Source organism: Providencia sp. UF-183 (assembly GCF_058246155.1).
Genome location: NZ_JBSICD010000027.1, coordinates 1 through 56,566, shown reverse-complemented (window position 1 = coordinate 56,566; position 56,566 = coordinate 1). Strand labels below are relative to the sequence as shown.

Annotated in this window: 62 protein-coding genes, 1 tRNA gene and 1 riboswitch (1 of these 64 cut by a window edge); of the genes, 21 read left to right on the top strand and 42 right to left on the bottom strand. The window is 39.7% G+C overall.

Features of this window, described 5'->3' with window-relative positions; genetic code table 11:
• Nucleotides 1–42 carry the start of a luciferase-like monooxygenase gene (locus tag AC4IFT_RS19855; RefSeq protein WP_490752438.1) on the bottom strand. 963 nt of this gene lie to the left of the window's left edge, so only the first 42 of its 1,005 coding nucleotides appear in the window; it begins with the start codon at nt 40–42; the stop codon falls past the left edge of the window.
• A gap of 275 nt (nt 43–317) precedes the next feature.
• On the opposite strand from AC4IFT_RS19855, the gene AC4IFT_RS19850 reads away from it, so the two are divergent.
• Both AC4IFT_RS19850 and AC4IFT_RS19845 read left to right on the top strand, forming a co-directional pair.
• Nucleotides 318–635 (top strand): hypothetical protein, encoded by a 318-nt coding sequence (locus AC4IFT_RS19850; RefSeq protein WP_490736480.1) that lies wholly within the window; start codon nt 318–320, stop codon nt 633–635.
• Nucleotides 636–928: 293 nt separating this feature from the next.
• The gene (locus AC4IFT_RS19845) at nt 929–1,117 is read left to right on the top strand and encodes a YegP family protein (protein ID WP_275076944.1); all 189 of its coding nucleotides are present in this window, start codon (nt 929–931) and stop codon (nt 1,115–1,117) included.
• A gap of 56 nt (nt 1,118–1,173) precedes the next feature.
• Here AC4IFT_RS19845 and AC4IFT_RS19840 read toward each other — a convergent pair whose 3' ends face one another.
• Together AC4IFT_RS19840 and AC4IFT_RS19835 are read right to left on the bottom strand one after the other, a co-directional pair.
• Complete coding sequence (locus tag AC4IFT_RS19840; RefSeq protein ID WP_273840015.1) at nt 1,174–1,491, bottom strand: AzlD domain-containing protein; 318 nt, start codon at nt 1,489–1,491, stop codon at nt 1,174–1,176.
• Between the two features lie 2 nt (nt 1,492–1,493).
• Nucleotides 1,494–2,162, bottom strand: a complete 669-nt coding sequence (locus AC4IFT_RS19835) for an AzlC family ABC transporter permease (RefSeq protein WP_490736477.1) — start codon at nt 2,160–2,162, stop codon at nt 1,494–1,496.
• Between the two features lie 81 nt (nt 2,163–2,243).
• Here AC4IFT_RS19835 and AC4IFT_RS19830 point away from each other — a divergent pair, with 81 nt between their 5' ends.
• Both AC4IFT_RS19830 and AC4IFT_RS19825 read left to right on the top strand, forming a co-directional pair.
• On the top strand, nt 2,244–2,804 hold the full coding sequence (locus tag AC4IFT_RS19830; RefSeq protein ID WP_490752436.1) for a helix-turn-helix domain-containing protein: 561 nt from the start codon (nt 2,244–2,246) through the stop codon (nt 2,802–2,804).
• A 67-nt stretch (nt 2,805–2,871) separates the two neighbouring features.
• A complete protein-coding gene (locus tag AC4IFT_RS19825; RefSeq protein WP_490736473.1) occupies nt 2,872–3,048 on the top strand; it encodes a DUF2526 family protein in 177 nt (58 codons plus the stop codon).
• 61 nt (nt 3,049–3,109) lie between these two features.
• Here the strand turns inward: AC4IFT_RS19825 and AC4IFT_RS19820 are convergent, their stop codons facing one another.
• The 8 genes from AC4IFT_RS19820 to dalD all read right to left on the bottom strand — a co-directional run bounded on the left by AC4IFT_RS19820 (nt 3,110) and on the right by dalD (nt 13,028).
• Complete coding sequence (locus AC4IFT_RS19820) at nt 3,110–3,580, bottom strand: hypothetical protein (RefSeq protein WP_490752434.1); 471 nt, start codon at nt 3,578–3,580, stop codon at nt 3,110–3,112.
• Between the two features lie 45 nt (nt 3,581–3,625).
• Nucleotides 3,626–4,351, bottom strand: coding sequence for a hypothetical protein (locus AC4IFT_RS19815; protein ID WP_490752432.1), 726 nt, complete (start codon nt 4,349–4,351; stop codon nt 3,626–3,628).
• A gap of 111 nt (nt 4,352–4,462) precedes the next feature.
• The gene (locus tag AC4IFT_RS19810) at nt 4,463–5,647 is read right to left on the bottom strand and encodes an amidohydrolase (RefSeq protein ID WP_490736469.1); all 1,185 of its coding nucleotides are present in this window, start codon (nt 5,645–5,647) and stop codon (nt 4,463–4,465) included.
• Nucleotides 5,648–5,697: 50 nt separating this feature from the next.
• Nucleotides 5,698–6,933, bottom strand: coding sequence for a Zn-dependent hydrolase (locus AC4IFT_RS19805; RefSeq protein WP_490752430.1), 1,236 nt, complete (start codon nt 6,931–6,933; stop codon nt 5,698–5,700).
• Nucleotides 6,934–6,939: 6 nt separating this feature from the next.
• Entirely contained in the window at nt 6,940–8,163 is a 1,224-nt protein-coding gene (locus AC4IFT_RS19800) for a hypothetical protein (protein WP_490736465.1), read from the bottom strand.
• A 617-nt stretch (nt 8,164–8,780) separates the two neighbouring features.
• Nucleotides 8,781–10,070, bottom strand: a complete 1,290-nt coding sequence (locus AC4IFT_RS19795; protein ID WP_490736463.1) for an MFS transporter — start codon at nt 10,068–10,070, stop codon at nt 8,781–8,783.
• Nucleotides 10,071–10,161: 91 nt separating this feature from the next.
• Nucleotides 10,162–11,628 (bottom strand): xylulokinase, encoded by a 1,467-nt coding sequence (gene xylB / locus AC4IFT_RS19790; RefSeq protein ID WP_490752427.1) that lies wholly within the window; start codon nt 11,626–11,628, stop codon nt 10,162–10,164.
• Between the two features lie 11 nt (nt 11,629–11,639).
• Nucleotides 11,640–13,028 (bottom strand): D-arabinitol 4-dehydrogenase, encoded by a 1,389-nt coding sequence (gene dalD, locus AC4IFT_RS19785; RefSeq protein ID WP_490752423.1) that lies wholly within the window; start codon nt 13,026–13,028, stop codon nt 11,640–11,642.
• 176 nt (nt 13,029–13,204) lie between these two features.
• On the opposite strand from dalD, the gene AC4IFT_RS19780 reads away from it, so the two are divergent.
• Entirely contained in the window at nt 13,205–14,155 is a 951-nt protein-coding gene (locus tag AC4IFT_RS19780) for a sugar-binding transcriptional regulator (RefSeq protein ID WP_490752420.1), read from the top strand.
• Between the two features lie 37 nt (nt 14,156–14,192).
• Here AC4IFT_RS19780 and AC4IFT_RS19775 read toward each other — a convergent pair whose 3' ends face one another.
• The 8 genes from AC4IFT_RS19775 to AC4IFT_RS19740 all read right to left on the bottom strand — a co-directional run bounded on the left by AC4IFT_RS19775 (nt 14,193) and on the right by AC4IFT_RS19740 (nt 21,975).
• Nucleotides 14,193–14,660 carry a type II toxin-antitoxin system VapC family toxin gene (locus tag AC4IFT_RS19775; RefSeq protein ID WP_490752418.1) on the bottom strand — a complete coding sequence of 156 codons (468 nt, stop codon included), beginning with the start codon at nt 14,658–14,660 and terminating at the stop codon, nt 14,193–14,195.
• A complete protein-coding gene (locus AC4IFT_RS19770) occupies nt 14,660–15,793 on the bottom strand; it encodes an AAA family ATPase (protein WP_490752416.1) in 1,134 nt (377 codons plus the stop codon). The genes AC4IFT_RS19775 and AC4IFT_RS19770 overlap by 1 nt, the downstream gene beginning before the upstream one ends.
• A 99-nt stretch (nt 15,794–15,892) precedes the next feature.
• Nucleotides 15,893–16,273 carry a fluoride efflux transporter CrcB gene (gene crcB, locus AC4IFT_RS19765; RefSeq protein ID WP_490736451.1) on the bottom strand — a complete coding sequence of 127 codons (381 nt, stop codon included), beginning with the start codon at nt 16,271–16,273 and terminating at the stop codon, nt 15,893–15,895.
• A gap of 177 nt (nt 16,274–16,450) precedes the next feature.
• Nucleotides 16,451–16,522, bottom strand: a riboswitch (Fluoride riboswitch).
• A 153-nt stretch (nt 16,523–16,675) separates the two neighbouring features.
• On the bottom strand, nt 16,676–17,638 hold the full coding sequence (locus tag AC4IFT_RS19760) for a sugar-binding transcriptional regulator (protein ID WP_490736449.1): 963 nt from the start codon (nt 17,636–17,638) through the stop codon (nt 16,676–16,678).
• A 157-nt stretch (nt 17,639–17,795) separates the two neighbouring features.
• A complete protein-coding gene (gene dhaL, locus AC4IFT_RS19755) occupies nt 17,796–18,449 on the bottom strand; it encodes a dihydroxyacetone kinase subunit DhaL (RefSeq protein WP_490752414.1) in 654 nt (217 codons plus the stop codon).
• Nucleotides 18,450–18,460: 11 nt separating this feature from the next.
• A complete protein-coding gene (locus AC4IFT_RS19750) occupies nt 18,461–19,462 on the bottom strand; it encodes a dihydroxyacetone kinase subunit DhaK (RefSeq protein WP_374448321.1) in 1,002 nt (333 codons plus the stop codon).
• An 11-nt stretch (nt 19,463–19,473) separates the two neighbouring features.
• Nucleotides 19,474–20,739, bottom strand: a complete 1,266-nt coding sequence (locus AC4IFT_RS19745; RefSeq protein ID WP_273804640.1) for an MFS transporter — start codon at nt 20,737–20,739, stop codon at nt 19,474–19,476.
• A 123-nt stretch (nt 20,740–20,862) separates the two neighbouring features.
• A complete protein-coding gene (locus AC4IFT_RS19740; RefSeq protein WP_490736442.1) occupies nt 20,863–21,975 on the bottom strand; it encodes an MDR/zinc-dependent alcohol dehydrogenase-like family protein in 1,113 nt (370 codons plus the stop codon).
• Between the two features lie 322 nt (nt 21,976–22,297).
• Here AC4IFT_RS19740 and rpiB point away from each other — a divergent pair, with 322 nt between their 5' ends.
• Together rpiB and tkt are read left to right on the top strand one after the other, a co-directional pair.
• Nucleotides 22,298–22,750 carry a ribose 5-phosphate isomerase B gene (rpiB, locus tag AC4IFT_RS19735; RefSeq protein WP_206083968.1) on the top strand — a complete coding sequence of 151 codons (453 nt, stop codon included), beginning with the start codon at nt 22,298–22,300 and terminating at the stop codon, nt 22,748–22,750.
• A 32-nt stretch (nt 22,751–22,782) separates the two neighbouring features.
• Nucleotides 22,783–24,792: a transketolase gene (gene tkt / locus AC4IFT_RS19730; RefSeq protein WP_490736440.1), complete on the top strand. Its 2,010-nt coding sequence runs from the start codon at nt 22,783–22,785 to the stop codon at nt 24,790–24,792.
• Nucleotides 24,793–24,928: 136 nt separating this feature from the next.
• Here the strand turns inward: tkt and AC4IFT_RS19725 are convergent, their stop codons facing one another.
• Nucleotides 24,929–25,690, bottom strand: a complete 762-nt coding sequence (locus AC4IFT_RS19725) for an SDR family oxidoreductase (RefSeq protein ID WP_490752411.1) — start codon at nt 25,688–25,690, stop codon at nt 24,929–24,931.
• A gap of 484 nt (nt 25,691–26,174) precedes the next feature.
• Between AC4IFT_RS19725 and fetA the strand changes: the two genes are divergently transcribed.
• Nucleotides 26,175–26,825: an iron efflux ABC transporter ATP-binding subunit FetA gene (fetA, locus tag AC4IFT_RS19720; protein WP_490752408.1), complete on the top strand. Its 651-nt coding sequence runs from the start codon at nt 26,175–26,177 to the stop codon at nt 26,823–26,825.
• 12 nt (nt 26,826–26,837) lie between these two features.
• The gene (gene fetB, locus AC4IFT_RS19715; RefSeq protein WP_490736434.1) at nt 26,838–27,614 is read left to right on the top strand and encodes an iron efflux ABC transporter permease subunit FetB; all 777 of its coding nucleotides are present in this window, start codon (nt 26,838–26,840) and stop codon (nt 27,612–27,614) included.
• A gap of 59 nt (nt 27,615–27,673) precedes the next feature.
• Here fetB and AC4IFT_RS19710 read toward each other — a convergent pair whose 3' ends face one another.
• Nucleotides 27,674–28,702 (bottom strand): LacI family DNA-binding transcriptional regulator, encoded by a 1,029-nt coding sequence (locus tag AC4IFT_RS19710; RefSeq protein ID WP_490736432.1) that lies wholly within the window; start codon nt 28,700–28,702, stop codon nt 27,674–27,676.
• Between the two features lie 231 nt (nt 28,703–28,933).
• On the opposite strand from AC4IFT_RS19710, the gene AC4IFT_RS19705 reads away from it, so the two are divergent.
• A complete protein-coding gene (locus AC4IFT_RS19705; protein WP_490736430.1) occupies nt 28,934–29,662 on the top strand; it encodes an SDR family oxidoreductase in 729 nt (242 codons plus the stop codon).
• Between the two features lie 40 nt (nt 29,663–29,702).
• Complete coding sequence (locus tag AC4IFT_RS19700) at nt 29,703–31,322, top strand: FGGY-family carbohydrate kinase (RefSeq protein WP_490752406.1); 1,620 nt, start codon at nt 29,703–29,705, stop codon at nt 31,320–31,322.
• 54 nt (nt 31,323–31,376) lie between these two features.
• Here AC4IFT_RS19700 and AC4IFT_RS19695 read toward each other — a convergent pair whose 3' ends face one another.
• The gene (locus tag AC4IFT_RS19695; RefSeq protein WP_490752403.1) at nt 31,377–31,700 is read right to left on the bottom strand and encodes a hypothetical protein; all 324 of its coding nucleotides are present in this window, start codon (nt 31,698–31,700) and stop codon (nt 31,377–31,379) included.
• Between the two features lie 1,110 nt (nt 31,701–32,810).
• Here AC4IFT_RS19695 and AC4IFT_RS19690 point away from each other — a divergent pair.
• Nucleotides 32,811–33,104: a hypothetical protein gene (locus AC4IFT_RS19690; protein WP_490752401.1), complete on the top strand. Its 294-nt coding sequence runs from the start codon at nt 32,811–32,813 to the stop codon at nt 33,102–33,104.
• A gap of 50 nt (nt 33,105–33,154) precedes the next feature.
• Here AC4IFT_RS19690 and AC4IFT_RS19685 read toward each other — a convergent pair whose 3' ends face one another.
• Together AC4IFT_RS19685 and AC4IFT_RS19680 are read right to left on the bottom strand one after the other, a co-directional pair.
• The gene (locus tag AC4IFT_RS19685) at nt 33,155–34,048 is read right to left on the bottom strand and encodes an endonuclease/exonuclease/phosphatase family protein (RefSeq protein ID WP_490752397.1); all 894 of its coding nucleotides are present in this window, start codon (nt 34,046–34,048) and stop codon (nt 33,155–33,157) included.
• 249 nt (nt 34,049–34,297) lie between these two features.
• Nucleotides 34,298–35,332 (bottom strand): LacI family DNA-binding transcriptional regulator, encoded by a 1,035-nt coding sequence (locus AC4IFT_RS19680; RefSeq protein WP_490736420.1) that lies wholly within the window; start codon nt 35,330–35,332, stop codon nt 34,298–34,300.
• A 230-nt stretch (nt 35,333–35,562) separates the two neighbouring features.
• On the opposite strand from AC4IFT_RS19680, the gene AC4IFT_RS19675 reads away from it, so the two are divergent.
• The 3 genes from AC4IFT_RS19675 to ulaA are packed head-to-tail and all read left to right on the top strand — an operon-like array spanning nt 35,563 to nt 37,586.
• A complete protein-coding gene (locus AC4IFT_RS19675) occupies nt 35,563–36,009 on the top strand; it encodes a PTS sugar transporter subunit IIA (RefSeq protein WP_490736418.1) in 447 nt (148 codons plus the stop codon).
• Nucleotides 36,010–36,030: 21 nt separating this feature from the next.
• Nucleotides 36,031–36,318 (top strand): PTS sugar transporter subunit IIB, encoded by a 288-nt coding sequence (locus AC4IFT_RS19670; RefSeq protein WP_219248895.1) that lies wholly within the window; start codon nt 36,031–36,033, stop codon nt 36,316–36,318.
• 11 nt (nt 36,319–36,329) lie between these two features.
• A complete protein-coding gene (ulaA, locus tag AC4IFT_RS19665) occupies nt 36,330–37,586 on the top strand; it encodes a PTS ascorbate transporter subunit IIC (RefSeq protein ID WP_272516241.1) in 1,257 nt (418 codons plus the stop codon).
• A 48-nt stretch (nt 37,587–37,634) separates the two neighbouring features.
• On the opposite strand, the gene AC4IFT_RS19660 is transcribed toward ulaA, so the two are convergent.
• The 6 genes from AC4IFT_RS19660 to cuyB all read right to left on the bottom strand — a co-directional run bounded on the left by AC4IFT_RS19660 (nt 37,635) and on the right by cuyB (nt 42,367).
• Nucleotides 37,635–38,441, bottom strand: a complete 807-nt coding sequence (locus AC4IFT_RS19660) for a bestrophin-like domain (RefSeq protein WP_490736492.1) — start codon at nt 38,439–38,441, stop codon at nt 37,635–37,637.
• A 394-nt stretch (nt 38,442–38,835) separates the two neighbouring features.
• Nucleotides 38,836–39,189, bottom strand: coding sequence for an SH3 domain-containing protein (locus tag AC4IFT_RS19655; protein WP_490736417.1), 354 nt, complete (start codon nt 39,187–39,189; stop codon nt 38,836–38,838).
• 79 nt (nt 39,190–39,268) lie between these two features.
• Nucleotides 39,269–39,718 (bottom strand): GNAT family N-acetyltransferase, encoded by a 450-nt coding sequence (locus AC4IFT_RS19650; RefSeq protein WP_490736415.1) that lies wholly within the window; start codon nt 39,716–39,718, stop codon nt 39,269–39,271.
• Between the two features lie 19 nt (nt 39,719–39,737).
• Nucleotides 39,738–40,223 (bottom strand): 2-thiouracil desulfurase family protein, encoded by a 486-nt coding sequence (locus tag AC4IFT_RS19645; RefSeq protein WP_490752394.1) that lies wholly within the window; start codon nt 40,221–40,223, stop codon nt 39,738–39,740.
• A 177-nt stretch (nt 40,224–40,400) separates the two neighbouring features.
• Entirely contained in the window at nt 40,401–41,345 is a 945-nt protein-coding gene (locus AC4IFT_RS19640) for an SPFH domain-containing protein (protein ID WP_490736411.1), read from the bottom strand.
• Nucleotides 41,346–41,623: 278 nt separating this feature from the next.
• Complete coding sequence (gene cuyB, locus AC4IFT_RS19635; protein WP_490752388.1) at nt 41,624–42,367, bottom strand: cysteate racemase; 744 nt, start codon at nt 42,365–42,367, stop codon at nt 41,624–41,626.
• A 121-nt stretch (nt 42,368–42,488) separates the two neighbouring features.
• Between cuyB and AC4IFT_RS19630 the strand changes: the two genes are divergently transcribed.
• Nucleotides 42,489–43,376 carry a LysR substrate-binding domain-containing protein gene (locus tag AC4IFT_RS19630; protein WP_490736407.1) on the top strand — a complete coding sequence of 296 codons (888 nt, stop codon included), beginning with the start codon at nt 42,489–42,491 and terminating at the stop codon, nt 43,374–43,376.
• Between the two features lie 84 nt (nt 43,377–43,460).
• On the opposite strand, the gene AC4IFT_RS19625 is transcribed toward AC4IFT_RS19630, so the two are convergent.
• Nucleotides 43,461–44,744, bottom strand: a complete 1,284-nt coding sequence (locus AC4IFT_RS19625; RefSeq protein ID WP_490752385.1) for a dicarboxylate/amino acid:cation symporter — start codon at nt 44,742–44,744, stop codon at nt 43,461–43,463.
• A gap of 319 nt (nt 44,745–45,063) precedes the next feature.
• Nucleotides 45,064–46,533, bottom strand: coding sequence for a MocR-like pyridoxine biosynthesis transcription factor PdxR (gene pdxR / locus AC4IFT_RS19620; RefSeq protein WP_490752383.1), 1,470 nt, complete (start codon nt 46,531–46,533; stop codon nt 45,064–45,066).
• Between the two features lie 156 nt (nt 46,534–46,689).
• Here pdxR and AC4IFT_RS19615 point away from each other — a divergent pair, with 156 nt between their 5' ends.
• Complete coding sequence (locus AC4IFT_RS19615) at nt 46,690–47,121, top strand: carboxymuconolactone decarboxylase family protein (RefSeq protein ID WP_490736401.1); 432 nt, start codon at nt 46,690–46,692, stop codon at nt 47,119–47,121.
• A gap of 83 nt (nt 47,122–47,204) precedes the next feature.
• On the opposite strand, the gene map is transcribed toward AC4IFT_RS19615, so the two are convergent.
• Both map and AC4IFT_RS19605 read right to left on the bottom strand, forming a co-directional pair.
• Entirely contained in the window at nt 47,205–47,975 is a 771-nt protein-coding gene (gene map, locus AC4IFT_RS19610) for a type I methionyl aminopeptidase (RefSeq protein ID WP_490736399.1), read from the bottom strand.
• Nucleotides 47,968–48,174 carry a ParD-like family protein gene (locus AC4IFT_RS19605; RefSeq protein ID WP_490752444.1) on the bottom strand — a complete coding sequence of 69 codons (207 nt, stop codon included), beginning with the start codon at nt 48,172–48,174 and terminating at the stop codon, nt 47,968–47,970. Before AC4IFT_RS19605 ends, map begins: the two co-directional genes overlap by 8 nt.
• A 319-nt stretch (nt 48,175–48,493) precedes the next feature.
• On the opposite strand from AC4IFT_RS19605, the gene AC4IFT_RS19600 reads away from it, so the two are divergent.
• Nucleotides 48,494–48,919, top strand: a complete 426-nt coding sequence (locus tag AC4IFT_RS19600; protein WP_490736397.1) for a universal stress protein — start codon at nt 48,494–48,496, stop codon at nt 48,917–48,919.
• Between the two features lie 130 nt (nt 48,920–49,049).
• Nucleotides 49,050–49,481: a DUF5339 family protein gene (locus AC4IFT_RS19595; protein ID WP_490752380.1), complete on the top strand. Its 432-nt coding sequence runs from the start codon at nt 49,050–49,052 to the stop codon at nt 49,479–49,481.
• A gap of 4 nt (nt 49,482–49,485) precedes the next feature.
• Here AC4IFT_RS19595 and AC4IFT_RS19590 read toward each other — a convergent pair whose 3' ends face one another.
• From AC4IFT_RS19590 to AC4IFT_RS19580, 3 genes are all read right to left on the bottom strand, one after another.
• Complete coding sequence (locus AC4IFT_RS19590) at nt 49,486–50,262, bottom strand: nucleotidyltransferase domain-containing protein (protein WP_490752378.1); 777 nt, start codon at nt 50,260–50,262, stop codon at nt 49,486–49,488.
• Nucleotides 50,263–50,324: 62 nt separating this feature from the next.
• Nucleotides 50,325–50,711 carry a GFA family protein gene (locus tag AC4IFT_RS19585; RefSeq protein ID WP_490752375.1) on the bottom strand — a complete coding sequence of 129 codons (387 nt, stop codon included), beginning with the start codon at nt 50,709–50,711 and terminating at the stop codon, nt 50,325–50,327.
• 25 nt (nt 50,712–50,736) lie between these two features.
• Complete coding sequence (locus AC4IFT_RS19580) at nt 50,737–51,942, bottom strand: nicotinamide mononucleotide deamidase-related protein YfaY (RefSeq protein ID WP_490752373.1); 1,206 nt, start codon at nt 51,940–51,942, stop codon at nt 50,737–50,739.
• 234 nt (nt 51,943–52,176) lie between these two features.
• Between AC4IFT_RS19580 and AC4IFT_RS19575 the strand changes: the two genes are divergently transcribed.
• Nucleotides 52,177–52,722, top strand: coding sequence for a toxin-antitoxin system YwqK family antitoxin (locus AC4IFT_RS19575; protein WP_490736388.1), 546 nt, complete (start codon nt 52,177–52,179; stop codon nt 52,720–52,722).
• Nucleotides 52,723–52,863: 141 nt separating this feature from the next.
• Entirely contained in the window at nt 52,864–53,373 is a 510-nt protein-coding gene (locus AC4IFT_RS19570) for a YcxB family protein (RefSeq protein WP_490736386.1), read from the top strand.
• Nucleotides 53,374–53,447: 74 nt separating this feature from the next.
• Here AC4IFT_RS19570 and fabV read toward each other — a convergent pair whose 3' ends face one another.
• From fabV to AC4IFT_RS19545, 5 genes are all read right to left on the bottom strand, one after another.
• Nucleotides 53,448–54,647, bottom strand: a complete 1,200-nt coding sequence (fabV, locus tag AC4IFT_RS19565) for an enoyl-ACP reductase FabV (RefSeq protein ID WP_490752371.1) — start codon at nt 54,645–54,647, stop codon at nt 53,448–53,450.
• 104 nt (nt 54,648–54,751) lie between these two features.
• The gene (locus AC4IFT_RS19560) at nt 54,752–55,126 is read right to left on the bottom strand and encodes a DUF1090 family protein (protein WP_490736382.1); all 375 of its coding nucleotides are present in this window, start codon (nt 55,124–55,126) and stop codon (nt 54,752–54,754) included.
• A gap of 77 nt (nt 55,127–55,203) precedes the next feature.
• Nucleotides 55,204–55,791 carry a hypothetical protein gene (locus AC4IFT_RS19555; RefSeq protein WP_490736381.1) on the bottom strand — a complete coding sequence of 196 codons (588 nt, stop codon included), beginning with the start codon at nt 55,789–55,791 and terminating at the stop codon, nt 55,204–55,206.
• A gap of 125 nt (nt 55,792–55,916) precedes the next feature.
• Nucleotides 55,917–56,069, bottom strand: coding sequence for an MbeCy (locus AC4IFT_RS19550; protein ID WP_490736379.1), 153 nt, complete (start codon nt 56,067–56,069; stop codon nt 55,917–55,919).
• A 207-nt stretch (nt 56,070–56,276) separates the two neighbouring features.
• A tRNA-Leu gene (locus AC4IFT_RS19545) sits at nt 56,277–56,363 on the bottom strand.
• Nucleotides 56,364–56,566 lie beyond the last annotated feature (203 nt).

Sequence of the window (56,566 nt, the reverse complement as noted above, 5' to 3'; positions counted from 1 at the left end):
CGCGAGATCGAGCAAAGAAAGAGGAATTTTTTTATCAGACATACACGCTCACTTTGTTAGGATTATGGTGATATTGAACCTAACTTACCATCCTAATCTATTGCGCTCTTGGTCTCCACATTTGAAAGCCTCATTAGCACAACTGGGATAAAAATGTAAATTTCAGTCTACTAACTCACTGTTTTCCCTAGATTATGGATTAAGCATGGACAAAAAGTGCAGTAATTATGAAGCTTCAGTCAAGGGAGGTAAAAGCGATTGAGCCGTAAAAATTTTTCGTGAATGATGGTTTCATTAACCATACAGAGGAAATCGAAATGAAAAAATTAAATGCGGGTTTATTGGCTTTAGCATTAATGACTGTCGGCTTTGCAGCAACCGCAGCCAATATTGGCAATGGTGGAAATAATCACATGCAGCGCCAACATATGGGTAATCATCATAATATGGTGTATAGCGTAGCTGAACAGACGACAACACCAAATGAAACAGTGAAAAAACTGGCGAACAATGCACCTAAAATTGAAGATGGCAAACGCTATGTTGTCAAAGTCACTGTGATGGAAGTCCCTGAATTTCCTAATATGAATAACATGCCGATGCCAAAACCTATTAACGCACCCGCAGCGCAATAGAGAGCCATATTGATTAGCCTTGTTGATGGTATCGGTAAAACCTTTTTTATTGATAAGCAAAACCAAATATCTTAACCAATAAGATACCGATATCATTAAAGGACAATAAAGAGTTCTATATATCCTACGATTGCCTCTGTTTATCAGGGGCTTTTTTTGTAGTTTCTCCTAAATGCCCATCCCTCACTAGTAATAATACCTAACAGCAGCTAATCTTATTTTAAGTAGAACGTTTTTTCTGCTTATTTCCTTATTTAGATATTTAGCTTTCCATTTAAACGCAGGAGCTTATCATGGGCTATTATGAATTGAAAAAATCCACGAAAGATGTGGCTCAGCCTTATTACTTTGTATTAAAAGCGGCTAATCATGAAATTATTGCCACCAGTGAGATGTATGCTTCTAAACAATCCGCACTAAAAGGTATCGCCTCAGTGCAAAAAAATGGCCCTTCAGAAACCATTAAAGACCTCACCGTGTAACTCGTTTGCCCCTATCAACCAATAGGGGCAATTTTTATTAGATTACCCATGCTTTATTAAATTAACCGTAATAGTGCAGTAACGATAGCTGCAGATAACACAATTAAAATAAACGGTTTTTTATACCATGTCAGTATTCCTGCCACCAAGACCCCAATGACCTTTGGCCAATCTGAAAATGACTCCCCAGAAAACAACGTAGAGGTCACTGCAACTGAAAATAAAATCACAATCGCAGCAGCGGAAAACAAGGTTTTGCTATTTTCTGAAAGCACCACGCGCCCTTTCAACAAAGCCCCTGATGCTCGCATAAGGTATGTGCCAACGGCTAATATCATGATGCCGCTGAAGATTAACCACGGGTTCTCCATCATGATTATTTCCTTATATAAATAACTAAGCTTAATAGTGCCAATAAAACGGGGATCCCCGCAGGTAAATAAGGCGTTGTTGCAACCGCGATTACAGCGCCAATAATAGCGGTTATTCTCAAACGCTTATCTTTTAAAGCAGGTAATGAAAGTGCCAAAATAATCGCAGGGAACATGGCATCCATACCAAATACGTGGGTATCATTCACAAAACTGCCCAAGACTTCACCGATAATCACACCAAGTGGCCAACACAATAAAATACCAATACCACACAGCCAAAAAGCCGCCCGTTTCTCTTTTTCCGTTTCTTGTGCAAGGCCAAAAACCACACTTTCATCATTCATGATGTGGTATCCCAAAAGCGCTTTTGCCCCTTTGCCGGTTAAATCACCCACAGCAAAACTAAAAGGAATATGGCGTGAATTAACCAGCAAGCCTGCTAGTGCAGCAGAAATTGGGCTTCCCCCTGTAAAGATCACACCGATAAAGAGAAACTCTGATGCTCCTGCAAGCACGAGTATTGACAGCGTTAAAGGCACCCAGAAATCAAAGCCCTGAGAATGAGCGAGCGCACCGTATGAAATCCCCACAATTAAGTCAGCAAGGCACACCAGAGCAATATTTTTCACTGTGCTATTATTAAGCGTGGAATTTAATGTAGACGTTAGCATTCCCAAACCGTTCGATATATAATACGTTTGTTCATTATGGTGATCATCACCGTGAAGTGCAACCTATATAGGATATGAAAATTGAATTTACCCGCTCCCCCGATTGACCTTATCTCAAAAGCACTTGCTCGCGAACGGCAAAAAAGTGGGTTATCACTCTCTGAATTATCACGCAAAGCTGGCATTGCTAAGTCCACCCTCTCCCAACTGGAGTCGGGCAGCGGAAACCCGAGTATTGAAACACTGTGGGCGCTTTGTGTTGCGTTAGACATCCCTTTTGCGCGCTTAATTGAAGAAAAACAAGAGACTGTAACCGTGATCCGACACGGTGAAGCCGTTCCAGTCAGCGCTGAATACGCCAATTATATGGCGTTTTTATTGTCATCTGCCCCTGACAATTCGCGCCGGGATATCTACACTGTCATTGCACAACCGGGGCGTGACCGCATTTCAGAGCCACATATGCACGGTGTTAGTGAGCACATCATTATCACTGCGGGTAGAGCCTTAGTGGGCCCATTAGATAACCCTGTTGAGTTAACAGTTGGGGATTATATTCACTACCCCGGTGATGAACCGCATATTATGCGCGCATTAGAGCCCGACACCATGGCTGTGATGATCATCGATAAACAGAACTAATGGTATAACCACTTAATGATGTTTTGCGTTATGATTACGCCAATACAAATACATTGGAGTTGTGACTATGTCCCACTATGATGAAATCGTTAACAAAGTGGATTTACTGCTTGATGAAAATTCCATTCACAATATGAATGAAATGCTTATGCAGCTTTCCCATGATACAGAACTCAATCAAGAACAACGCTTTGAGCAACAACAGCGCTTAAGAGACGCTATTTTTGAGCATCATAACTCATAAAAAATCACATCCTATGCATTATAGGATGTGAACAAATTATAAAATACCTACGTAGCCACGGCTAAAATTGGCCTGATTTTTCCGTACATGTTTTTACGCCACCTTTAAACACGCAAGTCTCACTCGTCCAAGTTCCACTGTATGTCATACTCGACGTAGCTTCTTTTTGTATGAATCCATTAATATTTTCAAGTATAGAGTCAAAAAATGGGTCATTCTCTTCAGATTGTACTTTATTTTCTGGCTGAGAATCTAACTCTAGCTCTGTTCGATTTTCTTCAAGCATGGTGACGGAATCAAGCGCTTCTTTACTTGGCTTAACGAACGAGTCACATCCTTTTTCACGCTGTTCTAAAACCGGTTTTAATGCCAATTCATACTGTTTAAAAAGAGAATTTAACGCTTTTTCCTTTTTTTCAACAGCAATATTACACTTTTCGTCATACTGCAAATTAAGCGCAAATTCTTTTTCTCCATATTGCCCTGAAACAGAGCTTAGCTCATTTTCACGTCGACTATAAATAGGTTTCAACTCATTTTCACGTCGTTCAAAATAAGAATTTAAAATTTCATCGCCCTATTCTGAAATTGACCCATACTCTTTTCCATACTTCTCATAAATTGGATTTAATTCATTTTCATATCTTTTATAAATAGAATCACGGTCTCTTATATATTTTTCAATAACAGAATTAATTTCTTTATCACGCTGTAAAGAAATAGTATCCATCGTTGATTCGTGCTCATTTAAAATAAAATTTAATTGCTTATGATATTCAGCCTGAGCAGTTTTTAGCCTTATTTTTAATGTTTGATGGAATTGTTGCTCGTCTAACAATTTGTAAAGTGGTAACATACTTTTAGATGTCGCATCATAATATGAATCGATATTATCATAATCAAATTGTTGAGCTTGGCTTTCAATTTCATCAACATGTTTTTTATAAAACCCATCAGACATGTATTCTAAAATATCTATTTCTTTTATTTTACATTGATAAAATAAATTATCTTTTAATATCGCCACTTTATTTTCTATTGAATAACCAATCAATGAATCATCAATAATTTGAATTATAACACTATCAGGCAGAGACCCTACATACTGAAAAACAATGGATTCTATACTTACTTTAACATTCTCTATATCTTTATCTGATAAGGTATCTGTTTTTGTTTCCATTTTAATCGATTCCTTTATATATATTTCAATGCTATTATCAAGTAATAAACCATTCACATCGATAATAAAAAACATTAATAACGAACATAAAAATTGAAAGTAAGAATATGGTTTTTCCATTTTCTTACCTTCTTTTATTAACGCTAGAATTATTAATGCCTATTGAAACTACAATAGAATAATTAAAATGAGAAGTATTTTGGACTGAAGATTGTCCTAAATACTTAGCCTTTAGAAATTCTCTTGTTGCAAATACGCCCATGCATATTGTGCGTGTAACTCAGCCCCTGTGACCATCGTGTCTTCATCGATATTAAAACAGCCGTGATGATGTGCCCATTGGGTGTCTTTTTCTGCGTTTCCAGTGCCTAACAACGCGAAACACCCCGGAATATTTTCAATATAAAAACTGAAATCTTCCCCACCCGGTGTTGGCCTTTCGGTGATCAATGATTGCTCACCAAAGGCTTCAGAAATAATGGATTGCGCTAGTAAGGCACTGCGCTCTTCATTAATTACTGGCAATGTCCCATAGGTATAGTCGACCTGTGCGGTAGCACCATAAATTGCAGCAGTATGTTCTGCATAGCGACGAATAGCGGCCTCAATACGGTCACGAGTCGCAATATCAAAACAACGTACCGTACCGTCCAATACCGCATTTTCCGCAATCACATTAAAACGCGTACCGACATCCATTTTGCCAATGGTCACAACCGCTGAATCTAATGAAGAGGTTTCCCGGGAAACAATCGCTTGTAAATTCATCACAAATGCAGATGCAACAACTGCCGCATCGATAGTTGCTTCTGGCATTGAACCATGACCACCGCGGCCTTTGAACGTGACTTTTAATAGATCCGCCGAGGCAAAACTGCCACCTACATTGCAAGACACTTTACCTGACGGTGTCGTTGTCCAGATGTGCATACCAAATACGTTATCGACGTTTTCAATGGCACCTTGCTTGATCATCGCCAACGCGCCCTGTGCAATCTCTTCTGCAGGTTGGAAAATCAAACGGACATTACCCGTAAGTTGGTCTTTGACCTCAAGCAGTGCTTTCGCCGCAGTTAATAACATCGCCGTATGGGCATCATGGCCGCAGGCATGCATTTTACCTTCGATAGTTGACTTATATTCAAGTGAATCATTGAGTTCAAGCACCGGTAACGCATCAATATCTGCACGTAATGCGACTGTTCTGCCCGGTTTCCCACCTTTAATTTCAGCAATTAGCCCTGTTGGTTCAGTCAGGCGATATTCAATACCGATTTTGTCTAGTTCTTCAGCAATACGCTGTGTTGTGCGCACTTCTTCAAATGGCAATTCAGGGTGAGCGTGTAGATCACGACGAAAAGCAATCATCTCTGGTGTGTGTTTTTTGATTGCAGCTGTAATAATTGAACTGATCATTTTTCTACTTTCCCCTTTTCAATACGATACTTTGGTGTTTTTCTTGAGTATTAACATTCAATGAGTGACTTCACGGTGGCAAACATCACATCAACGCCACGCGCAATTTGTGCGTAATCTGTCCATTCATCTGGGTGATGGCTTAGCCCATTGCGACTAGGTACAAAAATCAATCCAGTCTGGGTGATCCCCGCAAAAATCATCGTGTCGTGCCCCGCACCGCTAACCATGGTTCTATATTTTAAATTTTGCTCACTTGCCTGCTGTTGCATTGTTCTAATAATTTCATTATTCAATTCTGTGGGCTGCACATAAAGTGGCTGAATAATATCGCTACCAATGCCTGCTGACTCACTGGTTTTTTCTACCAGTTCGATGATTTGCTCAATCACTTTGCGCAAAGCAACATCATTTTTTGAACGAATATCAATGCTAAATATGACTTCGTTTGGGATAACATTCGCGCCATTTGGCAGAACATTAAGCCGCCCAACCGTTGCAACCGTATTGTCCCCCGCGGCTTTTGCCAGCGCGGGAATTTGGCTGATAATCAGGCTAGCACACACTAATGCATCTGCACGCATATCCATCGGAGTTGTACCTGCATGGCCCGCTTTGCCTGTCAATTTAACCTCTAACTGGCTAATACCCACGATGGTTTCAACAATGCCCACATCTTCGCCAGCCTGCTCCAACACAGGCCCTTGTTCGATATGTAGCTCAAGGAATGCTTTAACATTTTTCGGGTCTAATACCGCATCAGCTGCCTTATCTGCATTAAAACCTGCCGCTGCCATACGTTCTGCAGCGCTAACACCTTGCCTATCTTTCAGTTGATAGAGCTCTTTTGTGCCGATTAAACCCGTGATCACACTGGATGCCATCAAACCTCGACCAAAGCTGGTGCCTTCTTCTTCGACTAATGCAATCACTTCAAGTGGGTATTTAGGCGTTAAGTTTTGTTCACGAATACGCGCGACCACATCAAGCCCTGTCACTATCCCCGCAGGACCATCAAAAGCCCCGCCATGGGGCACTGAGTCAAAATGCGAACCGATTATCACAGCAGGTAAATTCGCTTGTTGCCCTTCTAGGCGACCATAAATATTACCAATCGCATCTTCACGAACCTGTAAGCCAAGCTCCACCATTTGCTGTTTTAAATATTGACGAGCCTGTTTATCTTGCTCGCTATAGCTCATACGCGTTGTACCTTGGCCTGGTGTCGCAGTGTATTCTGCCAATTGTTCTAAATGACGTTGAATTCGAGATGTACTTGTTTCCATAATTATTTACCCTGCAACTGGAACAATGTAAGCGACCATAATACCCGCTAAAACAACGGACACCATGGTGACGGAAATAAAGCCACCGACTAACATTGGCCCTAACATATGGCTAGTTAAAATTTGACGCTCTTTTTCGTCTTTTGTTAGTGCGTTAATCGCTTCGTTAGTAATGATGTAATCAGCTGGGAAGCCATACAGCGCGGTTAATGCTACTGCAAAAGCCATCTCTTTAGTAACACCCAACATTTTGCCAACAACCCATGATGCAATGTACATCCCAATAACGGCAGCACTAATTAACACGACCATTGGGTAGACAAGGCGCAATAACATATCTGGCGTTGCATGATTTAAGGTATCAAAGATAAATAACATCAATGCCATGATAGCAAAACCAAACCCATTAGCTTTTTGCAGCGGTTGCCTTTCTAAGAAACCTAATGAAGATGCAATAACCCCAAATAATAAACACAGAACGAATGGGCTGATATTCACATAAGGTGCAGCATATGATGAGGCTAAGTAGGCCAAATACCCTACTGCTGCTAAGCGTAAAAACTTGAAGTAGCTCGTATTATAATGATTCGGAATTTTTTTAAACATACGTGGCATTTCGTCTTCCGATACCACAGTTTTTACTTCTACTTCTTTGGCACCCTCAACTGAAAGCGTTTCTTGCCACTGCCCACTACGGTATTTTTCCAGTACGCGACGTCCTTCTTTTTTCAGCATGACTGCCGTTAATGGATAACCCGCAAACCCTTGCATAACATAGATTAAAATCGCAAAAACAGAGAGATCTACCAGTCCCGCTTCCGCCGCACCCTTTGACATAATTAAGGAAGACACGATTCCGCCCACTAATGGAGGAACAGCAACTAATACCGTATTCATATCAAACAATGTAATACCTACAATAAAGGTCAGCAGAATAATGCCTAAAATACCCGCCAATGAAATAAGAATGGTTTTCCATTGACGTAATAATTCCTTTAAGGACAACAAGGTGCCCATATTGGTAATTAATAAATACATTAAGGAAATAGCAACAACCTGTGGAATACCGGCAATACTGACGATATCTTTCGGGAAGATTGTCCAATACCCTAGCAGAAATAATACCGCACATACAAAAACGGATGGGATCCATGCCTTAGTTCGTACCGCTATCGCATCCCCGATATATAATATTCCGACTATCAAAAACAGAGCTAACATCTGCGACATAACTTTTCCCCCGTGTATATTTTTTTGTTTGTTTATTTTATTAGTATTAGAAGCCATTAATATTAGTTAATCACTAATTTACAGCTTGTTTATGAATGATAACACATCAATATAAAGAGCATTTCGCTGCAAACATACAAAATTGCAACAAAATTCATCATAACATTGATAATATAGATGTATAGATAACTGAACAGGTTTAAATCAGGCAGGAATACAGGCAGTAAAATTATTGAGTAGTGGATTATTACACCGGAAAGCACTTAGGCATCAGTATTCGTTTATTAAAAAACGCCAAAAACAACATATAAAACCTAAATAAGTTTAATTGACAATCAAATTCACTTTAGATTAATTTTTAATCTTTAAATTTATATTCTATTGCCAAGGAAACTAATTTCACTAATTCAGACGAGTGAGTGCAAAAACACATGATAAATATGGCTAATATTTATATTTAAATGAAATATTCTACTTAATTTTACTATCGACTAATTTAGCTACAACTAGGGTGAATAAAGGCAGATACCTCTTTATCAATGTATAGAATTATTGACAGTGAAAAATAAAAAGCCCATAAATTACGATTTATTTATGGGCCTGATACAAAAATAGATTTAGTTATTGGTTTGCTGCTGAGAAATCACCTTAGTCGGTTTAATTTTACGGTTATTTTCAAACCCTGGCTGAGGGACTTTTATAAAGAACGTCAGAATTCCTGCAAAGATATACAACCCTGTGTATGCCCAAACAACCCCGACAATATCGAAGAAAGGCAATACCAAGCTGGCAATCGCTGGGGCAGCAAAGTTACTTAAGCCCGCAGATAAGTTGTAAATCGAAACGGCAGCACCTTTATGGTGTGGTTCAATACTTGGGAACACCGCAGTCATAGGCACAAAGGCTGCGACAAAAATACCCAGTAAAATGGCAGGGATCAGGGCAATCGCAAAATTGTGGCCAAAATAAACGGGTAAGTAGTAAAACAGCAAGCTAGACACGGCCATTCCTAAACAACCAAACCACCTAACTTGGCGGATCCAGCCAATATGTTCCCCAACAATTCCCCAAAAAATATTGGTAAAAATCGTCACAAAGAAGAATACGGCCCAGATTTGCAACCACTCAGAAATAGTAAAACCTAAGCGATCAACAAATAGTAATGGCATAATTATCGCAAAACCAAATAACGAAATGGTATTGATAATGCGGATCAGACTCGCCATAAAAATATCTTTATTGGTAAACAGAATTGTCGCCGCACGGGATAACTCCGCCATTTTATCTTTCATTGGCAAATCAACTTTTGAGCGATCAACAGGAATGTTACGCAAGCTAAAGTAAGCAATCATACCGCCAATTGCGACCCAGCCGATTGCCATCCAAAGTGTACCTGTTTCCCCCATCATCGGGATTGAGAAACTGGGTAAATAGCTGCCGATGACACCAATTCCCACTGAATACATCGCCCAAAACCAACCTGTTGCTGCCGCAAGGTGAGCACGAGGGATCACCTGCACCAACATCATCATAAAGGAATAAATAAACAGCGGATAAGCCAGCCCACGAATACCATAAAACAGCAACATCATACTGTAGCTTTTCATGCCTAATCCGAAAGCCATAAATAATGCGTGCATGACAATCCATAAAACAAAACCAATCATCATGGCTTTTAATGGTGTGATAATTTCAGCAACCACACCCGACGCCCAAGCTGCCACCGCAGCCATCAAGCCATAAACGGTGAATACCATCGCGGATTGTGTTGGTGTAAAACCTAAGTCAGTAATATGTTTCGATAAAAAAGCCATTTCAAAGCCATCACCGCTCATAAAAATAGCGATAGCGATAAAACCCCAGAACAAATGCTTAGGTAAACCAAGCCAATACTGCTGTTGTTCCATTGCAGTTTCCTCATTTTATATTGTTATTTTAATCAGTTGCGAAGAAAGAACGATAAAGGAGGTAGGTAGGGAATACCTCCTTTTCGACCGATTACGGCATCAGCTCTCTTGCTTGTTTTTGTTGCTGGTACAATAAACGGAATACATCAAGCCGTTGATTGAGAACTTGTTGATTAATCGCTTGCGGCAAATAGGTGTTAAGAATGTCTGGTTTTTGACATACCTTATCCACTTCGCCTCCATCGGCAAGCCATGCAAGGCGTGCCGCACCTAATGCCCCTGAAGAACTTGCTGGATGTGTCACGATAGGCACATTAATCACATCGGCAATTAATTGCGCCCAAATTGGGCTGCGAGCCCCACCCCCCGTGAGGCTACAGCGTGGCATTTTTGTGCCCGTTTGCTGTAGCACATCCATACCATCTGCTAAGGCAAAAGTAACACCTTCAATCACTGCGTAACCCAGCTCCGCTCGGGTTGTTTCATTGCGCAGTGCAAAAAAGGAACCTGTGGCGTAAGGGTCATTGTGTGGTGTTCTTTCCCCTGAAAGATAAGGTAAAAATATCGGCGCGCGTTTTTTCTGCTCATCTCTTAATTGACCTACCTCGTCCATCAGTTGGTTTTCTGTCGTTGACAATAACTGGCAGACCCAACGCAAACAGTTTGCCGCACTTAACATCACGCTCATTTGGTGCCAACGGTTTGGTAAGGCATGGGCAAAGGCGTGAACACCATGTTGAGGGTCAGCTTGTAGTTGGTTATTCACCACAAAAATGACCCCTGAAGTGCCAAGGGAAATCAAGGCATCTCCTTCATTAACGGCCCCGACGCCTACGGCAGAAGCCGCGTTATCACCACCGCCACCTGCAATAATCACGTCTGCACTCAGTCCCCAATGTGAGGCTAAGTCAGCACACAACACGCCGCTTTTTTCAGCCCCTTCCACCAAGGATGGCATTTGTTCACGAGTCAAATTTGTAGCGGCCAATAATTCGTCAGACCAATCACGTTTAGCGACATCAAGCCACAACGTGCCTGACGCATCAGACATTTCACTGACAAACTGCCCTGTCATCTTCCAACGCAAGTAGTCTTTTGGTAACAACACTTTGCCAATTTCGCTGAAAATCTGTGGCTCATGTCGCGCAACCCACAAGAGTTTCGGTGCAGTGAAACCGGGCATCACCAAGTTCGCACCAACGGTCAGGAATTCAGGATGCTGCTCCATCAGCCATTCGCATTCACTGGCGCTGCGCGTGTCATTCCACAGAATGCAATCACGCAACACCTTGTTTTGTTTATCCAGTAAAACGGCGCCGTGCATTTGCCCTGATAGACCAATCCCTTTGACTGCCGCCCACGCTTCTGGCGCTTTTTGTTTTAAGGTTGCTACTACGGCATTTGTGGCTTCCCACCAGCTATCTGGGGATTGCTCCGCCCACTGAGGATGTGGCCGTTGCACCGTGAGTGCCATATGGCTGGACGCAACAATTTCCCCTTGGCTATTAATCAAAACAGCCTTAAGCTCAGAAGTGCCAAGGTCAATTCCAAGGTACATTGCCTTTCTCCTTACAGCGATTGCTGCGGTGATTTAAGCCAAGTTTCGATACTGGCAACCGTCTTGTTCATAAGTTCATGGAATTCAGGTGAATGCGCAAGGGAGCCAAATAACATCTCGCTCGAGACAAATTGTGTTAATGCATCCGCGGAATTCATCATTTTTTGATAATACTCCACATCTAACACGCCATCTTGGTATTCATAAGGTAACTCGCCTTTCGCCCAGCGCTGCAAATAAACAAAAAAGAGCGCGGGCAATACCGCCGTTGCTGCTGGCACTTGGTTACGTTGGTAACATTCTTGCAGTGTTGGTGTAATGAACCCAGGGATTTTTGATAAACCATCAGCCGCAACACGTTGATTGGTATCTTTAATGTAAGGATTGCTAAAACGATCGAGTACCACATCACGATACTGTTCCAAATCCAGCGGGCTCGGTGATAACGATGGGATCACATCTTGTGTCACGTAATTCCACGCCATTTGCTTGATGGGTAATTCACGCGTGCTGTCGTCGATAAAATTCAAGCCGATTAATGTCCCCGCCCAAGCAATGCAACTGTGGCTTGCATTCAGGATACGAATTTTGGCTTCTTCCCACGGCAGTACCGACTCCACCATTTCAACATCCACATTTTCCAATGCAGGGCGTCCATTAATGAAATCATCTTCAATCACCCACTGAATGAAAGCTTCGCCCATTACTGGTGCTTTATCGTCCCATCCCGTGTGCTGTTTCACGCGCTCTGCCACATCAGGGGTTGGGCGAGGCGTTATTCTATCCACCATAGTATTTGGTGAACGGGTATGGTCTTTCACCCATTGGTATAGCTCATCTTCGCCTTTTAATTGTAAAAACGATAAGAAACCATGGCGAAAACGTTCGCCGTTATGGCGCAAGTTATCACAGTTTAATAAGGTGACTGGCTCACCATGAGCGGCAAGTCGTGCACGCAGGATCTCAGTCAATGCCCCGTAGATTGTGGTCATTTTCCCTGATAAATCTGCTTTGATGTCGGGTTGCTGGCCATCTAACTCATGCTGAGGGGTTAAATAATAGCCTGCCTCAGTGACGGTAAAAGCAATTACGCGAGTGGCTTTATCACGGCCTTGTTCAACGAGTTGGCTTAAATTTTCATCCCAGTGCAGGATTTTGCGCACAGAGGTAATTTTTTCGTAGTGCCGCTCACCTTCTGGCGAAACGGTTTCAAGGGTATATTCGCCATGTTGCTTCGCTAAGTTATCAAGCAATGCATTCGCGTCATTGCGAATATTACCGAGCGCAATAGACCAACTGTCATCCCCCTGCGCCATTAAACGGTGTAAATACCAAGCTTGATGAGCACGATGGAACGACCCTGCACCAATGTGCATCCATACGGATTTCTGCTTTAGCATTGTGACTCCTTAACTTAAAATAAATATTTGCCATTTTTATGGGCATATGCCCGTTTGTTATATTTTAGTTTCAATCACACGAGAATTACTGCGATAATGGTCACAGTAATGACTTTTGCCCTTTTAATAAGCAATTGCCCAGAATTACAATAATGAAAAAAGGCAGGAGACCGTCCATGCAGAAAGAATTAAAAAAAATGGAACAAGCCGCGAGAGCCGCATGGCTGTATTTTGTGGCAGGTAAAACGCAACAAGAAATTGCGCAGGAATTAGGGCTATCGCGCCAAGTCGCCCAGCGATTGATCTCTTTAGCCAAAGAGCAAGGTATGGTGCATGTGCAAATCACCCACCCGGTCACTGAGTGTTTACGACTCGCTAATGAGATACAACAAAAATATCATCTAACCCATTGTTATGTTGTACCTTCGGGGCAACTTGATACTGATGCCACGTTGGATATGATCGCCGTTGCGGGTGCTGAGTTGATGGAACAGCTGATTGAGCAGGATAAACCCCAAGTTATCGGTATCGGTTCAGGGAGAACATTGCGCAGTATTATTGATGCACTGCCTTACCTTGAGATGCCACAGCACCAATGTGTCTCATTAATTGGTGCAATTGCCCGTGATAGCTCTGCGACACGCTATGATATCCCCCTGCGTTTTGCAGAAAAACTGCAATGCCGCCACTATATTCTCCCCGCACCATTGTACGCAGACAGCCCTGAAGATAAAGCTATGTGGTGCCAACATCGCGTCTACAAAGAGGTCACTGAAAAAGGCTTAAATGCCGATATCACCTTTATTGGGATTGGCGAAGTGGGGAAAAATTGCCCATTAAATTCAGAAGGGTTTGTCACCGATGAACAACTAGAAATGCTGCTGGATAAAGGTGTCGCAGGAGAGCTCCTAGGCCACTTTATTAAAGCTAACGGTGAGCGCTTAGCCACCAGCTTAGATGACACCCACACGAGCGTGCCACTATTTTCCCCACCAAATCACCCTGTGATTGCATTTGCAGGGGGGGCGCATAAAACTCAGGCGATTCAAGCCGTACTTAACGGTAGTTGGGTCACGGGTTTAGTCACTGATGAAGCAACTGCTCAACAATTATTAGCAAATAATTAGTCCTTTATGTATGCGGTCACAGTGCCGCATACATAACTTAACCTGTGGCTTGCATACTTAAATAATGACTATGTAATTGCTCAATTTTTGCGATATCCGTATCATTAGACTCCAAGCAAAGATCGTTACAACACGCACAGCAATAATGAAATACATCAAATTTACGTTTTTCTATATTCCTCATGCCCTGCCCTGTAAGGGCTAATTGATGAGTGTCGAAACGAAATAGGTTAGCTGATAACTCAGCAACATTGCGCGTTATATCTAACTCAGGAAATCCATTTAATACGTTACACATTGAATCATACGCATTTACATTTTCCCATTTAATACCCCGTAGCACTTCATAGCGGATCAAAGGGGTAATAAATAATTTTGTCTCTGAATCTGATAATAGTGCAGTAAGTTTTGTAATAGCCTGATTTTTTATTTCCTGCGATGCAGAACCACTATTATCAAAAGCACATATCAATAAGTTGGTATCAAGTAACACATTCCTTGTCATTACTGCCCCTCTTGATTTCTCAGTAAATCGAGCAAGCTATTTTTAGCCTCTTGTTGTTCATCTACTGTACTGTTCTCTAATTTTATTTTATTCACATCCACATGGAAGACATCCCGTAAAATATCTGCAAATGCCGCTTTATTTGGAGAGGGAATCAAACGGCTTTTCACAATACCATCTTGCTTATCCCGTTGAAGTTCATAGGCTTCTCCTTCTTGAAGCTGAGATAAAACAACCGATGAATGGGTAGTGACATAAAAAGTCGTATTGGGAAATAAACGTTTTAATAACGGAATAATATTGGCTTGCCATGATAAATGCAGGTGACTTTCGATTTCATCAATAAAAACAATGCCTTTAACATTTTGCAAATTGGTTTCATTGGTGAAATAACCATAGCCTGACACAACTGATTGAATTAGTTTTAGGATGGATGAAAACCCTGAGCTTAATTGGCTAAGTTGAATTTTTTGCTCATCAATTTTGAGGCTAACTTTATCATCACCACTAATTTCTAAATAGTCTGCATCGATGCGATTGTCTATTTCATGCAATAAACGTAAAACAGTTTTAAGCTCGATTTCACGGTTATCTTCTGCACTTTGATAAGCATTTGATGAACGCGCAATTTGGATAAACCACTCTTGAATATTGGTTGCCATATTCATAGAGCCAAAATTGGACTCCATATCTTTGGCTAGATTATTAAAATAATTTTTTCGCCTTGAATCTAGATCTCCCAAAGAACCAATACTGATATTATTTTTTTCACTTATTGCTCCTCGAAATTGAGCCCCAAGGTAAATGATAGGACTTTGATGATGTAATGTTGAAAAACTCTCTGATATCTTTGGGCCCCAATAAAAAGATCCTTTTTCACCAACAGAAGCATCAATACATAAATCCTGTATATTTGCTTTATGAAATCTGTAATGAACTTTGACCATCCCAGTTAAAAAGGAGGATACTGCCTTATTGCTAAAAAACATAAGCTGAAACAAGGCTTCCAGCGTTTTGGTTTTCCCTACCCCGTTGACACCAATTAGAGTATATACCCGTTGGTTAGGGACAAAATCCAATTGAACTTTACCAACGCCAGTTAGCCCTTCAAACTCTAAATGTTTGTCTAACATCCTGTTTCTCTCCACTAAAAGCAATGATTTCAGTATAAGCAGTAACCCGACCTTGAACAAGCATCGCTGTTATCAATTCAGACAAAATCAAATACCCATTTACCCCTGTGCCAGCCAGTTATGGCAGAGCATACCGAGTAAGGTAAAGAGCAATGCGCCAATCACATGGATAGCAATAGTGCTAATCGCAAAGCCCAATTTCCCTTCTTGGATGAGCACTAACACTTCTAATGAAAAAGTCGAAAAGGTGGTAAAAGCACCGCAAAAACCCGTCACAATAAATAACTTATACGCAGGGCTGATGTTAGCGCTGGCAAAATAAGAAATGGCAAAGCCAATGACAAAGCCACCAATAAGGTTAACCGCAACAGTACCAAGGGGAATATTCGGATAGAGGTGGTTCATTTTCAGGCTAACAAACCATCTTAGCCAACCACCGAGAACAGAACCAATCGCAATTGCAAATAAAGAGGCGTACATAGAAACTTCCCATAAAACGTTAGGCGGGATAAATGAAAGGAAAGTCTCCCAATTATACTCTAAATAATTTGAGTTACATGCAGGTAACAAGCTAAGTAACTTAAAGTATGGCGAGTATCAGTCATTTATGCCCTAAATTCAGGGCACATAAACCTACGTACCCCGTCGAATGAACAGGTTAACGTAGGCATCATTAGCCCAACAGGGCGGTTTCTTAACAGCAGGAGGAATGCCATCTCCCTAAATAATCACCTTAAAATAATAAGGCAACTAATTAGGAGATGTAAACCTATTTTATAATAGATGCTATTAATAAGCCGTTAGGCGCACACCTCATCTGTGATTAATGCGAATGACCGCAGCCAACAACGCTGCGGTTTGAAATATGACGGGGATGACAAGCTATTGGGACATTTTTAAAATAGTCCGCACATTACTCGCACTAGTTGCAATAATATCAATCGCCCCGGTGCGTAATGCGCCCATAATCGCCATTGCCTTGGAGGATTCAGAAGCAATTGCAATCACACAGGGAATTTTTCTCAGCTCATCGATGCTCAAGCCGATCACTCGGTCATTCATAACGGTATCCACATGCTGCCCTTGCGCATTGAAAAAGTCATACCCTGCGATATCGCCAATAACACCTTGGTTTAAACTGGCATCCACGATTTCACGGGGTGTAAACCAGCCTAATTTGACCATATAGCTGTCTTCATTCATATCGCCAATACCAATCAAGGCAATATCCGCTTTACGAGCACGGTCAAGGGTCTCTTTTATGGTGCCGTTCTTCATAAACGATTGTTTAAGTTCGTTATTTTCCACGTAAGCTGGGGCATACAGTGTTTCACTGGTTCCACCAAATTTTTTCGCAAGGCGGCGACTGATATGGTCAGCGTTTATCGAATCACCGGGACGATGCGTTCCGCCAATACCACAAATAAACCGGCAATCTTTTTCAGGCACCGCCCCGCCACTATCGGCAACAACGGCCACGTTGCGCCCTTGCCCTACGGTGACAATCATATTGTCCCGCAATGTGGTTGATAAATAATTGGCAACCAACGTCCCCACTTGATTACGTTGGGATTCTTCATCTGGGTGATCCAATGCAATTAATGCACGAGAAATCGGAAACCGAGAAAGTAATTGCTGTTCGAGTTGGGTACTAAAAATCGGGTGATAGCGAACGTTAATTTCAACTATCCCTTCTTCTTTTGCGCGCTTCAATAGGCGCCCCACCTTAATTCGCGATATCCCAAACTTATTGGCGATCTCTTCCTGCGTAATTTCATCGCGATAATACGCAATCGCAATTTCAGTCAGTAGCTCAATGTCGGAAGATGTTTGTGATCTATCCATAAGGTAGTGATTTCCTCTCAATTGGTGTTAATCGCGACAAGGATAATAAGGTTTTAGTATAGCGTTTCTAGTGGCAATTAATAAGCGAGTTGTCAAAGACAGTGGATATAAAGCGATGTTTTCGGCTCTATATCCACTCAAAAACTAAAATAAATAGCTATGCGTTGGCTACAGCGCCATGTTTTTCAACACTTTGTGCAAGTTGGCAGAGTAATAAGCAGCAAGACGTTGCTCCTGCATCCAGTACCCCGCGGGAGCGTTCCCCCAAACGACTGGCACGACCTATTTTTGCCACTAAATCTAAGGTTGAATCGCGCCCCGCAATCGCAGCTGCTTGCATTGCATCTAATGCTTGCTTGAAATCCTTGCCTGCATTGGTTGCAGATTCAAAAGCATTAATCGCAGGGATCAATGTATCCATCAAGCATTTATCACCGACCGTCGCGCTACTAATGTCTTGCAACTCTGATAAACCGTTTTGTAGCATCGCCAGAAAATCGTGCTGTGAAAGCTCGTTTTTGCCTGAAATACTGTCAGACATCCCCATAAAGAAGCTGCCGTACAGCGGCCCCATCGAACCGCCAATGCCTTCCATTAGCGCATCGGAAATCTCTTCAAAGCCTTCACTGAGTGATAATTCGCGCCCTTCAATCGCTTTGGCGCATAGGTTAAAACCTTTCGCCATATTAATGCCGTGGTCACCATCCCCAATTGCACCGTCGATTTCACTGAGGTATTCACGGTTAGACACAATGATATGGACTAAATCGAGTGTCATGTCATTGCCACGTTCCGTTGAGATAACTTGCATAATGGGCTCCTTTACTTAACCTGTGTTAAACCTAATGAATACGCAGGGACATCCATCAATGTCTTTAATTCTTCATCTACTTTCATTAGTGTCAGCGTGACACCCATCATTTCGAGTGAGGTAAAATAATTGCCCACATAGTTACGCACGATGCGAACACCTTTTTCGCTCAATAATTTTTCAACTTCAGCATAATAGATATACAGCTCCATCACTGGGGTCGCACCCAAACCAGAAACCAGCACGACAACTTCATCCCCTTGTTTTGCCTGCATATCGGTTAAAATTGGCGCTAACATCGTTTGTGCCATTTGCGCCGCAGATTGGATTGGCATAATTTCAATGCCCGGCTCGCCATGGTGACCGATGCCAAGTTCCATCATGCCATCTTCAATGTGGAAATTTGGGTGGCCCACCGCAGGAATGGTACAAGACGTCAAACCAACACCGATAGAGTGGCAATTATTAATGGCTTTTTGTGCCGCATTAATCACACCATCTAGGTCGTAGCCCTTACTGGCGGCTGCCGAGCCAACTTTCCACATTAAAATTTCACCCGCAACACCGCGGCGTTTTTCTTTCTCGCTCGCTGGCGCAGAGGCGACATCGTCAGTTGCCACGACAGTTTTAATCTTCATGCCCGCTTTTTCGGCTTTTTTCATCGCCATTTTCACGTTCATGTTATCGCCTGCATAGTTGCCGTACAAACAAGCAACACCTGCACCGCTGTCTGCGGCTTTGAACGCATCTAAAAAAGCCCCTGCGGTAGGTGAAGAGAAAATTTCACCAATCGCCACCGCATCTAACATGTTTTCACCCACATAACCTAAAAATGCGGGCTCATGACCTGACCCTCCCCCTGTGACAATCCCTACTTTTCCTTGGATTGGCGCTTTTGGGTATTTCAAAACGCGGGCATTATCGGTTTGCGCAAAATATTCTGGGTGCGCTTTTAAATAGCCTTGGATTGCGTCTTCAACAACTAGGTCAGGTTCATTAATGATTCTGTTCATAATTCCCTCTTTTACTTATTTTCTGGTGTTAGCTGCATTTTTGCTGACTGATCAAGAAGTTCTTGCGGTACCGTGATAAACCTCATCAATATCGCACTGAACAAATAAAGCCCTGAGAAAATCCAAATCACACCAAACGCACCGACACTGCTGATAAAGATCCCGACCAATGCAGGGCCAACGAAAGTACTGAGCCCCGCACCTAAATTCAGTACGGACATCGCAGCGCCTTTATTTTCAGGTGCAAGTGATGGCATGATGGCAGAGAGCGGTACGTAACCTGCAAGGCACGCGCCAAATAACCCCGCCGCTATCATCATCAGGGTATAGTTATGGCCGAAGTAATACGGCACGTAATAGAACATTAGGGTACAAAGCATACAACCGACACACCCGAACCAAATCACAATATTGCGCCAACCAATTCGGTCACTCACCACACCAAAAATCAAGTTAAAGGCAATATTCACGGTCCAAAGTGCGGCATAGATATGTAACCATTCTGTGCGGGAAAAGCCAAAGTCACCGAGAAACATTGGCATGAAGATCACAAAACCGTAAGCCGCTGATGTGTTTATGGTTCTAACTATTCCCCCTAAACCAATTTTTGGGTTTTCAAATGCAATGGTGATCCCTTTAAACACATAGTTAAGCGATACTTTTTGTTTTGGTTGTTCGCCGCCCTCATGGTTTCGGTTAAGGGCAATCGCAATAAACGCCCCGATGGTGACAAAAATCAGCCCACTCCATAGCGTTGCCATCTCACCTAAAATTGGTAAGGCATAACTTGAGTACATCACCCCCAACACACCTAGCCCGCCACTGTAGACGAACCAGAAGATCCCCACGGCGGAACCCAATTTTTTAATGGGCGCTTCATACGCTACCCAAACTAAGAAACCGTAGGCAAACATCGGATAGCCAAATCCACGTAATGCATAGGTAGGGATCATGATGGATAAGCTGTTACTTGGCAGGCCAATGGATAAGAAAATGACGGAGCCAATCACAAACATCACAAACCCGAAAATCATCACTCGGCGAGCGGTATAAATTTCCGCTAAAACGCCAGACAACCACGCCGCAACCGCAGCAAAAAAGCCATATACGCTGAACAGTAATGAAGATTGTTCAATGCTCATTCCGCGGCTAATAATAAAAGGTGAAAGCCACCCTTGCTCGAGACCTTCCCCCATCATGAAGATAAGGACACCAAAATAGCCAAGGAGCAACTTTGGCGAAAACCCCGTTACTTTAGACAGTTTATTGATTATCATATCGTTAACCTCAGTGCTTGTTCGCTGGGTTAGGACCTGAATAACAAGCCTTGGTAGGGTGACATTTATTCAGGTCCAATTTTTCTCATTATTGTTTTATTTGCTTGTGAACCCACTACAGCATTACAGGTTCGGGTCTAAGACCACCTTGATATGCGGGTCGCCCTTCGCCATCATGGAAAAACCTTCTGCAAATTTATCTAACGGTAAAATATCCGTTACCACACCTTTGGTTGGGAAATCACCATTGCCGATACCCTCGATAACCAATGGGTAGCAATATGGACCTAAGTGAGAACCTAATAAATCCAGCTCTTTACGGTCGCTGATAATGCTCCAATCGACAGTTACAGGGTCTTTAAAGACAGAGAACTCAACGAAAGTACCGAGTTTACGGATCATTTTTAACCCTTGTTCTACTGATTTCGGTGCGCCGGTCGCTTCAATGTAAATATCGCAACCATACCCTTCCGTCATCCCTTTGATGATTTTGTCCACATCATCACGTTTTGGATTCAGGACCATATCTGCGCCGAATTCTTTAGCGAGTTCTAAGCGTTTATCGAATAAATCTAGCACCACTAATTTGCCTGCACCGGATTTTTTGATTGCGCCAATCATGCCTAAACCAAGCGTGCCTGCGCCCGAAAGCACAACCACATCGCCCAGCTTCACATTCGCACGTTGCACGGCATGCAGTGAGCAGGCATACGGTTCAATTAAAATTGCGTCTTCAATCGGCATATCCACAGGCACATGGTAGTTGATGGCTTCTTTCGTAAATTTCATGTACTGAGCCATACCGCCATTGACGTTATTTTGGAAACCATACAGGTCGTGTTTTTCACACATCCAATATTCTCCGCGTTTACAGAAGCGGCATTCCCAACAAGGGACAATTTGCTCGGAGATCACGCGGTCACCTAATGTGAAACCTTCCACTTTTGAGCCAAACCCTACAACGTGCCCGATAAATTCGTGTCCTGGGATCATTGGCGCTTTAATATAGGCAGGTTGCTCAGCATCCCCCCAAAAGCTTGGCGCGCCTTCAAACGCTTTCACATCACCTGCGCAAATCCCGCAAGCTTCAACACGAACTAAAATTTCTTCTTCACCAATTTTTGGAACATCGACAGTTTCTAAACGGTAATCTTTCGGTGCATAAGCCACTACCGCTTTCATTTTTTCTGGAATGCCTTCGCTCATCGTGGCTTTTTGATCACAGTGTTCACACATAGTCTTACCCTCGGCGTTTGTTAAATGAACATAAGTTCAATGAAGATACAAATTAACCATACCTTCTTTTAATCATTGATGCACATCACCAGATTCTCAAAGTGTGATTCAGAGCAAATATTCCTATAAAATCGACATAAAATGATGGATTTGCGCTTTTTTAGCAAAAAAAAGTGATTTTAAGGCCATAGATCACAAAATACAGCTTATTCAAATTAAAAACATATGTTCACCTATTGATTATTTGTTCATAAGATCCTATTTTCTAATTAGTACATTTGAATAATCAATGAACTTTTGTTCAACAATAAGGATCTCAATCATGCTATCTATCGCCATTGGTGCAGACGACGCCGCATTTGAAATGAAAGATTTGATCAAACAACACCTCGCAGCGCTGAATATTCAAGTCACCGATTATTGTTTAAATACAGGGGTTAAGGATGAAATGTACCCAGATGTTGCCCATGCTGTCGCAACGGCTATTGCCCAAGGAAAACATCAACGAGGGATATTAATTTGCGGAACAGGGATTGGGATGTCTATTGTTGCCAATAAAGTCACGGGGATTCGAGCCGCACTTTGCCACGATACCTACTCAGCAGAACGCGCACAAAAAAGTAACGATGCACAAATTATTACCTTTGGTGCCCGGGTTATTGGCCCTGAGCTTGCAAAAACTATCGTCGATACTTGGTTGGCTTCGCATTATGAAGGTGGGCGTTCAGCACCAAAAGTCGCTCGCATTAGTGAATATGAAAATGGGGAACGTTAGTTTCACGCAGACAGTTTTCTAGGAGTGTTTTTATGTACACACAGGCACAAAACCCGTTAGCGAACGCCATCCGTTTTCTTTCTATTGATGCGGTGCAAAAAGCCAATTCCGGCCACCCGGGCGCACCAATGGGCATGGCTGATATCGCCGAAGTACTATGGCGAGACTACTTACAGCATAACCCTACCGACCCGACTTGGCCGAACCGTGACCGCTTTGTCCTGTCAAATGGTCACGCCTCTATGCTGCTATATAGCTTATTACACTTAACGGGTTACAATGTTTCCATTGACGATTTAAAACAATTTAGGCAATTACATTCAAAAACACCCGGGCACCCTGAGCTAGGTTATACCCCCGGTGTTGAGACCACAACTGGGCCGCTCGGGCAAGGCATTGCCAACGCAGTCGGTATGGCAATTGCAGAAAAAACCCTTGGCGCGACATTCAACCGATCTGGTTTTTCCGTTGTTGACCACTTTACTTATGTTTTTCTTGGTGATGGTTGCTTAATGGAGGGGATCTCCCACGAAGCTTGCTCCCTCGCGGGTACATTGAAGCTGAACAAACTCATCGCTTTTTATGATGATAACCAAATATCCATTGATGGTGACACTAAAGGTTGGTTTACAGATAACACCGCCGAGCGTTTCGAAGCTTACGGCTGGCATGTTATTCGTCGTATTGATGGCCATTCAAGACCTGCTATCAAAGCGGCGATTGAGCAGGCACGGCAGCAAACAGACAAACCGACTCTGATTATTTGCCGCACTACCATTGGTTATGGCTCGCCAAATAAAGCAGGAACAGCAAACTCACACGGTGCACCACTGGGCATGGAAGAAATAGCCCTAACACGTAAACAGTTAGGATGGGAATACCCCCCCTTTGAGATCCCCGAAGACATTTACCAGTCATGGAATGCCAAAGCCCATGGCGCAGAGCAACAATTGCAATGGGAGCAGGCCATTAGAGAATACGCCAAAAGGTATCCAGAACTTGCTGAACAGCTCACCGAACGGTTAACTAACCAAACACCCAGCACATTTTCTACGGTGATGGCGAACTACATTCAGAATTTGAATGATAACCCAGAAACAATTGCTACTCGTAAAGCCTCGCAAAATACCCTCAATGTCATTGGCCCTATTCTCCCTGCACTCATTGGCGGCTCCGCAGATTTAGCCCCTAGCAACCTGACTTATTGGTCTGGCTCAGTTCCTATCAATAAACAACCTGCGGGTAACTATATTCATTATGGTGTCAGGGAGTTTGGCATGACCGCTATTGCCAACGGTATGGCATTGCACGGGGGTTTTCGCCCTTATACTGCGACTTTTTTGATGTTCTACGAATATGCACAAAATGCAGTGCGCATGGCAGCGCTAATGAAATTACCGCAAGTGCTTGTTTATACTCATGACTCTATTGGGTTAGGGGAAGATGGACCAACACATCAACCCGTGGAACAACTGGCATCTTTGCGGTCTACGCCAAATTTATCTGTCTGGCGCCCTTGTTGCCAAGTGGAAACGGCGGTTGCTTGGCAACAAGCCATCACCAACCAACAGACACCAACGGCATTGGTCCTTTCACGACAAAATTTGCAACAACATTCCCGTACCCCTGAACAGTTAGCCAATATCCAACGGGGTGGTTATATATTACGTAGCAACAGTCAAAACCCCGAGTTATTGCTGATAGCAACGGGATCTGAAGTCACTTTAGCCGTTGAAGCGTGGCAATATCTCACTGATCAAGGCTTTAAAGTGAACGTGATTTCTATGCCATCAACAGATACCTTTGACAAACAATCCATAGACTACCAGCAACGTGTGTTACCCAATCATATCCGCAACCGTATTGCTATCGAAGCCAGTATCAGTGATTACTGGAGAAAATATGTAGGTCTTGATGGATCGGTTATGGGAATGAATAGTTTTGGTGAGTCAGCTCCCGCTGAACAATTATTTGATTATTTTGGCTTTACAGTAGAGAAGCTTATTCAGCAATCCTTATCATTATTACAACCCAAAGCGTAACCAACAGCAAAGTTATTTAAATCTGTTATCCTACTTTGTAATTTATATTACAAGCCAAATAATAATTTTATTATTTGGCTTATTTTTATCATTATAAATAAGCGAATAATCTATTTTATTCGCTTATTGTATTTTATTACTGAATGCTATATCCACCATCGATCACTAAATTATGCCCCGTGATCATATCAGAAGCATCACTAGCTAAAAACAGAGCGCAGGCGGCAATTTCTGACGGTTCTGCAAAACGCCTTGCTGGAATTTTTTCTTTCATTTCATCACCTTTTGACCCTTCCCACGCTTTTTTACCCAGCTCAGTGAGAACGATAGTCGGTGATATTGCATTGGTTTGAATACCCTTAGGGCTCCATTCTAATGCCAAAACTTGGGTTAAACCAATAATGGCAGCTTTACTCGCACAGTAGGCCGCATGTTGATCTAAGGCGATAACACCAGCCTGTGATGCCATATTAATTATTTTACCTTTTCCTTTTTTAATCATGACATTACCAGCCGCTTGGCACACAAGAAAAGTGCCTTTGAGATTAACGTTCATGGTCAAATCCCAGTCCTGCTCACTTAAATCTTCAGCAGGAGCCAAAGCGACAATCCCTGCACTATTAACTGCAATATCCAATGCTCCGTAATGATTTACTACTTGCTCAACCATCTGTGATACAGAGTCTATTTTTGTTATATCACATTGAATACCAATGGTATTTTTCATTTTATTGGCAACATCAATGACATTTTCAGACTTATCAACCAAAGCAACTTTGGCGCCTTTTTCCACATAGAGCTGGGCAATTGCTAAACCAATACCCGCAGCGCCCCCCGTGATTAATGCAACTTTGCCATCAAGAGAGAATTGGGTATTAAAACCATTAAACTTTGTCATTTTCATTCCTTAACGCCATGAGGTGATATTTGAGATTAGGGGAATATAGATATTGGAGTTCTTTCGAAATCCTAATAACACTATAAGTGTATCGTTATTTAATTAAGATAATATTATTTAAATATAATAGCCACATTCATCATTTAAAATAAAGCGCCACATCCCATTATTTAAATAATAATAAAGACTAAAGAAACATCTGTTCAAAATAAAATTCAACTTGATTATTTGTTATCTATTTTGAAATCATCCAATCATTTGCATTGTTTAAAATAACGCCAAATACTCATAATAATCGTATTTCAACTAACCTTAGATAATCCGCCTTTACATAATACAGTGTAAATTTAACAATAACTGGCGCATACTCTTAGTTATATCTAAATTGATATCAAACAAAACCAATAGGCTGATATCAGATAAAATAGAGAAATAGCTCTCATTCGCGTTAATAACGTGAGTTGATTACATAGGTCATGGAAAAATGGAAAAAAAACCTTCACTGCTGCAACTACAGGATATTGGCTATTCCATTGATGGAAAAACGATTCTTGATAATGTGCAGATTAACCTAGGTGCCAGCGAATTTAAATTAATCACAGGACCATCTGGTTGCGGGAAAAGTACTTTATTAAAAATTGTGGCATCACTGATTTCCCCAACCCAAGGGAGTATTATTTTTAACGGCCAAGACATTAATACTCTCTCCCCTGAAATCTACCGCCAGCAAGTATCATATTGTACTCAAACCCCCGCATTATTCGGGGCAACAGTTTACGACAACTTAGCGTTCCCTTACCAAATCAGAAAGCAGTCTTTTGATAAAACAAAAATTATCAGTGACTTGCAGTATCTTTCATTACCAGAAACCATTCTTGAGAAAGGAATTAACGAGCTTTCGGGGGGCGAAAAACAGCGCATTTCATTAATTCGAAATTTACAATTCCTGCCCGAAATTTTATTGTTAGATGAGATAACTAGCGCACTAGATGAAGAAAATAAAGTCAAAGTGAATGAGTTAATTCATAAATTAGCTATAGAAAAAGGTATTGGGGTTTTATGGGTGACTCACGACCAAGATGAAATTGCCCATGCAAATGAAGTCATCACCCTTCCCGTTCATCTGGCTAAATAATAGGATACCACCGTGCATCAACCTACCATTTCCAATGAGTCACTTACCTTTTCTATCATGTTAGTCTTAGTGGCGATTTTTATTAGCCACAAAGAAAAGCTATCTTTGGAAAAAGACATTATTTGGAGTACTTGCCGCGCCATTGTTCAATTATTAATTGCTGGCTACATTTTAAAATATATTTTTAATGTTGATCATGAGCTTCTCACTGTAGCGTTGGTACTGTTTATTTGCGTTAATGCTGCGTGGAATGCAAAGAAACGAAGTAAATATTTAGATAAAATCTATCTCACTGCCTTTGTGGCGATTACGTCAGGCACTTTTCTCACGCTACTGGTCTTAATTCTCACCAAAGCCATTGCGTTTACCCCGATGCAAGTGATACCGATTACAGGAATGATTGCGGGAAATGCAATGATAGCCGTCGGGTTATGCTTTAATAATCTGGGGCAACGATTTGCCAGCCAGCAGCAGCAAATTCAAGAAATGTTAAGCCTCGGAGCAACCCCAAAAGTTGCCTCAGCCGCAATCATTCGTGAAAGTATTCGCGCCTCATTGATTCCCACCGTTGATTCAGCAAAAACAGTCGGTATTGTTAGCTTACCGGGAATGATGTCAGGGTTAATCTTTGCGGGGGTCGACCCATTGCAGGCCGTAAAATATCAAATTATGGTAACTTTTATGCTATTAGCCACTGCCAGCCTTTCGACAATATTAGCGGGCTATATGACTTATATTAAATTTTATAACCAACGCCACCAGCTATTGGTTAATACCTTAAATAAATAACCTATATGCTTCAATGTCGCCTGTTTTACGACGGGCGACTCTTCCTCATATTCGGCATATCATCCGATACCTACAGGCAATACTTCAATCAACTGTGCCTGACTATTTCCTTCATCTATCAGTTTGAAAATATGATTGAGCATCGTAGGCACATCTTGCTTCACCATTTCAATATCATTACCTAACAGCGCCACAAAAGGATCCCAGTCAAAACACCCTAAATTAGGTTGGTTTTGACCTGTACAACCTTGCTCCCCTAACCAACGCATCACCCCTTCTAATGAAATCGTTGAATTAATAAATAGGCCACCTTGGGCAATCTTTTGCAAATTTTCATTGTGCTTTTTAACGAAACTAGATAGCGCTTTTTCTGCTTTTTCAGGGGCATACCCACACGCTAAAATATTTTCATTTGGAACAGTAATCCCCATTTCGTTATGTGCATCAATAAAGCCACGTATACGTTCGTGGGTATTATGATCATGCTCACGCCCACCAATGAAAATTAGCGCTTCATTTAATGCTGAAGCACGGTCTATTTTACTTAACATACGCTGTGTAAGTTTTTTCGCTCCAAGGTAATTATCCGAAATGACGGATGGCGCTAGAGTGCCAGGCAAATCTAAATTTAGTGTCGGTACACCAGATGCTTGGCAAGTTTGTGTTATTTTGTCAGGATTCGTTGCCCCTGTCGAAATCAGCCAATCCACTTGGTACGATAACATTGCACGGGCGGCTTCTATTTCTAATTTAGGGTCGCGCCGCGTACAGGTAATAATTGGAAACAGCCCTCTTTCACGGGCCATTTCCTCAAAATGCTCCACTATCGAGCCGAAGTAGCGGTTATCGTACTTTGGAACCAACATGCCAATAATTTTTGATTTATTACTACGCAATAAGCTAGCTTGCTTGTTCACTGAGTAGTTTTGTTCTTGCGCAATACGCATTACTTTTTCAGCTAACTTCGCACTAATGCGTCTTTTTTGCCAATTCCCATTGAGTATCGCGCTCACAGCACTTGCTGAGACACCAGCCAGTTCTGCAAGGTCGTAGATCGTTGTTTTCTTATTTTGTCTGATCTTTGTCACAGATTTATATCTCCATTTTTTCCTAGCTTGACACCAAAGCGGAAAAGTCGCAATACTGCTACATCGATTGAGCAATATTGAAATTGATGAAACGTGAGTTGATATAATAAAAAAATTCATATCAATCCATTCTATGCAGCCACCTTAACCATTCCTGTGACTCATTGTCATCTCATTGATTTCATTATTCTTTAATTTTCCTCTGCTAAAATCCGATTGGAGTAAATCATTATGGCTATTTCCATTGAAAATAAAGTTGCCGCAATTACAGGTGCAGCATCTGGTATTGGTCTCGAATGTGCACGTACACTGATCAAAGCAGGTGTCAAAGTCGTTCTGATTGACCGTGCTGAAGATAGATTAAATCAACTTGTCGCCGAGTTAGGCGAAAATGCAATCCCTCTAGTCATTGATTTAATGAACACCAAACAAGTTGACGGCATGTTAGATGCAATCCTTGCCAAAGCAGGCCGTTTAGATATTTTCCATGCAAATGCAGGGGCTTATATTGGCGGTCCTGTTGCAGAGGGTGATCCTGATGTTTGGGATAAGGTGTTAAATCTCAATATCAACGCGGCTTTCCGTAGTGTTCGTGCCGTTTTGCCTCACTTTATTGCCCAAAAATCAGGTGATGTCTTATTCACCAGCTCAATTGCGGGTGTTGTTCCTGTTATTTGGGAGCCAATATACACCGCATCTAAATTTGCGGTTCAAGCCTTTGTTCATTCAACTCGCCGCCAAGTTTCCGAGCATGGTGTCCGTGTTGGTGCCGTCTTACCAGGTCCTGTCGTCACCGCATTATTAGATGATTGGCCAAAAGAAAAAATGGAAGAAGCTCTTGCAAATGGCAGCTTAATGCAGCCCATTGAAGTTGCCGAAGCGGTACTCTTTATGTTAACTCGCCCAAAACATGTTACGGTTCGTGACCTTGTCATTGTGCCAAACAGTGTCGACCTATAACGCTTTATCCTATTTTTAACAGTTAATTTTTGGAGGTAAAATGCATCACTCAACCCCTCAAAATGATAAAGTGGTTATCGGTATTGATGTTGGAACAGGTAGCGCCCGAGCCGGTGTATTTGATATGTCTGGCAAAATGCTATCCTCAGCCAAACAAGATATTACACTTTACCGAGATAGCGCTCACTTCGCTGAGCAGTCAAGTAACCAGATTTGGGAAGCTGTTTGTTATTGTGTCAAGCAAGCGGTCGCTTCTTCACAAGTTTCCCCCCAGCAAGTTGCAGGTATTGGTTTCGATGCAACCTGTTCACTCGTTGTTATCGGGCACGATAAACAACCCGTTTCGGTTAGTCCCACTCAAGATCCAAACCGTAATATTATCGTGTGGATGGATCACCGTGCAACTGAACAAGCTGAACGTATTAACCAGCTAAAACACCCTGTTTTAAATTATGTCGGCGGTAAAATTTCACCTGAAATGGAAACACCAAAGATTTTATGGTTGAAAGAAAACTTGCCTCAAACCTATGAAAAAGCATGGCAATTTTTTGATTTAGCGGATTTCTTGACGTGGAAATCAACTGACTCATTAGCACGTTCAACTTGCACAGTAACCTGCAAATGGACTTATCTCGCCCATGAAAAACGCTGGGATGCAGACTACTTCCATCAGATTGGTTTATCTGAGCTAGCTGATGAGAAATTTGCCCGTATAGGACAATTGATTGTTGAACCAGGAACCCCTTGTGGTTCTGGCTTAACAGACGATGCAGCACAGCAAATGGGCTTATTAGCAGGTACCCCTGTTGCAGCAGGTATGATTGATGCCCATGCTGGCGGTATTGGTACAGTGGGTGTCAATGGTGATGCGATTGCCAACATGGCATATGTCTTTGGCACATCATCTTGTACCATGACAACGACCAAAGAGCCTGTTTTCATCCCTGGTGTTTGGGGGCCATATTATAGCGCTATGGTTCCTGGCATGTGGTTGAACGAAGGTGGCCAAAGCGCCGCTGGCGCAGCGATTGATCAGCTACTATCCCTCCACCCTGCTTGCGTAGGCGCACAAATTACTGCAAAAGAGCAAGAAAAACCACTTCCTGTCTACTTAGCTGACCTCGTGTTAGAAAAGACAACATCGGCATCTCAATCTGTTGAACTTGCTGAGAAAATTCATGTAGTTCCTGAATTTTTAGGTAACCGCGCACCATTTGCTGACCCACATGCAAGAGCAGTTATTGCGGGACTCACCATGGACAACAGCTTAGAGAATTTACTGTCATTCTATGTTGCTGGTGTATGTGGTATTGGCTATGGTTTAAGACAAATCATTGAAGCACAAGCAAAATCAGGTGCAGCAATTGAGAACATTGTTGTGAGTGGTGGAGCAGGACAACACCCATTAATTCGTCAATTATTAGCGGATGCATGCGGTGTACCTGTTATTTCAACACAAGCTAGCGAACCTGTTTTACTCGGTTCAGCCATTTTAGGTGCTGTTGCAGGTAAAGTCTGTGACGATGTGGCTCAAGCCATGGATCAATTCAGTGAAATTGATTTAACTTACTACGCAAATGAAAGTTACCAGGCGCGCCACGATACGCGTTTTGCTTCTTTTATAAAGCTTCAGCAGTGCGCAAGAGAACTCAAGGGTTAAAATATCTTCAGATAAAGAAAGCCAAAATGGCTTTCTTTATCACTCGCAATCAAATTAGAAACAATACTTATTCCATAGAGAATCCATCATTTCCATTGGTAATAAATCATAATCCCCTTCTACAAGTGGTATGGACATTGTGACGCGCCCATCTTTATCATTATAAGCTTTCACAATGAATTTCTTATAACCTTCAAGTTTTGCATTTTTAACTCGAAACACTTCACCACAGATATAACCTAAATCTCCTTTATCTGCGGTTTGTCGAATAAAATTATATTGCACATTCCTAAAAGAAGCTGACTCTGGGTAGGATAAGTAATCCTCCACACTCGTTTTCGCCATCTTCACCAAATCTGGAGTTGGTGAATAGTTCAACGTGACGCCTAAAATAAAAGAGCATCCCGTTAATAATAGTATTGTGAGCAACTTTATTATGTTCATATTTAAGCTCTCATAAACGCAGTGACACAACCAATTGACCAAAATCGTTCACCATACCTTTGCTTAAAAGGTATGTAAGTAGATATATTTAGTTAATTGTAAGAAAGTAATAATTATTTTAATAATAGGCTTGCCAATCCATATAAGAATAATTTATTAGAAAGCCCGACCTTTCTAATTTTAATTTCGCGTAAAAGTCACCTTTAGTAAAAATCAATTTACTCTAACCAGCACCGTTTATTCCGTATTTACACTTCATTTTACCTATTACATGAGTAAGTATACCAGTATTAATCCTCAGATATAAATAGTACCTTAAAGATTAACTGTTGCAATTTGTATTTTTTATACAAAAAAGGTTTCATACCTACAGCATCAGAAACAATAATTCACCTTAACAGTTTAATACTGTTTAATATTACTTATATTCAATATATTATTAAATAATACAATGTACATAATAATGTTGCCAATTGTGAATAAACACTAATTGCGAGTACCCGTACTCACCCAGTGAGTATCAATAAATATAATTCATTTCAATTTACGTTATACCATTAAATTAAACCATCAAAAAACAAACCAAAAAATCCTTTTTATTCATAAGGATAATCAAATTTATTTCGTTTAACCCAAAAATAAGAAAAAAATTCTAAACGATATATTTTTATCTCTTTATTTTACAACCCCCATTAACAAAACAGCAAAAACCTCAAAATAAAAACAACCTAATCAACTGATTTTAAATAGAAAAATCATATCACTTATGTATCAATAATTATTAAAATGATGAAAAAAAATTTGCATTAACAACATATTAACACAACAAGCATTAGAATATTTAACTGAAATTAACTAACCATCACTATTGCAATTTCATAAAAACAAACTACCTTTGGCTTCCACTTATCTTAAATCAATAAAAATACAGAATATTCTTAAGACACTAAAGCCAACAACGAATACTTAAAATTATCCGACTAATTTTGATAAAATAATATAGAGAAATCAGGTAGCATTTGTGACCTAAAAAAAGGGGATCTCATGACAAATAACCAACTACTCTTGCTTGCAGCAAATAACCTCAGCAATAAAATGGAACTTAGCCATTCGCAAGCGTCCTATATCTATCAGTTTTACTACACGCATGTCGCTAATCAATATGCAAATATCCCCGATTTTATGGCTGGTTTTATGTCCCAAATGACTGACTCCATGAGCTGTAACTTCATCTCAGTTCCCCAAGAACAAATCTACCTGACTATTGCACAGTATCTGGCTATTGCTGAAGAACGTTATATTGAAAGGCAAAGGTTATTACAAAAGCGTGAGAAATAAAAAAGACCTCACAATAGAGGTCTTTTATAAGAATAAATCCTAAGCAAATTTTACTGCTCTTGTAATTCTAATTCAGCAATAATTGGAAGATGGTCACTAACACTCGACCATTGGAATTCTTTTCCATCGGTTGGGATCTGCATGTTCTTCACATCCCACACTTGGCCTTTAAATGTAAAAATATGGTCAATGTCAATCGCTGGGTTTACCGCGGGCCAACTGCGATAATCGACTCCTTGTTTCTGTACAGGGTTCCACATATAACGAATTTCCTGAATAGGCTGCTCATTCGCCGTAGAATTAAAGTCCCCTGCTAATATTTTTATCGATGCTGCGATATTATCAAAGCCTGTATCTGTATCACCAATGCTCGCATCTAAAATATGGCGTACTTGGCCAATACGAATAGTTGGATCTTTCTGCCAATCAAGATGCGTTCCCATCACAATAATTGGTGCATCAAAACCAGGCTTAGTTATCTGTGAAATTAATACTACACGCTGCTCTGCATCACCTGATGGTAAATTAACAACTTGGGATTTCTCTATTTTGTATTTTGATAAAATTCCGACGCCATATTCACCACCATCAAAATCTAATGCTTTACCGAAGGCAAAATCCATCTTGTTTGCTTTGGCGATTTCTTCAAGTTGGTGAACTTTTTTACTGCGCGCCGTTTTATTATCAATCTCAGTTAAAACTATAACATCAGCATCTATCTTACCAATTGCCTTACTTAAGTTATCTAAATTCGCTACATCTGATGCTAATTCATTCTTACCAATATTGTAAGTTGCCACTTTAATGGTCGGTTTATTGGCGACATAAACTTTATTCGGTGTACCGCCGTCTTGTACTTTTAGGACTTCAGAACCTGTCGTTGCAGCACTCACGCTGCAAGAAGCTAAAATAGCCGTTGATATGATAGTTTTAAGAAATTTCATGATGACTCCCCAGTAATGGCTCAATGAACTCATTGAGTAATGGACTGACTATAATATGCAGGCAGTTAACTGCCCTCGTTATACATTAGCAGGGAATAAATAGGATGCAGTGACCCAACCGACAATCTTATTTCGAGAGACAAAAAAACAATCCTGATTTTCATCAAACATTGACTTACCTCCCGATTTTTTATCCGTCAGATATTTAATTACACGCTAAAACGTGAACTTAAACCAACGAGCTATATTTTATGCACTTTGTCTGGCTTCAAACTTGTAGGGAAAAATGATCTCTTCTTGAGTCTCTGAAAAATCAGTATCAGGCTCGGCTAACCATTTCTGTAGCTTTTTAGCGGTTTCTCGTGCCATTTTACTGTAATCAATACGAACAGAGGTCAGGGACGGCTGAATATGATCGCAATTTGATGAACCTTCTACACAAGCGAGCGCAAGCATTTTCGGCACTTTAATTAAACGCCGTTGACACTCAAAAAGTACGCCAAGTGCTATCATTTCATGGCTGCAAATAACGGCTTCAAGTTCTGGCTGTCGCGTTAACATTTCACTAATCGCCTGACGACCAAAATCCATTGTAGCAACATACGGTGTTGTGATGCTTTGGTCAGCACTCTGGTTATAAGCCAACATAGCTTTATTCCAACCACTCAGTTGCTGGCTTTGCATTTTGCTGTCCATTTGGGCACCAATATAACCTATTTTTTTGTATCCTTTTTGCAATAAAAAATGGGTTAAAAAATTAACTGCTTCACCAATGTTACTTTTAATATTTAAAGTAATAGGATGGTTGGATTCCCCTGCTACGTTAATAACTGGAATATCCAAATTTTTAAGATAATTAAAAATGCTTTGTGAATTAACCGCTCCAAATATAATCAGCGCCGCAGGGTTACTTTGTAATAACGTCGATAAAACTTCTGATTCTTTTTTCTGCTGATAATCATGGCTACCAATAACCACTTGATAATTATTTTTGTTCAATACTTCTTGTAATGCTTGCAAAAAAACTGAACTCGCATTATCACGCAAAGAAGGAATTAACACCGCAACAATTCGGCTTTGCCCAGATGCTAAAATCCCCGCGGCGGAATTAGGGATATAACCAAGCTCCTCAACGGCTGCGTTAATCTTTTCACGCAGGTTGTCTGAGACTAATTCTGGCGTTCGCAAAGCACGGGACACCGTCATTGAGCCAACGCCTGCGTATTTAGCCACATCCTGTAACGTCACCCGCCCAGTATTTTTTCTTTTTCGTGTTTTTTGCATGTAATACTTTTATTTAGCCTAAACTTATTATTCAACAGCATTAACTTAGCACAGGTTGAATTTGTTAATCAGCTTACAAGTCTATTCATTTAGCCTTTGTTCGCAATATTTATTCAAAATGATAGCGCTATCACGAAAATGAACAAATCAGCTAGATAGCGCTACCATAGATCACTACTATTCACTCAACCATTAAAAAGATAAAAATTTAATCAACCAGGAGCAACCCAATGCTTACGACTTTACTGACCTCGAATGTTATTCAGGTCGTCGAAAGTGCCGCAGATTGGCAAGATGCGATAAAAATCGCCTGTAAACCATTAATTAATAATAAGTTAATCGAACCGCAATATATCGATGCGATCATCAAATCACACGAAAAAATTGGTCCATATTATGTATTAGGCCCAGGTATTGCCATGCCTCATGCTCGTCCTGAAGATGGCGTAAATCAGCTATCCCTTGGCTTAACCGTGATTAAGCAAGGCGTAGAATTTGGCTCAGAAGGCAATGACCCTATCAAATTACTTATCGTCCTTGCTGCGACAGATAGCAATAGCCACATCGGCGCTATCGCAAAACTTGCTGAGCTATTTGATAATCAAGAAGATATTGACAGCATCATGCAATCAGAAAACGTCGATGACATTCTTAAAATCATCGCTAAATACGAATAATTTAATATTAAGGTAAACATTATGAAAATCACCGTTGTTTGTGGAAATGGTTTAGGCACCAGTTTAATGATGGAAATGAGCATCAAAAATATTTTAAAAGACATGCAAGTCAGCGCTGAAGTTGACCATGTGGATTTAGGTTCAGCGAAAGGCACTGTCAGTGATATTTTTGTTGGCACAAGTGATATTGCTGAGCAGCTAGTTGCTCAACAAGTGGGTGGTGAAATCGTCGCGCTGGAAAACATGATTGATAAAGTTGCCATGAAAGAGCGCCTCACCGTTGCATTACAAAAACTTGGTGCGATGTAAGCGGAGGCACTATGTCATTCTTTCGTTTTCTGATGCAGGATGTTTTATCTGAACCTGCTATTTTAGTCGGTCTTATCGCCCTTATCGGTCTGATCGCACAAAAAAAACCAGTCACCGAATGCATTAAAGGCACCATTAAAACCATCATGGGTTTTGTCATTCTAGGTGCAGGTGCAGGCTTAGTGGTGAGCTCATTAGGTGACTTCTCAGCCATCTTCCAACATGCTTTTGGCATCAACGGCGTAGTACCAAATAACGAAGCAATTGTGTCTATCGCACAAAAAAGCTTTGGTCGTGAAATGGCCATGATCATGTTCTTTGCGATGTTAATCAATATCTTGATTGCTCGCTTAACACCATGGAAATTTATCTTCCTAACGGGTCATCACACATTATTTATGTCTATGATGATTGCCGTTATTCTAGCAACTGCTGGAATGGAAGGCACTATGTTGGTTACTGTTGGTTCTTTAATTGTGGGCTTCTGTATGGTGTTTTTCCCTGCCATAGCACACCCATATATGAAAAAGGTTACTGGTTCTGATGATGTTGCCATTGGCCACTTTTCAACCATCTCTTATGTTTTAGCTGGGTTTATTGGTAGCAAATTTGGTAATAAAGAACATTCGACTGAAGACATGAATGTGCCAAAAAGCTTGCTATTCCTGCGTGATACACCAGTGGCTATTTCGTTCACCATGTTCATTATCTTTATCATTACTTGCTTATTTGCGGGCGGTGATTTTGTACGTGAAGTGAGTGGTGGCAAAAACTGGTTTATGTTCTCATTAATGCAATCTATTACGTTCGCTGCTGGGGTATACATTATCCTGCAAGGTGTGCGTATGGTTATTGCTGAAATTGTCCCTGCCTTTAAAGGGATCTCAGACAAACTCGTACCAAATGCAAAACCTGCTTTAGACTGCCCAGTGGTATTCCCTTATGCCCCAAATGCGGTATTAGTCGGTTTCTTAAGTAGCTTCGCTGCGGGTGTCATCGGCATGTTCTTATTGTATGCCTTAAATATGACCGTGATTATCCCAGGTGTGGTACCACACTTCTTTGTGGGCGCTGCTGCTGGGGTATTCGGTAACGCAACAGGCGGCCGCCGCGGCGCTATTTTAGGTGCATTTGCGCAAGGCTTATTAATCACCTTCTTACCTGTATTCTTATTACCTGTTCTTGGGGATATTGGTATCGCAAACACCACATTTAGTGATGCTGACTTTGGTGCCATCGGAATTTTATTAGGTATTATCGTTCGCTAATCTAGTAAACTCCCCAAGCTATTTTACTTGGGGAGTCTTACTTTTATTCTACTTTCCCAGCCATGCACCATCCTTAAATAAGAATTCCTGCAATAATACTAAGTCGTCAGGAACGACATGGATCATCCCCTCTCCCGGCACATCAATTTCTGCAATCATAAATAATGCCAACGTAGTTAATGAGGGTAGAATGAGGATCAGCCAATTTTTCCCTTTAGTACCTCGAATGTTATAGCCAATAAGCACGTTCGAACAGATAGCAAAAAAGATGAGGAGAAACCAAGTCGCATTGGGAATTTGATGCCGCCAACTTGCCATTGTTTTTTGTTGGGAAAGATAAAGATCGCTAAATGCAGTAAGTACCGAGGCAACAACTGGGTTTGGCGATTGATTTGCTTCTTTGACAGCGATTTCCCAAAGCTGGTTTTGTTTCTCCAGAGAAACCATCCGCCATTGACTATTTTCATCACTGATCCCTGATTTGAAGAACTCAATACGTGCTTCTAAATATTGCTGCAAAAGGTGAGAGGCTTTATTTCTATCATCTGCATTTAACAATTGTGCGCGTTGGTATGCCGTTCCAATTGCAATCGCTTCATTTTCTTCTGTTTGTTGGCGGTTATTATAGCCATTAATAGAAATAGAGAGCACAAAGCCAATCAGTAAACCTAGCAGAGATAAAATTGCCCCCAGGATAATTTTAGCTTCATCATCTGCAACTTCTTCATGAGCCGACTTACGCTTAAAAATATATTTACCAATATAAGCAGATAAAATTAATAAAACAAAAGTGATCACAAATAAAAGAATCGAATCTATTGGCGAATCATTAATCAACTCAGAGATATTAAACATCATTTAAACTCATCAGATTTATTTCCTGATGATATACCACGATTACGAGATAACTATCTAGCAAGGAAACTCTAAAATAGGATATTTAGATAAGATCACTAAATCATTATCCAGTAATGACTTAAAATGTGTAATTTTCAGTGTGGCTTGCTTTTTGTTTAGCATTAAAAGACATTAATTTGACTTAAAGTTAAAAAGAAAGCGAGATATATAGTGCCTATATGATCATATTGATTTTTTTAGATGAAAAAAGTACACCTTTTATTGAGCTGGGAATAATAGTTGGCGACCAACGGATAAAAAAGCCTAAAACTCGTTCAAATAAGGGCCATTAATTCAATCATGATACTTCCAGAGAAATTTTGCCCCAGCTTTATAAAAGAGAGCTTATTCTCTAGATTTCTTGTAGATTTAATTCAGGGAGCCAACCTTGCTCTTGTGAATCTAATTTTTCACACCAAACCCATCCATTGGTTTTTTGATATCCAATAACCTTTTCCTGAGGCTCCACATTCAGTTCCAATGCGCTGTAGCTTTCTTTAGCAATTCCCGTAGTTACGCCAGTTAACTCGATTAATTGTTTAGGAACCCAGCCACTTAAACCATTACATGAACAAAAGTACCAATTGTCCCAACCTTCATCTCCTACATATTTTTCGCCGACCACCAGCGGGTCTCCCGCTGAAAAATGGATAGGGTTAGGATACTCCGATGTATGGCTCCTAATCACAATAAACTGTTTTTTCATTACGTTACCCAGAGTTTTTTGTCTTTAATTATCATAGTAGAAGACTATAGCCAATTTTATAAAGGATCAAATTGACACATTAAAACTCTATAGCATAAATATGCTCACCATCCAAAATTTTATTGGTAAATTTAAAACCATGATTCATATAAACTTTTTTTGCAATATTATTTTCATCATCTAAGCCCAAAGAAATTCTATTTACCCCACTCCCTTTGAGGTACTTGATAATCGCAAAGAAAGATTGATTACCCAACCCTTGTCCTATAAATTTATGATCTAACATAAAGCGGCAAATAAAAGCTTCTTGTGGTTTATCCTCTAATATTTTATACATAAAAAAGCCTATCAAGATCTCTCCCTGATAAAGCGCATGCGGTTTATACTCAGGATAAAAATGAGATTCAGCAATTGAAAATGCATTGCAACATACGTACTCCTCTAAAACAGTAGCAATACCATCCTTATTAGAGGTTAATTCCCCAACATCCCAAAAATTGAATTTATCGACAGCACGGATTTGTATCATAAATTACCTAACGCTATTGTTACGTTGCATTATCAAGTGATGCGTTAACCACTGAAATTAAATTTGGCGAGTTTTCATCCAAAATTTGAATATTATTTTGTTTAAATAGTGCAGCACAAACTCCCATGCCTGCTTTTAGTGAACCATTGAACTCACCGCTATAAATTTGTTGGCTTCCACAAGATGGGCTATTGGCCTTAAGAACAACAAGACTGATATTTAAATCTTGCACTTTTTTGAGTGCTATTTCCGCACCTCGAACAAAAGCCTGTGTAACATCAATGCATTGGCTATCTATAATCTTAGCTTGTCCTAATAAGACATCTTCGCCATTGCCACCGACTATTTCTGCGGGTGCTCTGGGGGTTGGTAGCCCGCCAAAAACTTCAGGGCAGATGCTGACCACCTTACCTGCTTCATAGAGTTCTTTTAAGGGGGTGTAGAGTTGATGCTGACCATCATACCTTACACAAAACCCTAATAAACATGAGCTTACTGCTATCACTTTGGCCTCATCCTTCTCTCTTTCATCTCAGAATTTTTGCATTTAATATCACCATAGCGGCTATTAAACTTCATTTAATCCACTCTCTTCGCGCCAGTAATGCTTATTTTACTTATAAAAAAACCAGCTCTACTTTGCATAAAGCTGGTCTTAGTTAAAAAAAATATTCAGACTAAATTATTGACTACTGCGCATATCCATAATCATTTTGCCGTCGTAATCAGCACCAACAACAATATTAGGCACTTCGCCTTTATATTTGTGCGCTTTAATCTGTTCAATCTCTAACTGTTTCCAATTGATCATTTCACGGGTAATTGTGCGCTGTAATATTGCATTAGACTCTGATTCTTTTTGTGCTGCATATAATTTTGCATCCGCCTCTTGGCGCATTGCAAATGCATTTGCCTGCGCATTACGCTCTCTAGCAATCGCTTGTTGCTCCGCCGACTCACGTTCTGCTTCTGCAATGACAACTTTCTTCTGCGCTAATTCACGTTCTTTTTCTGCTTCAGCTTTTGCTTGGTTAATTTGCTCTTGGCGCATTTTAGTATTAACCACTTGTTCCTGAACCACCTCTGGTAAGGTAATATCTTGGATCATAATTTCTTTAATCGTGTAACCATATGGCGATGCATAACCTTGAATTGCATCTCGAATGGAATCTTGTAATTTCCTCTGTGTATCTGCGGTATAAAGATCTTGGGCATTTGCCACGTCTTTACCAAATTCTAAAATTGTTGAGATCAGTTTTTGGCGCACATATTTATCCAACGCCTCACTTTCAGTACCACCATTAATACGTAATACGGGCGCTTTTGCACCATCAAATTGCAGCATAACAGTAATATCAACAATTGATTTCAGTTTATCCTGTGAAGGAACCCTAAGTTCCTTTAATGAAACACGAATATCTTTTGTTGAGTATGTGTCGAAGTTAGTAAATGGGTTAATAGGAAAGTGCAGCCCGGCATCATATGCCACCGGATCAACTTTCCCTAAAAATGTACCAACTTTTACAGACCCATCTTGAACAATGGTATATGAGTTAATCCCAACAAGCCCAAGAACAAGCAGCACTGCTGCACCAATAACCAATTTAACCATCGATTTAAATTGCATGAGTAGATCCCTATCTGACAATAACTAATAATTATAATAAAACGTCTATTGTCGCTACTCCCCCGCTAACTACAAGTTACAAAACTCCTAAACTGCCAAATAAATTAAGAAAAAGCGTTTATTTTACAACCCAAATTTGTTTGTTATATAGGTCTTCAGTTTATTCGTCCATTCATAAATAAAAAAACATTAAATACCTGAAATAATACTGGCCTACTATTTTTATATTAAACTAATAATTATATTTAAAATACACCCTGATGCTGGCTATAAAAAGATTAAACTAACTTGTGACAACTCCCACTAGTCACTTCCTGCTCAAACTGTTCATCTCTAAGATTATACCAATCTATAGCCTCTTTGATTAAAGCCTCAGTGGCATCGATAAATTCATCCGGTGATTTTTCAACTAATTCTTCTAAAATTAATGGTATCTCCGTGCATCCCATCACAAATTTATCGACACCATCAGACTTTAGCATATTAATATAGGGGAAAATTAACTCTTTTGCTTTATCAAGATCACCTGCTTTGTAAGCAATAATACTTTGCATTATTTTATATTGATTTACCTCATCAGGGACAATACATTCAACATTATTAAAGCTGAGTTTATCTTGATATAATTTCGTACGTATGGTTGCTGTTGTTGCCAATAAAGCCACTTTTTTAATTTTATTATTAATAATACTTTTACATGTTGCATCAATGATACTAATAAAAGGAATTTTCACTTCCTTCATTAGCTCCTTATACCAATAATGTGCTGTATTACAAGGCATAACAATACAAGAAGCCCCTGCACCCTCAAGTATTTTTAATGAATCTATCATCGCAGGTAATGGTGATGGCCCATCATAAATAATATTTTCCGTTCTATCTGGAATATCAGGAATAGAGACAATAATGACAGGTATGTGCTCCTGATCTTTAGATGCTTTAGTATTATTGATTAATTTAGAAAATGCATCTGCTGTTGCACCTGGTCCCATTCCCCCTAACATACCTAATATTTTTTTCATAACCCCTCCCATCAAATTAATAATATAATCGCATAATGCTCTCCTTTCGTAATTGCAGAGTTTCTATAAGTTATGCTAAATTTGCATAGGAAATAAATAACTATAATCATAAGAGGATACAATGATAAGTAATCTCGAAATTAAATGGTTGCACGATATTGTTGTTCTAGAAGAATGCCGCAGTTTTACTTTAGCAGCAGAAAAAAGAAATATATCTCAATCATCTTTTAGTCGCAGAATTCAATCTATCGAATCCTCCGTTGGATTTGAAATATTTGATAGAAACACCAATCCATTGCAGCTCACACCTCAAGGGAAAAGTTTTATTGTTTATGCTAGAAACTTACTTGATGATGTCTATTTTCAAATAAACAGAATTAAAGGTATCGATAACGATAAACAGAAAATTAATATCTCAGCAGCACATTCACTTTCTGTTTTTCTTCTTCCAGATTTCATTTCCCAGTTCTCACAAAATATTGATAAAATTTTCTTTGTCGAGTCAATCAATGTTGATGAAGCCGTTCATAAACTAAAAGAAGGACAAAGTGATTTTATTTTATCCTTCTATAATGAAGAATTAATGTCCTCACCATTTCTACATGCAAAAATTCTTGAAAGCCGTTTACATCTTGTTTCACTGTGCGATAAAAACAAGAAACCTATTTTTGCATTAGATGGTACAACACTACCTTTAATGAAATACACCGATGAAAGTTATATGGGGAGGCAAGTCAACCAGCTAATGGACAAATCTTCCGATTTGCCTTTTGAATTATCATTTGTCTCATCAATGAGTGACGTCCTAAAACGTATGGTGCTCAATGGAAGTGGTGTGGGTTGGTTGCCAGATTTTTCAATTAAAAATGAACTTGAGAGAAGTGAACTCGCTATCCTAGATAGCACGCTTTCCATCACGATGGGGGTTTATATCTATCGAACAGAAGCAAGACTCAATATTTCATCTGAACGTTTTTGGCAGTTTATGCGCAAACAAACAAGTAAATAATATTTTGCTATTAATCTGAATAAACAAAACCCTTCTAAAGTTAACCAACTCAGAAGGGTTTCAATTACTAAACAACCTTAAATTCTATGGTGTTGATGTCACTTTTTCATCAAGTATCACATCTAAATCTTCTTTTAAACCGCCCTTTCTTTCTTCTAACTTGGAAATAACTGCCGTAGAAATGCTGTTACCAACAACATTTGTTGCAGTTCTTCCCATATCAAGGAATTGGTCAATTGCCAGCAACAACAGTATTCCAGCTTCTGGCAAGCTAAACATGGGTAGTGTTGCCGCAACGACCACAATAGAAGCTCGAGCAACACCCGCCATTCCCTTACTTGTTACCATCAGTGTTAATAAAATAAGAATTTGCTCAGTAATGCTCAAATCAATACCGTACGCATTGGCAATAAATAACACTGCAAATGACTGGTACATCATTGAACCATCTAAGTTAAAAGAATAGCCCAGCGGTAAAACAAAACTGGTGACTTTTTTAGGAACACCGTATTGGTTCAATGCTTCCATTGTTTTTGGATAAGCGGACTCACTACTTGCGGTAGCAAAAGCTAACGCAACAGGTTCACGAATTAATTTCCCTAAGCTAAATACAGATTTACCTAAGAATACGTAACCTGCAAAGAACAGCACACCCCATAATACAGCTAACGCAACATAGAAAAGACCAATTAATTTTCCATAGTCGTATAATAAACCGAGGCCTTCAACTGTGACCGCAGATGCAATTGCAGCAAATACCGCAATGGGTGCAAAGCTCATTACATAGTCTGTAATACGGAACATGATGCGTGATAAATCTTCAATTAATGTCACAATTGGGCTTTTTTTATCTTTGCAGATAAACGCAAGTCCCGAGCCGAAAAAGATAGAGAACACTAATATTTGTAAAATTTCGTTGTTTGCCATCGCTTCAGCAAAACTTTTTGGGAAAATATGGGTAATAAATGCTTTTAATGTAAAGCCAGAAGTATTTAGCCCACTATCAACCGCAACGGCAGGAACCGTTAAATTTAACCCCACCCCTAATTGGAATACATTAACAAAAACCATGCCAATTAATAATGAAATAACTGCTGCTGAAATAAACCATACCATGGCTTTAATAGTAATACTTCCAACAGAAGATGAACCTCCCATGGAAACAATACCAGAAACAATTGTAGCAAATACAAGTGGTGCAATAATCATCTTTATTAATCGTAAAAATACATCAGTAATAATATTTAGATAAGATGCAATATCTTTTGCTTCTTCCACTGATGCCGCATAATTATGACACGCCCAGCCTAGTACAATACCAAGCACAATCGCTATCATAATTTGTTTCATGAGTTTATGTCTATTCATTCGTACCCCTATTTTATTTATGTAAAATTATAGTTGGAGCTATAACCTTTTATCGGATGCGACTCTTGAGCCTGATTTGGATAGTTACATTTTTTTAACTTAAAGAGAAATGCAAATGGACTTAATCTTATGCAAAAATTGCATAACAAACAATTTAACCCCAACATATTGATTTAAAATAAATAAAAAAAGAAAATAAATTATAAAAATTTAACTATTGAGCTTAAAATTAAATTTATTATTTAAATTCAATAATAAAAAATCGCTCAAACCCGTAGCTTAAGTCAAATAAATCAGATCAAAATAAATCTGATTTTCTTTATTTAAACTCTTCACATGATAATAAACTATGGCTAATTTCATTTAATTTATGGCATAACATCAAAGCTTCCTGCATATCTTTTATATTGGTAAAAGCCAATAATAAAAAAGCACTTTCTTTTTTATTTATCAACCAATCATCTAAAGCTTCAACTTTTAATCCATGATATGTGGCTAATTGGGAAAATTGAGTTGCCGATATTCCATTGATAATTTTTACAATAATATGCATGCCACCAGCATGTAATTCCACTTCAAAAACATCATGCAATTTTATTTTTATCGCCTCTATTAAAAATGTTCTTCTTTGCCGATAGAGGTGGCGCATTTTACGCAAATGTCGGGAAAAATGCCCTTCTTGAATAAAAACGTTCGTAATCTCCTGCTGCCAACTTGGGCATTGATTTCCCATTATCATTGCAGTGGAATTGAAATGATCACGATAGGTGGAAGGAACAACAATATAAGATAAACGTAATGCAGGATACAATACTTTGCTAAACGTCCCACAGTAAATGACACGTTCTTCGCTATCCAGACTTTTTAGTGCGGGTAATGGACGACCTTGATAATGGAACTCACCATCATAGTCATCTTCAATAATCCAACTGCCTTGTTGGTTTGCCCACTCAAGCAATGCTAGCCTGCGTTCTAAAGTTAATGTGACGTTTGTTGGACTTTGGTGTGTTGGTGTAACGAGCGCAAATTTAGCTTCTGGTGCGACTTTTACTCCCTGTTTAACATTAATTCCTTGCCCATCCACGCTTACAGGTATCAACTTTAGCCCTATTTGCTGTAAAAAATCACGCGCTATATGGTAGCCTGGTTCCTCAAACCAACCGATATCTCCTACTGCAAATAAGCTTTGAGCAATTAATTGTAAACTCGCACGATGGCCAAAACTGATGAATATTTGTTCTGGGGAGCAGTTAATTCCTCGCGATATCATTAAATAACGCGCTAGACCTTCCCTTAACTGCCTTAATCCTTGGGCATCAGGGTAACTGAGCAAATCAAAATGGCTATCTCGTAATATTCTTGCAGAAATTCTGGCCCATAACTTATGAGGAAACGCATCTAACGCTGGAGTACCTAATTGAAAGGGGGAAACCGTATAACCATTAGAACTTTGTTTTGGACAATTATTTATCAGCGCTGCCTGATTAGAACCTTTCTCTTCAAGATTCAAGTCTTCGGATTCTTTAGAACGATTTGTTGGGAAGTTTTTTATCGTTTGGGAAATAAAGGTTCCTTTAGCCCCTTTTGTTTCGAGTAGCCCTTCACTAACCAATAGCTGATACGCTAATTCAATCGTACCTCGAGCAACATTGAGTTCACTCGCTAATACTCTTACCGCGGGCAAACGCTGTCCAGCTTTTAGTTGACTATTTTTAATTCCCTCATGAATTCGCTGATAAATTTGCTGGTAAATTGGTGTATTAATATTGGTATCAATTTTTAAAAACATATTATCTCCCAATGTACTCACCTAAAACTTGTCCCAGTAAAATTGGTCATTCTTGTCCCTTTTACCTAGGCCAAGATACCTTTAAAATTAAACCATAACAATCATTGTTACTGTACTTTGCATTTTATCTACTGAATAAATATATGAGGAAACACCATGAGCGCACTTAGATTAGCGTATAACACATTATCTCCAGAAGCCTATAAAGGGCTAATTGATTGTAAAAATGCCCTCAATAAAAGTGGATTAGGTAACGAACTGATTGAATTGGTTTATTTAAGAGTTTCACAAATAAATGGCTGTGCGTTTTGCCTTGATATGCATGCGAGTTCATTACGTAATTCCGGCGTAAGCAATAAAAAAATTGATACCCTAGCAGGCTGGCAAGTAAGCCACCATTTTAGCGATCCTGAACGTGCTGCATTAGCATGGACTGAAGCGGTAGTTAATATTGCAGAAAGTGGTACTCCAGATAGCTTGTTTAATGAACTGAATCGCCATTTTAGTGATGTACAAATTTCTGACTTAACCATTGCTATTGGCTTAATGAGTGCATTTAATCGCATTGCGATTGCATTAAGACAATAGCTAAGACTTACTGTAAAAAAATGAGTTTGCCCCTAATATAGGAAGCAAACTCATTTCAATACTCTTAAATTAATTGATAAAAACTATTTTTCTTCATCACGTAAAGTCAGTACTTCATAGCCCTCTTTTGTCACTAAAATGGTATGTTCAGACTGGGCTGATAATTTTTTATCCCTTGTGACAACTGTCCAGCCATCTTTTTTTGTTTTAATTTTCATACCACCTTGGTTGATCATAGGTTCAATTGTAAAAGTCATTCCTTCTTTTAGCTCTGCACCTTTACCTTTAACGCCATAGTGTAATACTTGTGGATCTTCATGCATTTCGCGGCCTATACCATGTCCACAATACTCACGGACTACACTGTAACCTTTTGATTCTGCATAATGCTGAATAGCTGAACCTATATCTCCCAGCGTTGCACCAGGCTTAACTTGTTTGATCCCCTCCCACATTGCCGCATACGTATCTTTAACAAGTTTACGGGCGAGAGGAGAGGCATCGGGCATAACATACATTTTACTTGAATCAGCAATAAAGCCATTTTTTTCTAATGTAATATCAACATTAATAATATCTTTGCTTTTCAAGATCTCATCTGTTTTAGGTACGCCATGGCAAACCACTTCATTTAATGAGGTATTTAGCACATACTGGTAGCCATATTGCCCTTTGCTTGCAGGGCGTGCCTGTAATTCATCGACAATATAACGCTCAACTTTGTCGTTTATTTCCATCGTGGACATACCTGGCACAATAACTGAATCAAGCATTTTAAATACATTGGCCAATAGTCTTCCAGACTCACGCATCAGTTCAATTTCTTCTGCTGTTTTAATTGTAATATTAGTCATGAACTTTTCCTTTTGCCTCAGATAGCTCTTTTTCTAGCATCTCGTTGATTAACATTGTAAATGTCTTATCCGGATTCAATTCAGCCTGCATGCCTATTTTTATCCAAAACTCAGCTTGTGAGTTTATTGAACGCGACATCACTTGACTTGCATGACGCAGATAATCATGCAGTTCATCTGAAATTTTTACGATCCCCAAAACACCCTCGACAATACGAAATATATATGAATTATTATGGATCATATAATAATGCTATCAGAAAGCAAACCTAAGGCGATTTGAATAGCACAAGCTGCATGAAAAATATCAGATGTTTTTCCATTAACTTTCTTAAGATGAATCCGCCGTCAAAGTATTTATATTGTTAATCAGCTATTATCAATATGCAAAATTTAACCTTGTTCGCCTATTGATCTTCACCCCTAATACTCATGTTAGGCGAATACAAATTAGCATCTACTTATAATTCTAAATTCGATTACAGCATGGACTCATTAAATGAAAGCTGGAGAAAAACATGTATAATAAAATCTTGGTACCTATTGATATTACAGAGAAAAGTTTAGCCCATCTTGTTATGTCGCATATCCAATATTTGGCTGAATATGAAAATGCGCATATTCATTTTTTAGCCATTATTCCGACTGTGCCTTTTTACACTACGATGGGTTTTGGTTTTGCAGAAAAAGCAGATAGCGAGCAAGAAAATGTGACTAAGCAGCTTGCTGAAATCATCCAAGAATTTAATATCCCAACAAATAAGCATAGCGCTCAAGTTTTAATGGGTACACCAAGAGATGAAATCTTACGTGTTGCTGAAGAAATATCTGCCGATTTAATTGTCATTGGCTCAAGGCGACCTGGCATGTCCACTTATTTCTTGGGTTCCACTGCGGCGATGGTCATTCAAAACTCAAAAATCTCTGTTTTAACTGTCCGTTAAATTATCATTCCTATTAGTAATAAGGCAGCTATCTGATTAGAGCTGCCTTATTTTTCACGCTAATCCTAATTACAAAAATGTTGACTTGCATTACCCTGCTTTACTAGCAATTTTTCAATCAAGGAATGTAATGAAAAAGTATTTTCTCGGAATTAGTATCGCCATTAATATTGTATTAGTCGTGGCTCTCCTTGTCGCTATTGTCATGTTTTTCAATATGAAAAATAAAGTTTCCACTCTTATTGAGCAAGTTCAATCAGGGGAATATCTAGAACTTGTTAAACAAAACTCTGAGCAACTCATTCCTAATGCAATAAAAGAGTTACAGACTATCGAGATGAGTGATAAGCCTTGTGAATATTTTTACCAAAAAGTGGATACTGCGGTGGAATACCTAGGCAACAATCCTAGTATTACTGGAGCTGAAATGTATGCAAGCCAATTATCTGCACTTAAAAGCACTATTGATAAGACGCCTTCACTTTTAAAAGATAAAGCCTGTAAAAAAGGAATATCAAGCTTTAACTATATTATTGAAGCAATGCAATCTAACGAAGAATAACCATTTAGCATCTCTTTATATTATACCGTTCTTCAGAGAGCCAATTCATCTGCGCCTTTAGGTTAACGGTAAATTGCAGGTCATCCACGAAAGGTTCTAGAGCCTGATCTAAAAAATACTGTAACTGCCTTTTTTGTGTTGGATAACGCAGTACTATTTTTTGCACATAATCCTCAAGACTGTCAGGCCAGTCTTTGTCTTCCTCTTTACGTAAAAGATCAGTAGAACGGATTAACTTCCTAGCAGCCGCTCTTTGCAAAAGTTTTCGCTTAGTTAAATCATTGCAGGCGCTAATTTGATTAATATAACCATTTAGTACATCGACAAAATCACCATTTATCGCATCCACAATTTTCCTTGAAGGCATAAATAGCATAAATTTTCGACTTAAGTCATCACCATAAAGACAGCGACAGTGGTGTTTTATCCAATAGCCCCAGCTATATAAATTAGCCTCATCCATAACCTCCGAATATGTGCCAATATCAAAATCAACCTTACTAATCACTTGGTAGTTCGAAGCCAAAGCCTCTTGCAGTTGCACTAGTTGAAATGCTTCCGTTTGACTGAGTGGTTGATTAACGATGACACAGAGGTCAAGATCAGATTTGTATGGGGTTGCTTGCCCTTTCGCTACGCTCCCATAAATATAAATACTGTGGAGATCCTTGTTTAACAAAGTTCTAAGACGATCGATTGACGCCGTTATTACTTGCTGAAATTCTGATTGATAAGGCTGTTCTTCAAGAACACGAATATAGCTATGTGTATCTAAAGCCATTAGTTAACCATTACTGTTTGCAGGAATTCTTACGACCTTAACACGTCTAAGCGCAAATTCAATTACTGCTCATAATTGAATAAGTGGCACCACCAAGCTGGCGCTAAATCAACGAATGAATGATATTCTAATTGCAAAGCTAACTGAGAAGGCTCATCCAGCACCCCAGTTAACAATGCAACCGTAGGTTCATCATCAATAGCTCCCAATGAGCTACCACACTTAGAGCAAAATGCTCGGCTCGAATAATCAGATGACCGGTAGATTGCAGGTTTCCCACCCTTTCCAATCCACTCAACATTTTCAGCCGCGAACTCTAACCATACAGCCGTTTGTGCACCAGTATGTTTTTGGCAAATATCACATGAACACGAGTGAATATTACGAGGTGATGTTGCCTGAAAACGAATATCTCCACAAAGGCATCCGCCAGAAAGCGTTGTTTTCATAAACCTCCTTAATTTAATCACTGATCTAGAATTCTAAAATTAACGTCTCAGTCTGCACTAGCCATTCATAATACCCGATAACTTCTCGATCATTTAACCAACGGGAAAGCATATCTAACATAAGCATCACACTGACTTCTTGCTTTTCTTTCTTTGAATGATTATTCGGTAAATAATGTATTCTTTGCGCATAGCATTTTTCTGGGGTTGATAATGCGAAATTTAAAAATTGACCATCAAATTCCCCTACCGCTAATCCTAGAGGCGCTAATTGGTCTTTAGCGATATTTTTTGCACGGTCGATTAATGTTGCGAGTGTTTGCTCTGAGTCATTCCCAACCACATGGCTGATATTATTTAAAGCGCCTTCTGAACTTAGTGTCCAACTTAATAACCCTGCACTGAACTGTTCACTCACTGCGACTTTTAATTGCCTTTCTTGTAATTGTTTGCTGATTTTCTTAGCAAAGCCTTCAGTACCTTCAAAAATTAAGTTATCTCCAACACCTTGCTTAATGCTGTGCCATTGTTGCTCCATAAGCGCTTTTTGAGAAGCAGGCCCTGTCAATTTTAATTCAATGATTGGCATTGAGGAGCGATAGCCTAACACACACCCCTTAGGCATCTCTATTGAGTCAAATTGCTTTGCCAAACTGCTTTCACTACGTCCAAAACTGGTTAAACGTAAGCAAATAGGAGGTTCAGGTAAGGTAAATTGCGCCCTCAATCGTGGCAGTATTTGGTCATTAACCATAACTTTAAACTCAGACGGCACGCCAGGGGTAAAGAATAACAAACAGTTGTTAAGCTTTATCGAAAACCCACAAGCCGTACCAACTGGATTATCAATTAGCTCTGCATTTTTAGGGAGTAATGCTTGTTTTCGGTTCGTTTCAGGCATCACTCGTCCACGGCTGATAAAGTAGCGCTCCATGACTTCAATCCACTGCGTATGCTCAATCAATGGTTCACCAACAGCTTTGGCAGCGGCTAATGCACTGAGATCATCACTGGTTGGCCCAAGTCCACCATTCACAATTAAAACATCCGCATACTGGCTACGTTCTAAAAAGGCATTAACTAAGCTGTCTAGATTATCGCCCACAGTCGTTCTTGTACTTAAAGGGAGGCCTTGTTGGAAAAAACAATCTGCCAACCATGCCGCATTGGTATCAATGATTTGGCCATGTAGAACTTCATCACCGGTGCTTAGCATCTCTACAACTAACATTCGTAACTTCCTTTATCACAAAATAGTATTCTAACGCTAAATTACCCTATTACCTCGACGACTAAAATCAGTATTTTTAACTCAAAGAAAATGAATAATTAAAAATACAATTTAATAGTCGTTATAGAAAATGAATTGTTTAAGAAAATTCTCACCATAATGCTTCATAAAACGTCTATAGTCATATAGGCAATTGAATAATTTAATTTTTTCACAGCAATAGATAAGGCTAATATGTTTAAAATAAACCAATTAAAATCTGTCGTATTTTTTTCTTTTGCACTGGCTATTTCTGGCTGCCAAGTTGGCGGGTTATCCAGTTCAAGTTCAAAGTTTGATTCACTCGAAGAACTTAAGGGAATTGAATTTCCGTCGACTAAGGCACCAAAGGGAATTGCGGATGGTGCATTTGAAACGGAATATGACAGTGGTAAACCCGAATTAAAAACGTGGATCCGTAAAGGTTGCTTTGATAAATACCTAAAGAGTTACTATAAAAATGGTAAAATAGAATCTGACATTAGCCTTAAAAATTGTCAAGTTGATGGCTTAGTCCGTACATATCATGATGATGGACGTATTGATATTGAGCTGACAGCAGCGAATGGTAAATTATCAGGTCCATTTAAAATTTACCACAACAGCGCAACTAATAAGCCCCATATTGTAGGAACCTTTAATAATGGTGAGCTTGTGGGCAAAATTACTGAATACGATGAGAATGGCGTTGTGGCGACTAAAGGTTATTTCCGTGATGGTGAGGTTTATTTAGACCAATAATTGTCAATCCCCGAATGCTGTTCGGGGACATTCCTCTGAATATCAATCCGATTCCTTTCCTAGCAGATTTACACACGATACGCTTACCGCTATTATCCCAATATCGCCCATTCCCTGATAAAAAAATTAAGATATCCATTTATGATAAATCCAATTTTGGTTTCACTTAACCGAACTGATTACATTAGGTTCAGTCGTTATTGTTTTAAAAACCAATATTTTTCGAAAAAGAAAACCAGCAGCTTGCCCTTTACTCTTTTTATACTTTTTTTTATCGTCGCCTGTGCCTCTGCATTTAAGTATTTTCAAGCGACATTGCCAATAATTTTTATTTCTTTTTTGTTGGCTGTATTACTCTTTATTACCTTTGCTCTACGAATGGTACAAAGCTTTAATAAAGCTATTCCCGATGACGACGGTTTTTTGTTTTTGGAACGTGAATATCAGTTTGATGATGAAGGAATACACGAAACCAGCGCCCAAGGTTCTTCATCGACAAAATGGAGCGCAGTAAAGTTTATTCAAACAGATGGTGATTTATTGTACTTGTTTTTAGATAGGGTCTACGCCATCATCATCCCCGCACGTAGCTTTATATCAGAAAATGAAAGCCAACAATTTATATTATTTGTTAAAAGTAAAATTGCCTGACCGCTAGATTAGTCAATAAAAAAACCCGCATTTATGTGCGGGCTTTATATCTAAAATGAATGATGTATGGTTTATTAAACCAGTTCAGTCACTTCAAAGTTAACTTCACCACTTAAATCTGCATCGTAATCGACGCCATTTAAGCCAAAACCGAATAAACGCAAGAATTCAGCTTTATAACCTTGGTAATCGGTCAACTCATTGATATTGTTATCGTTAAGTTTTTCCCAAATTTCGCGACAAGTATTTTGAACGTTATCACGTAATTCCCAATCATCTAGACGCAAACGGTGTTTTTCATCGGTATCTGGTGCAGTACCGCTGAACAGTTTCGTTGCGAATAAGCGTTGAATTTGTTCTATACAACCTTCGTGAATGCCTTGTTCTTTCATGATTTTAAACACGATAGAGATATATAATGGCATAACAGGAATAGCTGAAGACGCTTGCGTAACCACTGATTTTAATACTGCAACGTAGGCTGAGCCGCCTTTCGCTTGCAGCTTTTGGTTAATTGCTTGCGCAGCGCGGTCTAAATCTTCTTTAGCTTTACCTAAAGTACCGTGCCAATAGATTGGCCACGTTAAATCAGTACCGATATAGGAATAAGCCACTGACTGCGCATTATCAGCCAGAACACCAGCTTCATCTAACGCATTCATCCACAGTTCCCAGTCCTGGCCGCCCATCACTTTGACAGTATCAGCAATTTCTTGCTCATTCGCAGGCTCAACAACCGCTTCAATCAATACGTCTTTGTTAGTGTCTAACGCAACAGACTTGTACGGCTCGCCTATCGGTTTCAGCGCTGAACGCACGAGTTCCCCCGTTTCTGGCATTTTACGCACAGGAGAAGCCAGTGAATAAACGACTAAGTCGATTTGGCCCAAATCTTGTTTAATTAAATCAATGACTGTTTGACGGCACTCATTAGAGAAGGCATCACCATTAATGCTTTTTGCATACAAGCCTTCTTCTTTGGCAGCCTTGTCAAATCCAGCTGAGTTATACCAACCGGCTGAACCTGTTTTGCCCTCACTACCCGGCTTTTCAAAAAATACGCCGATAGTTGCCGCACCACTGCCAAATGCAGCATTGATACGAGAAGCTAGACCGTAACCGGTGGATGCACCAATAACCAGAACCTTTTTAGGCCCATTTTTTAATTCGCCACGAGATTTAACATAGGCGATTTGCTCACGAACATTGGCTTCACAGCCAGCTGGGTGAGCTGTAGTGCAGATAAAACCACGAATTTTAGGTTTGATAATCATAGTCATTCTTTCTTGGTAGCTAACAATCAGCGTCTAATATACCTGATATTCTCCATTTACTTAAGGCTGGTGGAAAATAAACATGGTGAACAGACCAGTTTTGTCTATTTTAAGTCCTTTAATGCTTCAATCACACGTCTTAAGGATTCCAATTCCCTTTCTAACTCACTCGTTTTTCCACGTGGATAGTTATCATAAATACGAGTTGCCCCTGAACGGCTGTCATAACATTTGTCTTCGATTTCATGAATTTTTTGCTTTATTTTGGCAATTTTGTGCCTATTTTCATGGTGAGATAGATGGCGTAGCTGCTTTTCTAACTTTATGATTTTCTTTTCACAACTAGAATAATGTGACCCTGCTTGGGACGATAGTGGGATTATCGTTAACAATAGTGCGAGTACCAGCGTCTTTTTCATGTTTTTCTCGGTGGTCATAAAAATGATGATATTGAGTTCATCATCATTCCCTTTTTCCATCTACGGGAATTTTCTTAGTTAAGATTTAGAGATAACATGATGAAAAAATTACGCATTTTTAATCAAATTAAGTGCTTTTACTTAATTTTATTTTTCGTAGCAGTATCTTGCAGCTTATTTGGAATTAAATTATAAATAATCATGACAGAGTAAATAATATCTTTTTTGTCATGAATCTTTTTAAAATGGGAATTACTGACGATCCCCACCATTATTTGCATTCCATTATGCTCATATACTCGTTTAAATGGCGTAGTTTCATCATCAGATATTTTATCTAAGAAAAAAGAATCGCGTTTATACCGTTCGATTGTTTTCTTTGGAATGCCATATTTTTCATACATCCTTTGATTAATTTCATCATACTCAGCCAAGATGACGCCTTGATCACGACTATCTTTTCCTTGAGCCGAAATCAACATCAAAGTATTTTCCTCTCGAGAAAACATCAATAAAAACATCCGCCCTTTGACGGTTGGCGTATTTGGTGTTGAGCACAACGCACCGCTTTCTTGAAATTCAGTACATTGTAACCCAACTAAATTCAATCGCTTTAAATCAGCAGGTGTTTGCCCCCACTTAAACCCGTAGGGCGCTTCCAGTTTGTTTGAACTACAACCCGCTAATACAAAAACAAGTAAGGTAATTAAAATCCTTTTTATCATTACTTAACACATCCCAATTAAGTCATCTAATTTGATACTATCAAAAACGGGTAATTAATCAAAAACAACATCGTCTTTATCAAATTAAATGACCTGACTGAACAGTAATTACCTTATTTTAGTGTTCAATTATCCTTTTTTTCTTGTTCTTTCACTTCAGCCATTGCAATTTCTTTTAGCCAATCTGCTAATAATGGTTTTGTTTTTACTGCGTCTAATAGCGCTCGCTCGTGCTTTGTTAAACGCACAACCACAACTTCTGTTTTCATATGTGACATAGCCAGTCTTTCTCTTAAAAGTTGAATAATGACATAAAAAACTGGCAGAACGGTCTGACTTACGGATTTTTACACGATTTTTGTGTTAATTTACATAGAAAATACTTTATTTGGAATCAATCGTTTGAATAATAGCGAAGAAAAGTATAGATACAAAAAAACCACCTTAAGGTGGTTAATTGTCAAACTTAACAATGTTAAGAGTGATGGTGCCCAGGGCGGGACTTGAACCCGCACAGCCTAAAGGCCGAGGGATTTTAAATCCCTTGTGTCTACCGATTTCACCACCTGGGCCAAATTGTATTTTCTCTTTCGAGAGGGATAAGTTAGCTCACCCGTTAATCAATATACTGGAGTAGACGCTCGTATAAAGATCCTTACTGCTCAAAATAAAGTGAACTAAAAACTCACTTACTTCAAGATGGTGCCCAGGGCGGGACTTGAACCCGCACAGCCTAAAGGCCGAGGGATTTTAAATCCCTTGTGTCTACCGATTT

What these genes read in the sequence shown, in the direction of transcription:
- AC4IFT_RS19850 (WP_490736480.1), top strand. Translation starts at nt 318, where the DNA reads ATGAAAAAATTAAATGCGGGTTTATTGGCTTTAGCATTAATGACTGTC.
- AC4IFT_RS19845 (WP_275076944.1), top strand. Translation starts at nt 929, where the DNA reads ATGGGCTATTATGAATTGAAAAAATCCACGAAAGATGTGGCTCAGCCT.
- AC4IFT_RS19840 (WP_273840015.1), bottom strand. Translation starts at nt 1,491, where the DNA reads ATGATGGAGAACCCGTGGTTAATCTTCAGCGGCATCATGATATTAGCC.
- AC4IFT_RS19835 (WP_490736477.1), bottom strand. Translation starts at nt 2,162, where the DNA reads ATGCTAACGTCTACATTAAATTCCACGCTTAATAATAGCACAGTGAAA.
- AC4IFT_RS19825 (WP_490736473.1), top strand. Translation starts at nt 2,872, where the DNA reads ATGTCCCACTATGATGAAATCGTTAACAAAGTGGATTTACTGCTTGAT.
- AC4IFT_RS19815 (WP_490752432.1), bottom strand. Translation starts at nt 4,351, where the DNA reads ATGGAAAAACCATATTCTTACTTTCAATTTTTATGTTCGTTATTAATG.
- AC4IFT_RS19810 (WP_490736469.1), bottom strand. Translation starts at nt 5,647, where the DNA reads ATGATCAGTTCAATTATTACAGCTGCAATCAAAAAACACACACCAGAG.
- AC4IFT_RS19805 (WP_490752430.1), bottom strand. Translation starts at nt 6,933, where the DNA reads ATGGAAACAAGTACATCTCGAATTCAACGTCATTTAGAACAATTGGCA.
- AC4IFT_RS19800 (WP_490736465.1), bottom strand. Translation starts at nt 8,163, where the DNA reads ATGTCGCAGATGTTAGCTCTGTTTTTGATAGTCGGAATATTATATATC.
- AC4IFT_RS19795 (WP_490736463.1), bottom strand. Translation starts at nt 10,070, where the DNA reads ATGGAACAACAGCAGTATTGGCTTGGTTTACCTAAGCATTTGTTCTGG.
- xylB (WP_490752427.1), bottom strand. Translation starts at nt 11,628, where the DNA reads ATGTACCTTGGAATTGACCTTGGCACTTCTGAGCTTAAGGCTGTTTTG.
- dalD (WP_490752423.1), bottom strand. Translation starts at nt 13,028, where the DNA reads ATGCTAAAGCAGAAATCCGTATGGATGCACATTGGTGCAGGGTCGTTC.
- AC4IFT_RS19780 (WP_490752420.1), top strand. Translation starts at nt 13,205, where the DNA reads ATGCAGAAAGAATTAAAAAAAATGGAACAAGCCGCGAGAGCCGCATGG.
- AC4IFT_RS19775 (WP_490752418.1), bottom strand. Translation starts at nt 14,660, where the DNA reads ATGACAAGGAATGTGTTACTTGATACCAACTTATTGATATGTGCTTTT.
- AC4IFT_RS19770 (WP_490752416.1), bottom strand. Translation starts at nt 15,793, where the DNA reads ATGTTAGACAAACATTTAGAGTTTGAAGGGCTAACTGGCGTTGGTAAA.
- crcB (WP_490736451.1), bottom strand. Translation starts at nt 16,273, where the DNA reads ATGTACGCCTCTTTATTTGCAATTGCGATTGGTTCTGTTCTCGGTGGT.
- AC4IFT_RS19760 (WP_490736449.1), bottom strand. Translation starts at nt 17,638, where the DNA reads ATGGATAGATCACAAACATCTTCCGACATTGAGCTACTGACTGAAATT.
- dhaL (WP_490752414.1), bottom strand. Translation starts at nt 18,449, where the DNA reads ATGCAAGTTATCTCAACGGAACGTGGCAATGACATGACACTCGATTTA.
- AC4IFT_RS19750 (WP_374448321.1), bottom strand. Translation starts at nt 19,462, where the DNA reads ATGAACAGAATCATTAATGAACCTGACCTAGTTGTTGAAGACGCAATC.
- AC4IFT_RS19745 (WP_273804640.1), bottom strand. Translation starts at nt 20,739, where the DNA reads ATGATAATCAATAAACTGTCTAAAGTAACGGGGTTTTCGCCAAAGTTG.
- AC4IFT_RS19740 (WP_490736442.1), bottom strand. Translation starts at nt 21,975, where the DNA reads ATGTGTGAACACTGTGATCAAAAAGCCACGATGAGCGAAGGCATTCCA.
- rpiB (WP_206083968.1), top strand. Translation starts at nt 22,298, where the DNA reads ATGCTATCTATCGCCATTGGTGCAGACGACGCCGCATTTGAAATGAAA.
- tkt (WP_490736440.1), top strand. Translation starts at nt 22,783, where the DNA reads ATGTACACACAGGCACAAAACCCGTTAGCGAACGCCATCCGTTTTCTT.
- AC4IFT_RS19725 (WP_490752411.1), bottom strand. Translation starts at nt 25,690, where the DNA reads ATGACAAAGTTTAATGGTTTTAATACCCAATTCTCTCTTGATGGCAAA.
- fetA (WP_490752408.1), top strand. Translation starts at nt 26,175, where the DNA reads ATGGAAAAAAAACCTTCACTGCTGCAACTACAGGATATTGGCTATTCC.
- AC4IFT_RS19705 (WP_490736430.1), top strand. Translation starts at nt 28,934, where the DNA reads ATGGCTATTTCCATTGAAAATAAAGTTGCCGCAATTACAGGTGCAGCA.
- AC4IFT_RS19700 (WP_490752406.1), top strand. Translation starts at nt 29,703, where the DNA reads ATGCATCACTCAACCCCTCAAAATGATAAAGTGGTTATCGGTATTGAT.
- AC4IFT_RS19690 (WP_490752401.1), top strand. Translation starts at nt 32,811, where the DNA reads ATGACAAATAACCAACTACTCTTGCTTGCAGCAAATAACCTCAGCAAT.
- AC4IFT_RS19685 (WP_490752397.1), bottom strand. Translation starts at nt 34,048, where the DNA reads ATGAAATTTCTTAAAACTATCATATCAACGGCTATTTTAGCTTCTTGC.
- AC4IFT_RS19680 (WP_490736420.1), bottom strand. Translation starts at nt 35,332, where the DNA reads ATGCAAAAAACACGAAAAAGAAAAAATACTGGGCGGGTGACGTTACAG.
- AC4IFT_RS19675 (WP_490736418.1), top strand. Translation starts at nt 35,563, where the DNA reads ATGCTTACGACTTTACTGACCTCGAATGTTATTCAGGTCGTCGAAAGT.
- AC4IFT_RS19670 (WP_219248895.1), top strand. Translation starts at nt 36,031, where the DNA reads ATGAAAATCACCGTTGTTTGTGGAAATGGTTTAGGCACCAGTTTAATG.
- ulaA (WP_272516241.1), top strand. Translation starts at nt 36,330, where the DNA reads ATGTCATTCTTTCGTTTTCTGATGCAGGATGTTTTATCTGAACCTGCT.
- AC4IFT_RS19660 (WP_490736492.1), bottom strand. Translation starts at nt 38,441, where the DNA reads ATGTTTAATATCTCTGAGTTGATTAATGATTCGCCAATAGATTCGATT.
- AC4IFT_RS19655 (WP_490736417.1), bottom strand. Translation starts at nt 39,189, where the DNA reads ATGAAAAAACAGTTTATTGTGATTAGGAGCCATACATCGGAGTATCCT.
- AC4IFT_RS19650 (WP_490736415.1), bottom strand. Translation starts at nt 39,718, where the DNA reads ATGATACAAATCCGTGCTGTCGATAAATTCAATTTTTGGGATGTTGGG.
- AC4IFT_RS19640 (WP_490736411.1), bottom strand. Translation starts at nt 41,345, where the DNA reads ATGCAATTTAAATCGATGGTTAAATTGGTTATTGGTGCAGCAGTGCTG.
- cuyB (WP_490752388.1), bottom strand. Translation starts at nt 42,367, where the DNA reads ATGAAAAAAATATTAGGTATGTTAGGGGGAATGGGACCAGGTGCAACA.
- AC4IFT_RS19630 (WP_490736407.1), top strand. Translation starts at nt 42,489, where the DNA reads ATGATAAGTAATCTCGAAATTAAATGGTTGCACGATATTGTTGTTCTA.
- AC4IFT_RS19625 (WP_490752385.1), bottom strand. Translation starts at nt 44,744, where the DNA reads ATGAATAGACATAAACTCATGAAACAAATTATGATAGCGATTGTGCTT.
- pdxR (WP_490752383.1), bottom strand. Translation starts at nt 46,533, where the DNA reads ATGTTTTTAAAAATTGATACCAATATTAATACACCAATTTACCAGCAA.
- AC4IFT_RS19615 (WP_490736401.1), top strand. Translation starts at nt 46,690, where the DNA reads ATGAGCGCACTTAGATTAGCGTATAACACATTATCTCCAGAAGCCTAT.
- map (WP_490736399.1), bottom strand. Translation starts at nt 47,975, where the DNA reads ATGACTAATATTACAATTAAAACAGCAGAAGAAATTGAACTGATGCGT.
- AC4IFT_RS19600 (WP_490736397.1), top strand. Translation starts at nt 48,494, where the DNA reads ATGTATAATAAAATCTTGGTACCTATTGATATTACAGAGAAAAGTTTA.
- AC4IFT_RS19595 (WP_490752380.1), top strand. Translation starts at nt 49,050, where the DNA reads ATGAAAAAGTATTTTCTCGGAATTAGTATCGCCATTAATATTGTATTA.
- AC4IFT_RS19590 (WP_490752378.1), bottom strand. Translation starts at nt 50,262, where the DNA reads ATGGCTTTAGATACACATAGCTATATTCGTGTTCTTGAAGAACAGCCT.
- AC4IFT_RS19585 (WP_490752375.1), bottom strand. Translation starts at nt 50,711, where the DNA reads ATGAAAACAACGCTTTCTGGCGGATGCCTTTGTGGAGATATTCGTTTT.
- AC4IFT_RS19580 (WP_490752373.1), bottom strand. Translation starts at nt 51,942, where the DNA reads ATGTTAGTTGTAGAGATGCTAAGCACCGGTGATGAAGTTCTACATGGC.
- AC4IFT_RS19575 (WP_490736388.1), top strand. Translation starts at nt 52,177, where the DNA reads ATGTTTAAAATAAACCAATTAAAATCTGTCGTATTTTTTTCTTTTGCA.
- AC4IFT_RS19570 (WP_490736386.1), top strand. Translation starts at nt 52,864, where the DNA reads ATGATAAATCCAATTTTGGTTTCACTTAACCGAACTGATTACATTAGG.
- fabV (WP_490752371.1), bottom strand. Translation starts at nt 54,647, where the DNA reads ATGATTATCAAACCTAAAATTCGTGGTTTTATCTGCACTACAGCTCAC.
- AC4IFT_RS19560 (WP_490736382.1), bottom strand. Translation starts at nt 55,126, where the DNA reads ATGGAAAAAGGGAATGATGATGAACTCAATATCATCATTTTTATGACC.
- AC4IFT_RS19555 (WP_490736381.1), bottom strand. Translation starts at nt 55,791, where the DNA reads ATGATAAAAAGGATTTTAATTACCTTACTTGTTTTTGTATTAGCGGGT.
- AC4IFT_RS19550 (WP_490736379.1), bottom strand. Translation starts at nt 56,069, where the DNA reads ATGTCACATATGAAAACAGAAGTTGTGGTTGTGCGTTTAACAAAGCAC.